This is a genomic window from Ensifer sp. NM-2 (genome assembly GCF_003024455.1).
GTDB lineage: Bacteria > Pseudomonadota > Alphaproteobacteria > Rhizobiales > Rhizobiaceae > Ensifer > Ensifer canadensis.
Window position 1 is genome coordinate 791,985 of record NZ_PVZR01000001.1, and the last position, 57,317, is coordinate 849,301.

General features: G+C 61.7%; 52 protein-coding genes and 1 riboswitch (2 of these 53 cut by a window edge). Of the genes, 32 read left to right on the forward strand and 20 right to left on the reverse strand.

Going from position 1 to position 57,317, the window contains the following annotated elements; all coding sequences use genetic code 11:
• Together C6558_RS03855 and C6558_RS03860 are read right to left on the reverse strand one after the other, a co-directional pair.
• On the reverse strand, positions 1-552 hold the 5' portion of the coding sequence (locus C6558_RS03855; RefSeq protein ID WP_025426088.1) for a 2-dehydro-3-deoxygalactonokinase. Its footprint begins 369 nt before the window's first position; 552 of the gene's 921 nt are visible here — the first part of the coding sequence; the start codon lies at positions 550-552; its stop codon lies off the left edge, out of view.
• Positions 549-1,319: an SDR family NAD(P)-dependent oxidoreductase gene (locus C6558_RS03860; RefSeq protein WP_057211578.1), complete on the reverse strand. Its 771-nt coding sequence runs from the start codon at positions 1,317-1,319 to the stop codon at positions 549-551. Before C6558_RS03860 ends, C6558_RS03855 begins: the two co-directional genes overlap by 4 nt.
• Before the next feature lie 167 nt (positions 1,320-1,486).
• On the opposite strand from C6558_RS03860, the gene C6558_RS03865 reads away from it, so the two are divergent.
• From C6558_RS03865 to C6558_RS03925, 12 genes are all read left to right on the forward strand, one after another.
• Positions 1,487-2,299, forward strand: coding sequence for an IclR family transcriptional regulator (locus C6558_RS03865; RefSeq protein ID WP_025426090.1), 813 nt, complete (start codon positions 1,487-1,489; stop codon positions 2,297-2,299).
• Positions 2,300-2,492: 193 nt separating this feature from the next.
• Positions 2,493-3,233 (forward strand): autoinducer binding domain-containing protein, encoded by a 741-nt coding sequence (locus tag C6558_RS03870; protein WP_025426091.1) that lies wholly within the window; start codon positions 2,493-2,495, stop codon positions 3,231-3,233.
• Between the two features lie 169 nt (positions 3,234-3,402).
• Positions 3,403-4,158, forward strand: coding sequence for a LuxR family transcriptional regulator (locus tag C6558_RS03875; RefSeq protein ID WP_025426092.1), 756 nt, complete (start codon positions 3,403-3,405; stop codon positions 4,156-4,158).
• Between the two features lie 449 nt (positions 4,159-4,607).
• Positions 4,608-5,768, forward strand: coding sequence for an iron-sulfur cluster carrier protein ApbC (gene apbC, locus C6558_RS03880; protein ID WP_025426093.1), 1,161 nt, complete (start codon positions 4,608-4,610; stop codon positions 5,766-5,768).
• A gap of 423 nt (positions 5,769-6,191) precedes the next feature.
• Complete coding sequence (locus tag C6558_RS03890; protein WP_025426095.1) at positions 6,192-7,169, forward strand: magnesium transporter CorA family protein; 978 nt, start codon at positions 6,192-6,194, stop codon at positions 7,167-7,169.
• Positions 7,170-7,186: 17 nt separating this feature from the next.
• Positions 7,187-9,088 carry a potassium transporter Kup gene (locus C6558_RS03895; protein ID WP_025426096.1) on the forward strand — a complete coding sequence of 634 codons (1,902 nt, stop codon included), beginning with the start codon at positions 7,187-7,189 and terminating at the stop codon, positions 9,086-9,088.
• Positions 9,089-9,325: 237 nt separating this feature from the next.
• Positions 9,326-10,501 (forward strand): cell wall hydrolase, encoded by a 1,176-nt coding sequence (locus tag C6558_RS03900; protein ID WP_025426097.1) that lies wholly within the window; start codon positions 9,326-9,328, stop codon positions 10,499-10,501.
• 297 nt (positions 10,502-10,798) lie between these two features.
• Positions 10,799-11,158, forward strand: coding sequence for an AtpZ/AtpI family protein (locus C6558_RS03905; protein ID WP_025426098.1), 360 nt, complete (start codon positions 10,799-10,801; stop codon positions 11,156-11,158).
• Positions 11,159-11,218: 60 nt separating this feature from the next.
• On the forward strand, positions 11,219-11,971 hold the full coding sequence (locus C6558_RS03910; protein ID WP_025426099.1) for a F0F1 ATP synthase subunit A: 753 nt from the start codon (positions 11,219-11,221) through the stop codon (positions 11,969-11,971).
• 81 nt (positions 11,972-12,052) lie between these two features.
• Positions 12,053-12,280 carry a F0F1 ATP synthase subunit C gene (locus tag C6558_RS03915; protein WP_025426100.1) on the forward strand — a complete coding sequence of 76 codons (228 nt, stop codon included), beginning with the start codon at positions 12,053-12,055 and terminating at the stop codon, positions 12,278-12,280.
• A 76-nt stretch (positions 12,281-12,356) separates the two neighbouring features.
• Positions 12,357-12,974 (forward strand): F0F1 ATP synthase subunit B, encoded by a 618-nt coding sequence (locus tag C6558_RS03920; RefSeq protein ID WP_025426101.1) that lies wholly within the window; start codon positions 12,357-12,359, stop codon positions 12,972-12,974.
• A gap of 13 nt (positions 12,975-12,987) precedes the next feature.
• The gene (locus C6558_RS03925; protein ID WP_025426102.1) at positions 12,988-13,473 is read left to right on the forward strand and encodes a F0F1 ATP synthase subunit B; all 486 of its coding nucleotides are present in this window, start codon (positions 12,988-12,990) and stop codon (positions 13,471-13,473) included.
• A gap of 375 nt (positions 13,474-13,848) precedes the next feature.
• Here C6558_RS03925 and C6558_RS03930 read toward each other — a convergent pair whose 3' ends face one another.
• Positions 13,849-14,499 (reverse strand): ribonuclease HII, encoded by a 651-nt coding sequence (locus C6558_RS03930; protein WP_025426103.1) that lies wholly within the window; start codon positions 14,497-14,499, stop codon positions 13,849-13,851.
• A gap of 450 nt (positions 14,500-14,949) precedes the next feature.
• Complete coding sequence (locus tag C6558_RS03935; RefSeq protein WP_025426104.1) at positions 14,950-16,107, reverse strand: PA0069 family radical SAM protein; 1,158 nt, start codon at positions 16,105-16,107, stop codon at positions 14,950-14,952.
• A 199-nt stretch (positions 16,108-16,306) separates the two neighbouring features.
• Between C6558_RS03935 and C6558_RS03940 the strand changes: the two genes are divergently transcribed.
• The gene (locus C6558_RS03940; RefSeq protein ID WP_025426105.1) at positions 16,307-16,834 is read left to right on the forward strand and encodes a glycosyl transferase; all 528 of its coding nucleotides are present in this window, start codon (positions 16,307-16,309) and stop codon (positions 16,832-16,834) included.
• A 308-nt stretch (positions 16,835-17,142) separates the two neighbouring features.
• Here the strand turns inward: C6558_RS03940 and moaB are convergent, their stop codons facing one another.
• The 4 genes from moaB to C6558_RS03960 all read right to left on the reverse strand — a co-directional run bounded on the left by moaB (position 17,143) and on the right by C6558_RS03960 (position 21,619).
• Positions 17,143-17,685, reverse strand: a complete 543-nt coding sequence (gene moaB, locus C6558_RS03945; RefSeq protein WP_025426106.1) for a molybdenum cofactor biosynthesis protein B — start codon at positions 17,683-17,685, stop codon at positions 17,143-17,145.
• Position 17,686: 1 nt separating this feature from the next.
• Positions 17,687-18,598 carry a 4-(cytidine 5'-diphospho)-2-C-methyl-D-erythritol kinase gene (locus C6558_RS03950; RefSeq protein ID WP_107026866.1) on the reverse strand — a complete coding sequence of 304 codons (912 nt, stop codon included), beginning with the start codon at positions 18,596-18,598 and terminating at the stop codon, positions 17,687-17,689.
• 7 nt (positions 18,599-18,605) lie between these two features.
• A complete protein-coding gene (locus C6558_RS03955; RefSeq protein ID WP_025426108.1) occupies positions 18,606-20,438 on the reverse strand; it encodes a tetratricopeptide repeat protein in 1,833 nt (610 codons plus the stop codon).
• Between the two features lie 164 nt (positions 20,439-20,602).
• Positions 20,603-21,619 carry a polyprenyl synthetase family protein gene (locus C6558_RS03960; protein ID WP_025426109.1) on the reverse strand — a complete coding sequence of 339 codons (1,017 nt, stop codon included), beginning with the start codon at positions 21,617-21,619 and terminating at the stop codon, positions 20,603-20,605.
• Positions 21,620-21,727: 108 nt separating this feature from the next.
• On the opposite strand from C6558_RS03960, the gene C6558_RS03965 reads away from it, so the two are divergent.
• From C6558_RS03965 to C6558_RS03990, 6 genes are all read left to right on the forward strand, one after another.
• Complete coding sequence (locus C6558_RS03965) at positions 21,728-21,949, forward strand: DUF2007 domain-containing protein (RefSeq protein WP_025426110.1); 222 nt, start codon at positions 21,728-21,730, stop codon at positions 21,947-21,949.
• A gap of 52 nt (positions 21,950-22,001) precedes the next feature.
• Positions 22,002-22,778 carry a tRNA1(Val) (adenine(37)-N6)-methyltransferase gene (locus tag C6558_RS03970; RefSeq protein WP_107026867.1) on the forward strand — a complete coding sequence of 259 codons (777 nt, stop codon included), beginning with the start codon at positions 22,002-22,004 and terminating at the stop codon, positions 22,776-22,778.
• Positions 22,779-22,854: 76 nt separating this feature from the next.
• A complete protein-coding gene (locus C6558_RS03975) occupies positions 22,855-23,721 on the forward strand; it encodes a S49 family peptidase (protein ID WP_025426112.1) in 867 nt (288 codons plus the stop codon).
• Between the two features lie 141 nt (positions 23,722-23,862).
• Complete coding sequence (locus C6558_RS03980) at positions 23,863-24,054, forward strand: membrane protein (protein ID WP_025426113.1); 192 nt, start codon at positions 23,863-23,865, stop codon at positions 24,052-24,054.
• 110 nt (positions 24,055-24,164) lie between these two features.
• Positions 24,165-25,127: a glycine--tRNA ligase subunit alpha gene (locus C6558_RS03985; protein ID WP_084814467.1), complete on the forward strand. Its 963-nt coding sequence runs from the start codon at positions 24,165-24,167 to the stop codon at positions 25,125-25,127.
• Positions 25,124-25,666 carry an AAA family ATPase gene (locus tag C6558_RS03990; RefSeq protein WP_107026868.1) on the forward strand — a complete coding sequence of 181 codons (543 nt, stop codon included), beginning with the start codon at positions 25,124-25,126 and terminating at the stop codon, positions 25,664-25,666. The genes C6558_RS03985 and C6558_RS03990 overlap by 4 nt, the downstream gene beginning before the upstream one ends.
• Before the next feature lie 3 nt (positions 25,667-25,669).
• On the opposite strand, the gene C6558_RS03995 is transcribed toward C6558_RS03990, so the two are convergent.
• Positions 25,670-25,867 (reverse strand): hypothetical protein, encoded by a 198-nt coding sequence (locus C6558_RS03995; protein WP_025426116.1) that lies wholly within the window; start codon positions 25,865-25,867, stop codon positions 25,670-25,672.
• Between the two features lie 248 nt (positions 25,868-26,115).
• Between C6558_RS03995 and C6558_RS04000 the strand changes: the two genes are divergently transcribed.
• From C6558_RS04000 to C6558_RS04020, 5 genes are all read left to right on the forward strand, one after another.
• Complete coding sequence (locus C6558_RS04000; protein WP_025426117.1) at positions 26,116-26,664, forward strand: LemA family protein; 549 nt, start codon at positions 26,116-26,118, stop codon at positions 26,662-26,664.
• 93 nt (positions 26,665-26,757) lie between these two features.
• On the forward strand, positions 26,758-28,026 hold the full coding sequence (aroA, locus tag C6558_RS04005) for a 3-phosphoshikimate 1-carboxyvinyltransferase (protein ID WP_025426118.1): 1,269 nt from the start codon (positions 26,758-26,760) through the stop codon (positions 28,024-28,026).
• A gap of 108 nt (positions 28,027-28,134) precedes the next feature.
• Complete coding sequence (locus tag C6558_RS04010; RefSeq protein ID WP_025426119.1) at positions 28,135-30,075, forward strand: DUF2207 domain-containing protein; 1,941 nt, start codon at positions 28,135-28,137, stop codon at positions 30,073-30,075.
• A gap of 113 nt (positions 30,076-30,188) precedes the next feature.
• Entirely contained in the window at positions 30,189-32,354 is a 2,166-nt protein-coding gene (gene glyS, locus C6558_RS04015; protein WP_025426120.1) for a glycine--tRNA ligase subunit beta, read from the forward strand.
• Between the two features lie 14 nt (positions 32,355-32,368).
• Complete coding sequence (locus C6558_RS04020; protein WP_025426121.1) at positions 32,369-32,872, forward strand: DUF523 domain-containing protein; 504 nt, start codon at positions 32,369-32,371, stop codon at positions 32,870-32,872.
• Between the two features lie 133 nt (positions 32,873-33,005).
• Here C6558_RS04020 and C6558_RS04025 read toward each other — a convergent pair whose 3' ends face one another.
• The 5 genes from C6558_RS04025 to C6558_RS04045 all read right to left on the reverse strand — a co-directional run bounded on the left by C6558_RS04025 (position 33,006) and on the right by C6558_RS04045 (position 39,933).
• On the reverse strand, positions 33,006-33,533 hold the full coding sequence (locus tag C6558_RS04025) for a plant virulence effector HPE1-like domain-containing protein (protein WP_025426122.1): 528 nt from the start codon (positions 33,531-33,533) through the stop codon (positions 33,006-33,008).
• Positions 33,534-33,742: 209 nt separating this feature from the next.
• The gene (gene purD, locus C6558_RS04030; protein ID WP_025426123.1) at positions 33,743-35,014 is read right to left on the reverse strand and encodes a phosphoribosylamine--glycine ligase; all 1,272 of its coding nucleotides are present in this window, start codon (positions 35,012-35,014) and stop codon (positions 33,743-33,745) included.
• A gap of 148 nt (positions 35,015-35,162) precedes the next feature.
• A complete protein-coding gene (locus tag C6558_RS04035; protein ID WP_025426124.1) occupies positions 35,163-37,526 on the reverse strand; it encodes a bifunctional diguanylate cyclase/phosphodiesterase in 2,364 nt (787 codons plus the stop codon).
• A complete protein-coding gene (locus tag C6558_RS04040) occupies positions 37,523-38,563 on the reverse strand; it encodes a spermidine/putrescine ABC transporter substrate-binding protein (RefSeq protein ID WP_057211582.1) in 1,041 nt (346 codons plus the stop codon). The genes C6558_RS04035 and C6558_RS04040 overlap by 4 nt, the downstream gene beginning before the upstream one ends.
• Positions 38,564-38,733: 170 nt before the next feature.
• Positions 38,734-39,933 carry an MFS transporter gene (locus C6558_RS04045; RefSeq protein WP_057211584.1) on the reverse strand — a complete coding sequence of 400 codons (1,200 nt, stop codon included), beginning with the start codon at positions 39,931-39,933 and terminating at the stop codon, positions 38,734-38,736.
• Between the two features lie 108 nt (positions 39,934-40,041).
• Between C6558_RS04045 and C6558_RS04050 the strand changes: the two genes are divergently transcribed.
• From C6558_RS04050 to ubiA, 3 genes are all read left to right on the forward strand, one after another.
• Positions 40,042-40,857, forward strand: a complete 816-nt coding sequence (locus C6558_RS04050; RefSeq protein WP_025426127.1) for a helix-turn-helix domain-containing protein — start codon at positions 40,042-40,044, stop codon at positions 40,855-40,857.
• Between the two features lie 166 nt (positions 40,858-41,023).
• Complete coding sequence (locus C6558_RS04055; RefSeq protein WP_025426128.1) at positions 41,024-41,830, forward strand: MipA/OmpV family protein; 807 nt, start codon at positions 41,024-41,026, stop codon at positions 41,828-41,830.
• 76 nt (positions 41,831-41,906) lie between these two features.
• Complete coding sequence (gene ubiA / locus C6558_RS04060) at positions 41,907-42,866, forward strand: 4-hydroxybenzoate octaprenyltransferase (RefSeq protein WP_025426129.1); 960 nt, start codon at positions 41,907-41,909, stop codon at positions 42,864-42,866.
• A 433-nt stretch (positions 42,867-43,299) separates the two neighbouring features.
• Here the strand turns inward: ubiA and C6558_RS04065 are convergent, their stop codons facing one another.
• Complete coding sequence (locus C6558_RS04065; protein ID WP_025426130.1) at positions 43,300-43,866, reverse strand: DUF6101 family protein; 567 nt, start codon at positions 43,864-43,866, stop codon at positions 43,300-43,302.
• Between the two features lie 327 nt (positions 43,867-44,193).
• Here C6558_RS04065 and C6558_RS04070 point away from each other — a divergent pair, with 327 nt between their 5' ends.
• Positions 44,194-46,644 carry a DUF1217 domain-containing protein gene (locus C6558_RS04070; protein ID WP_084814465.1) on the forward strand — a complete coding sequence of 817 codons (2,451 nt, stop codon included), beginning with the start codon at positions 44,194-44,196 and terminating at the stop codon, positions 46,642-46,644.
• A 9-nt stretch (positions 46,645-46,653) separates the two neighbouring features.
• Here the strand turns inward: C6558_RS04070 and C6558_RS04075 are convergent, their stop codons facing one another.
• The 3 genes from C6558_RS04075 to C6558_RS04085 all read right to left on the reverse strand — a co-directional run bounded on the left by C6558_RS04075 (position 46,654) and on the right by C6558_RS04085 (position 49,900).
• Positions 46,654-48,087 (reverse strand): FAD-binding oxidoreductase, encoded by a 1,434-nt coding sequence (locus tag C6558_RS04075; RefSeq protein WP_025426132.1) that lies wholly within the window; start codon positions 48,085-48,087, stop codon positions 46,654-46,656.
• Between the two features lie 152 nt (positions 48,088-48,239).
• On the reverse strand, positions 48,240-49,214 hold the full coding sequence (locus tag C6558_RS04080; protein WP_025426133.1) for an L-threonylcarbamoyladenylate synthase: 975 nt from the start codon (positions 49,212-49,214) through the stop codon (positions 48,240-48,242).
• A gap of 86 nt (positions 49,215-49,300) precedes the next feature.
• Positions 49,301-49,900: a DUF6656 family protein gene (locus tag C6558_RS04085; RefSeq protein WP_025426134.1), complete on the reverse strand. Its 600-nt coding sequence runs from the start codon at positions 49,898-49,900 to the stop codon at positions 49,301-49,303.
• A gap of 316 nt (positions 49,901-50,216) precedes the next feature.
• A riboswitch (cobalamin riboswitch) is annotated at positions 50,217-50,419 on the forward strand.
• A 105-nt stretch (positions 50,420-50,524) separates the two neighbouring features.
• Here C6558_RS04085 and C6558_RS04090 point away from each other — a divergent pair.
• Both C6558_RS04090 and C6558_RS04095 read left to right on the forward strand, forming a co-directional pair.
• The gene (locus C6558_RS04090) at positions 50,525-51,769 is read left to right on the forward strand and encodes an aromatic ring-hydroxylating dioxygenase subunit alpha (protein ID WP_025426135.1); all 1,245 of its coding nucleotides are present in this window, start codon (positions 50,525-50,527) and stop codon (positions 51,767-51,769) included.
• A 1-nt stretch (position 51,770) separates the two neighbouring features.
• Entirely contained in the window at positions 51,771-52,865 is a 1,095-nt protein-coding gene (locus C6558_RS04095; protein ID WP_107026869.1) for a hybrid-cluster NAD(P)-dependent oxidoreductase, read from the forward strand.
• Between the two features lie 47 nt (positions 52,866-52,912).
• On the opposite strand, the gene C6558_RS04100 is transcribed toward C6558_RS04095, so the two are convergent.
• Positions 52,913-53,980: a glycoside hydrolase family 25 protein gene (locus C6558_RS04100; protein WP_057211590.1), complete on the reverse strand. Its 1,068-nt coding sequence runs from the start codon at positions 53,978-53,980 to the stop codon at positions 52,913-52,915.
• Between the two features lie 410 nt (positions 53,981-54,390).
• Here C6558_RS04100 and C6558_RS04105 point away from each other — a divergent pair, with 410 nt between their 5' ends.
• Positions 54,391-54,822: a BA14K family protein gene (locus C6558_RS04105; protein ID WP_025426138.1), complete on the forward strand. Its 432-nt coding sequence runs from the start codon at positions 54,391-54,393 to the stop codon at positions 54,820-54,822.
• A 63-nt stretch (positions 54,823-54,885) separates the two neighbouring features.
• Here C6558_RS04105 and C6558_RS04110 read toward each other — a convergent pair whose 3' ends face one another.
• A complete protein-coding gene (locus C6558_RS04110; protein ID WP_025426139.1) occupies positions 54,886-55,875 on the reverse strand; it encodes a transporter in 990 nt (329 codons plus the stop codon).
• 197 nt (positions 55,876-56,072) lie between these two features.
• Between C6558_RS04110 and C6558_RS04115 the strand changes: the two genes are divergently transcribed.
• Positions 56,073-57,317, forward strand: the 5' portion of a protein-coding gene (locus C6558_RS04115; RefSeq protein ID WP_025426140.1) for an acyl-CoA dehydrogenase. It continues 537 nt past the right edge of the window; the window shows 1,245 of its 1,782 coding nt (coding positions 1-1,245); the start codon lies at positions 56,073-56,075; its stop codon lies off the right edge, out of view.

The window sequence follows — 57,317 nt, forward strand, 5'->3', positions numbered from 1 at the left end:
ATGGCTGAGAATGGAATGCCTGGCGATCACGTCGAACAATTCGCCGGTCATGAAGGTCGAGAAACCGGTGACCTTGCCGCCGTCGAGCCGCACCCATTTGCTGTGGGTTCCGGGCATGCAGACGAGGTGCCGGCCGTCGCCAAGCCTGGCTGCAGCGCCGAGCAGCTGGGTCTCTTCGCCACGCATGACGTCGGGATGCTGCTGATCGCGCTGGGCAAGACCCGGCAGAATGCGGATGTCGCGGCCGACATCGGGCACCGCGACGGCGCTTGCCGCAATTCTCGAGAGGACGGCGGGCGTATCGAGGTAGCCGGCCTCCAGCCAGCCCTGCTTGGCGCCCGCCATGCCGCAGATGATGACGGGCAGGTGCGTCGGTGCGGCCACCGCCGCCAGATGTGCTTCCAGCACGGTTGAAAAGCCGGTCTTGGCGGCCGTGGTCATGCCTTCGCCGCTGCGCCGCTCTGCAAGCACCGCGCCGTCTTCGGCAATGATCCAGAGCCGAAAGCTCGTGGTTCCCCAGTCGACTGCGGCATAATAGGCTGCGGTCATCAAAGTGCGCCTCCGTCAATGATCATCGTTTGGGCCGTCATGCCCATGGAACTGTTGGACGCCAGGTAAAGGCATGGGCCGACGAGGTCCTCGGCGGTCAGGCTTCGCTTCAGGCATTGTTTCTCCAGCATCGCTGCAATCGCCGTTTCGTCGAGCCAGAGTTTCTTTTGGCGCTCGGTAACGATCATGCCGGGTAGGATCGCATTGACGCGGATATTGTCGGGGCCAAGCTTGCCGGCAAGCGACTTCGTCAATCCGATGATGCCCGCCTTGGCCGTCGCATAGGCGGGGATTTCCGCCATGTTGAGCAGGAAGGCGATCGACGAGAAGTTGACGATCGATCCGCCGCCGGCCCGGCGCATATGCGGCGCTATCGCCTGGCTCATGAAGAACAGGTGCCTGAGATTGACGGCCTGGCTTTCGTCCCAGCTCTCTTCGGTGACGCTTTCGAGCGGCTGCCGGTCGTCGCGTGCGGCATTGTTGACGAGCACGTGGATCGCGCCAAGTGTCGCCGCGGCCGTTTCGGCGGCTGTCCTCAATGCCTCGATATCGCGCAGGTCGGCATGAATGAAGAGCGGCCTATATCCGGCCTCGACAGAAAGCCTGTCGGCGAGCTCCCGGCTTGCCGCCTCGTCGATGTCGACGAAGGCGACGTGCGCCCCTTGACGAACGAAACCTTCGACGAGTGCCGCACCGATGCCGGCGCCACCGCCGGTGACAAGGATACAGCGATCCCTCAGGTCGTGAAATTGGGCCGCAGGCAACGGCATCGGTCGGGCACTCCCCATTCGCGCCGTCCCGGCACGCTTGCAGGTTTCTTTGTTCCAATATGTGGAACGTGATTTTATTATATGGAATTATCGGGCGACGGCGGTTATCTTGTCAAGATAGGATGGCGGACCTTGGACCTTGATGGGACCGGAATGATGCGAGCGACATGAGCGAAGACCTGGCAGTGTTTGCGGATGGTGAGGTGGCGGGTACCGGCACGCTCGGCAAGGCCATGGCCGTTCTTGAGGCCGTTGTGATGGCGGATGGGCCGCAGCGTTTCACCGACATCCTTGCCCGATCCGGCCAGCCGCGCGGAACCTTGCATCGGCTGCTCAGCCATCTCGTCGAGGAAGGGCTGCTCGTGCAGCGGCGCGATCTCTGCTACGAGCCGGGCCTGCGCCTGCTCACACTTGCCTATCGCTCCTGGTCCAGCAATCGCTTCCGCGACGTTGCTGAACCGCATCTTCGCAGCCTGCACGAGTTGACGGGTGAGACTGTGCATCTCGGCATCCTCAGGGAAACCGAGATCGTCTATGTCGACAAGGTCGAAAGCCGGCAGACGGTGCGCATGAGTTCGCAGATCGGCAAGGCCTCTCCCGTCTATTGCACCGGCATCGGCAAGGCGGCGCTGTCGCTGTTGCCGCAACCGGAACTGGAGCGGCTTGTTGCAAAAATGGCGTTCCACGCGTTCACCCCGCATACGCATCGCTCGGCCGAAACGTTGCTGGCGGAGATTGCGGACATTCGCCGCGACGGACACGCTTTCGATCGGGAAGAACATGAGATAGAGATCCGTTGCGTGGCTGCGCCGATCCGTGTTTCGGGTAGCGATCTGACGGCTGGAATCTCGGTTACGGGACCGGCCTATCGGGTGAGCATGGAGCAACTGGCCGCCTGGTCGGGGGCGGTACGGACGGCGGCGGCGGCGATCGGGGAGGAGGCCGCGATTCGCCTCGGTCCGGGCCGCGGTGGACCTTGAGTTCACTTTACGGTAAATTAGAAACTTCGACTGGACGTAGTGTTCCAAGCTCGATAACGTTAATATATCAGACTCGCTTCGCGGTTCCCGCGGACAGAGTTGATTATGACATTGATAGAAATTTTGACGTGATCTTCATGCGGCGTCAGCGGCCGTGCTCCTCCCCGGAGCTGGATGTGGAGAAGGGCGGAAGATGATCGATTTCAGCGCGAATATGGCGTCATTGATGCTTCCTGACGGACGGTCCGTGAGGGGGCCGATTTGTTGCGAGGACGATATCAGACGGGTGATCGGCCAGGTTGCGGAGGCCTACGGCTTCCGTGGTTTCCTTGTGCTCGCCGTTCCGGATACCGGCTGTAACAGCCTTGAGGACAACGCCATCATGACGACCTATCCGGTCGAGTTCCTGAAAGGCTACGACAGCGCTGGCCTGATCAATGGCAGCCCTGTGATCCAGCGTCTGCGCCGCAGCACCATACCGTTTACCTATGATGCCCATCAACTGGCGCGCCGCCGCGCCGATGGCAAGGGCGACGCGGCCATCTGCGTCTTTGAGCAGGCGGGCATGCCGCGCGGCATCTATCTGCCGGTGCACGACGCTGGCGGCCACCGGGCTGCGATTGCCTTTGGCGGCGACCGCCCTGTGGTGTCGAACGACGAGATGCAGGAACTCAATCTGTGGGCCGGTATTCTGTTCAGCAAGCTGGCCGAGGTGCGTGAGCGCGGGCGACGCGGCTCGGGAAGCCTGTCGCGCCGCGAGGTCGAATGCCTGCGCTGGGCCGCCGCCGGCAAGACCACGAGCGAGATGGCGCGCATCCTGGCGCTATCGGAGTATACGGTGAACCACTATCTCAACCGGGCGACGCGAAAGCTGGATTCGGTCAATCGCGTGCAAACGGTCGTCAAGGCCATGCGTGCCGGTTTGATCAACTGAGAATTGGCACATCCTGCACATCAAAGCTGGATGCTGCGGCATGGCGCAGGTCGCTTGTAGGGAAATACACAGGCTTTTGGGCGCGTAGGGCAGGGAATCTCGATCATCTGTTGGCATTGGCCTGCAGGTCGGTCTATTTGATAGTTGATGAATGCCATGGAACGCGCGAATGCAGGATACGATGACCACCGGGACGACTGACGCAGATCTGCCCCGGGGCGGTGATTTCGCGTCCGAGATCGCAAAACTGGAGACCCAGTTCGACATCATCCGCTATATGCGGCGGATCACGCAGATGTTCGGCTTCAAAACCTTTCTCATCTGTTCGATCCCTTCCATTGATGTCGAGCGCCTGGCGGCAACCACGGTCATTTCCAATATGCCGGCAGAGCTGCTCAACAAATATGACAGCCTGTCGATGCTGCGCTTCAGCACCGGCGTCAAGCGGCTGCGGGAAACGACGACGCCGTTCCAGGTGACGCTCGATGCCTGGGAAGGCGAGGGCGGCAAGCCCGATTCAGCCCGGGAATACATTGCGATGCTGCGCGAGAACGCCATCTTCCAGGCCAGCTACTTCCCGGTGCATGACGCCGAAGGCGGCCGTGGCGCCGTCATCCTGATGGGGCCGGAAGCCGAACTGCCGATGACGGTGATCATGGAACTGCAGATGATCGCGATCCATGTCTACAACCGGTTGGCCGAGATCGGTTCCGTGTGGAAGAACAGCAGTGCGTCGCTGTCCGAGCGCGAGATCCAGTGCCTGAGCTGGACGGCGGCGGGAAAGACCAGCGCCGAGATTGCCGGCATTCTCGGCCTCTCCGAGCACACGGTGAACCACTACCTCAACCACGTCACCAAGAAGCTCGACGCGGTGAACCGGACGCAGGCCGTCGTCAAGGCGATGAAGAAGGGCTACATCAGCTAGCCGTCGTTCGGCGCGACGGGCCCGAAGCCTTTCGCCCCGTCTTCCGCGTGGGTCACAGCTGAAAGATGCACCGATCCTGTGCGGATTTGAGACCATTGCCCATAAACTGGGCAGATGCTCTCGGGGTCTCGGGCAACCAACGCCGCATCTAATCCACTGAAAATATTCGCTTTTTTGTTCTTCCTCGAATCTGGCACGCATCCTGCATTGCTAGATGCATGTCCAGAGGGGACTAAAAACAAGACAGCGCCCAAGAAGGTCGCGACAAAAAGGGCCGCCACCCAACCCCGTGTGATCCCTGGATCACGCTTGTGATTCCGGATGTACGGACACCAGGGTGAGTGGCGGCCCTGCTTTTTCCGTTATGTCGCATTGGCGAAGCGCCCTGCCTCGATTATCTAAGGGATAACAAACGTTATCCAAGAGATAGCAGAGAATGAGAGGGCGCGATGCCGGAAGTCACCAGAGACGTGGTTCTTGATAAGCTGCGAACGGTCCGCGGACCGGACATGGAAGGCAACATCGTCGAGCTTGGGCTCGTGTCGGATGTCTTCATTTCGGATGGCAAGGCCTATTTCTCGATCACCGTTCCGGCCGATCGGGCCAAGGAACTGGAGCCGATGCGCGCAGCCGCAGAGCGCGTGGTGCGGGAAATCCCGGGAATCAGCGCGGCGATGGTCGCTCTGACGGCCGACCGCAAGGCAGCACCAGCGGCAGCCCCGGTACAGCGTCCGCAACCGGCCGGCGCCCATGCCGGTCATGCCCATGGCCAGCGTCCGGCCGGCGGCGCGCCCGCCAAGGCAGGCATTCCCGGCGTTGGCGCAATCATCGCCGTCGCCTCCGGCAAGGGCGGCGTCGGCAAATCCACCACATCGGTCAATCTGGCGCTGGCGCTGAAGGCCAACGGCCTGAAAGTCGGCCTGCTCGACGCCGACATCTATGGCCCGTCGATGCCGCGCCTCCTGAAGATTTCCGGCCGGCCGCAGCAGATCGAGGGCCGGATGATCCGCCCGATGGAAAACTACGGCCTCAAGGTCATGTCCATGGGCTTCCTCGTTGACGAGGAAGTGGCGATGATCTGGCGCGGCCCGATGATCCAGTCGGCGCTGTTGCAGATGCTGCGCGAAGTCGCCTGGGGTGATCTCGATGTGCTGGTTGTCGATATGCCGCCAGGCACCGGCGACGCGCAATTGACCATGGCACAGCAAGTTCCACTCGCCGGCGCGGTGATCGTCTCGACGCCGCAGGACCTGGCGCTCATCGATGCCCGAAAAGGGCTGGCGATGTTCCGCAAGGTTGAAGTGCCGGTGCTCGGCATCATCGAGAACATGAGCTATTTCGTCGCGCCGGACACCGGCAAGCGCTACGACATTTTCGGCCATGGCGGCGCGCGCAAGGAGGCCGAGCGCATCGGCGTACCCTTCCTCGGCGAAGTGCCGTTGACCATGGGCATCCGCGAAACATCCGATGCGGGCACGCCTCTGGTCGTTTCCGATGCAGACGGCGAGATCGCCCGCATCTATCGCGACATCGCGACCAAGGTCTGGGCTGAGGTTTTGGCTGCCCGCGACGACAAGAGCCGTGCAATGCCGAGCATCGTCTTCGAATAGGCCTTCATCCAGCTTCGTCGGACGCCATCGTTGCGGTGGCAGCCCGACTTGGCGGTCGCCTGCTGCAGCCCCCTGGAATAGCGGCACAATTTTGTCCGCGCCCCGATTTCGATTCGGCGAAACATGCAGTAGGGTGACGCCGGAACAGTAGACGGCGCCTGTGTCATGTATCGAGGGGGCATTGATTTTGCGTCTGTATTGCGCCATATGCCGTGCCGCACTTGCGAAGGTGCCCAACTTAGCGCCCTCTCGCTGGAGATCTTGTCCTCCCGCGACGACCGAGTTGAGGATTTTGTCCTGACTGGCGGAACGCTTCATCCGATGGAATTCGATTGTGGGAATACTGTGGCGCCGATGCGGTTGCTCACTTTCGCTCGGGTTCGCACCTCTGCCCAGGGCCGCAGCTGCGGGAAGGGCGCCTGAATGATCACGGGCTATTGCTCCAACGGTGAGACTGTCACCCTGTCGGTGGCGGATGAGCTCGTTGCCCTGCGGCCAGATATCGTTTGGGTCGACCTCGTCGAGCCGAGCAAGGCCGAGGATCTGATGATGGAGAAGCTTCTGGGCATCTCGATCCCGACACGCGACGACCTGAAGGACATCGAGCCGTCGAGCCGGCTCTATACCGAGGCCGATGCCGTGTTCATGACGGCGTCGCTGGTCTATCGTTCGGAAACCGATATTCCCGATCTCACCGACGTTGCCTTCATCCTGCATGGCGGGCGTCTTGTGACCATTCGCTACGCCGAACCGCGTGCCTTCGCCCTCTTCAAGGCGGCAATGCATCGGATTCCGGGCGGCTGTCCGAACGGTGTGGTGATGCTGACCCGGTTGCTCGAAACGATTGCCGACCGCACTGCCGAAATTCTCGAGCAGGCCGTGGGCAAGATCGACGATCTGTCGCTGCAGGTCTTTGGCGACAAGGCAGTCGTCAAACGTCGTCCGCCGCATTTTCTGGAAGCGCGCCTGCGCGATGTCGCCGGCCATCACCGGCTGGTCGCCAAGACCCGCGATAGCCTCGCGTCGCTCTCGCGCCTGTTGACCTTCGTCTACACCGTTCCCGAGGTCCAGGCGGACAAGGACAGCCGCGAACTTTGCCGCTCGATCTCGCGCGACATCCAGACATTGTCGGAACATGCGTCGTTCATCTCCGGCAACATCACCTTCCTGCTCGACGCCTCTCTCGGCCTCATCAATGTCGAGCAGAATGCCATCATCAAGATTTTCTCGATCGCTTCGGTGGTATTGTTGCCGCCGACGCTGGTCGCTTCCGTCTACGGCATGAACTTTCGCGTCATGCCGGAACTCGAATGGCCGCTCGGCTATCCCTGGGCGCTGGCTGCCATGGTGATATCCGCCGTGATACCGTTTTTCTTCTTTCGCTGGAAAGGCTGGCTGTAACAGCCTGTAGGACACGCATGACCCAATCGCATGCCCCTTCCACACAAGGGTCGAAAGACCTGCGCCGGCTGCTCGTCCTCGGCCTCGGCTCCATCGGCGTCGTCTATGGCGATATCGGCACCAGCCCGCTCTACGCGTTTCGCGAAGCGCTGCGCCCGGTGTCCCACGACGGCGTCACCGATGTCGAAATCATCGGCCTGATCTCGCTGATGATCTGGACGCTGACGATCATCGTCACGATCAAATATGTGCTGTTTCTGCTGCGCGCCGACAACCAGGGGGAGGGCGGCACGCTCTCGCTGCTGGCGCTGCTGATGAAAACGGGGAATGGCCACACGGCCATCCTGTTCTTCATGGGCATTGCCGGTGCCGCGCTGTTCATCGGCGATGCGATGATCACGCCGGCTCTGTCAGTGCTTTCGGCCGTCGAGGGCTTGAAACTCGTGACCCCGGCGCTGTCGGACTATGTCGTTCCCATTGCCGTGGTCATCCTGCTCTTGATGTTTGCCGTGCAGTCCAAGGGCACGGCCGCGGTCTCCAACTTCTTCGGCCCGATCACGCTCGTCTGGTTCCTGGTCATGGGTGGCATCGGCCTTGTCCACATTTCCGACGACCTGTCGATCTTCAAGGCTTTCAATCCTTATTATGCCGTCAGCTTCATGTTCAATGAGGGCTATGTCGGCATCATCGTGCTCGGCGCCGTGTTCCTGACGGTGACCGGCGCAGAGGCGCTCTATGCGGACCTTGGCCATTTCGGCCGCCGGCCCATCCAGTGGGCATGGTTCCTGGTCGTCTTTCCGGCGCTGACGCTCAACTATCTCGGCCAGGGCGCGTTCATCCTGAAGAACCCCGAGGCGATGTCGGACCCGTTCTTCCTGATGTTCCCGAAATGGGCGCTGCTGCCGGTGGTCATCCTGGCGACGTTCGCGACGATCATTGCCAGCCAGGCGGTGATAACGGGCGCATTCTCATTGACGCGGCAGGCGATCCACCTCGGCTTCCTGCCGCGCATGGCGATCTTCCACACGTCGGAGACACACACGGGGCAGATCTATCTGCCCAACGTCAACACGCTGCTGATGTTCGGCGTCATGGCGCTGGTCTTCGTCTTCGGCTCGTCGGAATCGCTCGCCACCGCCTATGGCATCTCGGTCACCGGCGCGATGGTGGTCACGACAGTTCTCTCCTTCGAGTTCCTGCGTGCGCGCTGGAACTGGTCGGCGCTCTGGGCCGGCGCCGTGCTGCTGCCGCTGTTCGCGCTGGAATTCGTCTTCCTCGGCGCCAACATGCTGAAGATCCATGACGGCGGCTACGTGCCGGTGCTGATCGCCGCGACCTTCATCGTGATCATGTGGACCTGGAAACGCGGCACGGAAATTCTCCATGCCAAGACCCGCCATATCGACATTCCGCTGGCAAGCTTCGTCAAGTCGATCGAGCGCAAGAGCGAACATGCGCCGGTTTCGGTGCCCGGCACAGCGGTGTTCCTGACGAGCGACCCGGAATCGACGCCCGCGGCCCTGCTGCACAACATCAAGCACAATCACGTGCTGCATCAGCAGAATTTCATCCTGACGATCCGCACCGCCAATACGCCGAAAGTGCCAAAGGCCGAACGCGTCAGCGTGCAGCCGCTTTCCGAACGCTTCACCCTGCTCGAAATGCGCTTCGGTTTCATGGAGACGCAAAACGTCTCGCAGGCGCTGGGGCTCTTCCGCAAGTCGGGGCTGAAGTTCGACATCATGTCGACGTCGTTCTATCTCGGACGGCGCAAGCTGGTACCGGACGCCCAGTCCGGCATGCCGCATTGGCAGGACCGCCTGTTCATCGCGCTCGCCAATGCCGCGATCGACCCTTCCGACTACTTCCGCCTGCCGACCAACCGCGTCGTCGAACTCGGCTCGCACGTCATCATCTGACGATACCGGCTGCAAAGACGGCCGGCGGGCCGCAAGGCCCGCTCTTCCGGCCTTTCAGTGAAGACGCATTAACCAAACATCAAGGTTAATGCTTCATTTTCAAGGCTCGAACGAAGCATCGTCGGCACAGCGTCCGGCGGCTTCATTGTCCTAGCGTCCTGCGCGGAACCTGTCCGCTGGCTCATCGCCGGCGAGGGCAGAGCCGTGCCTTCGATCAGCGTTGCGTGGAGTCGGTTGGTGCGTAAGAGTAGCAAACTGCGTCGCGAATCTCGTGTTAACTTCTCCGCCTGGCTGGCTCCGGCACTCATTGGCCTTGCGGTGTATATCGGTTTCCCCACGGTCGCGGCCTATTCCGACCTTGCGACCTTCCTGTCCGGTATCAATCGTGGCGGTGAGCGCTGGCGGATGTACATGACGCCGTCGCCAGCGGGATCGATCCACGAAGTCGAGATGGTCTTTGCCGATCCGATCACGACGGGCGCGCTCGATGGCGGCGCCGGTATCGATCTTCCCGATGGCAGCCGCGTCGCTCTGACCGCAGAAAGCAAGCACGCCGGCACGCCGGATGAAGACCGCGTCAACCGCAAGGGCAAGAAGGGCCGTATCGTCGCCGTCACCCCTGTCACCCCACCCAAGGATTTTACCGCCGGTTCGATCCTGCAGCGCACGAGTTCGCTGATGGAGCCCGGCTTCGAGGGCGCCGAAAAAATGGTCTTCGCCAATCCGAAGATCAAAGGCAAGGAGATCGAGATCGCCACGGCCTTCTACAAGAAGAAGCCGCCGAAGACGGATCCCGGCGTCTCGCCGATGCTGGCCAAGCTTGTCACCAACGACAAGCCCGACATTCTTGCGACTGCCTATGTCCGGCCCGAGCCGGACTATGCGCGTGAATCGCCCTTCGATTCGATCCTGCGCGAGGACAAGAATGCCGGACGTTTCATTCCCGATATCTCTCCCGAGGACCACGCCTGGGCCGCGACCCCGCTACCGGCGGGCGTCTTCAGCAAGGAAGAGCAGACATGCCTCGCCGAAGGCATCTACTTCGAAGCGCGCAGCGAACCGCTGAAAGGCCAGGCGGCCGTCGCACAGGTGATTCTCAACCGGGTGCGCAATCCGACCTATCCGAAGACGATCTGCGGCGTCGTCTATCAGAACAAGGCATGGCGCAATCGCTGCCAGTTCTCATTCGCCTGCGACATGATCCGCGATTTGATCTATTCCCGCTCGCACTGGAAGGAAGCAAAGGAAGTTGCCATGGCGGTCACCGCCGGCAAGATCTGGCTGCCCGAAGTCGGCTCAGCAACACATTATCACGCAACCTATGTAAACCCGGCCTGGGCAAAGACGATGAAGCGTGTCGGCAAGATCGGCCTGCACGTCTTCTACCGGACCTACGGCGGCGGCTGGAGCTGACCAGTTCAGCTGCCGACCCCTTGCGCACAAGCACCGATCGCGGGCCGGAGATTCTGGCTCGCGATCTGCCGATTCCCGGCCTTGTCTGTCAGTATGATGGCGTCGAATGCTATCAAGTGGATGAAATCATTGAAAAATATTGTCCACGCCGAAGCGCTTTGCACGCCTTGACTATGCGGAAGCCTAAAACTATGTTGCGCGCGACTTCAAATGGGGCTGAAACGTGGCTTGAACAGCAGCCTTTTGTGTGGCCGAAATCATGGTCGTGACCGTGTGGGACAACAAGGGGAGAGCCACGTGACGGAGAAACCCGAAGAAAGTCTGGAAGCAAGGCTGAAGCAGCTCGGCGAAAAGATTGAGTCCAAGCGACCCAGTGAGCCGGATGGTGCTGAAGCCCGAGCCGCTGAAAGCCGCAAAGGCTATGCGGCGGCAATGAAGCTCTCCAGCGAGTTCATCGCTGGCATCGTGGTTGGGGCGTTTCTGGGCTATCTTTTGGACCACTTTGCGGGTACAGGGCCGTGGGGCATGATCATTTTCCTGCTCCTTGGCTTTTGCGCCGGTGTGTTGAATGTACTGCGTTCGGCGGGGATGGTGGCGACACTCGACTCGGTCAAGCGCAGTTCTGGGAATGACAAGACGGACGGAGATGACGCCTGAGGCGTCGCCCGGAAAACACGGTATCCGCTCTAAAGGCGGGCAGAACGAAAGAGAAGCGCGGTGTCAAACGATCCGACCCACCAGTTCCTGGTCAACAAGATTGTCCCGATCGAAATTGGCGGAATTGACTTTTCCTTCACCAATGCGTCGCTGTTCATGGTTGCGACCGTGGGTGCCGCTGCCGGTTTCCTTTATCTGACCACATCGCAGCGCGGGCTGATCCCGACGCGCATGCAGTCGGTTTCGGAAATGTCCTATGAATTCATCGCTTCGATGCTGCGCGAAGGCGCTGGCAGCGGCGGCATGAAGTTCTTCCCGATGGTTTTCTCGCTGTTCATGTTCATCCTGACGGCGAACCTGCTCGGCATGTTCCCTTACTTCTTCACCATCACCAGCCAGATCATCGTCACCTTCGCCTTGGCGCTGTTCGTCATCGGCACGGTGCTGTTTTATGGTTTCTACAAGCATGGCTTCGGCTTCCTGAAGCTCTTCGTGCCTCACGGCGTGCCGGGCATCCTGTTGCCGCTGGTCGTGTCGATCGAAATCATCTCGTTCCTTTCCCGTCCCATCAGCCTTTCGGTCCGTCTCTTCGCCAACATGTTGGCCGGCCACATCACGCTGAAGGTTTTCGCTGGCTTCGTCACCTCCCTGAGCGCCCTTGGCGCGCTCGGCATCGGTGGTGCGATCCTGCCGCTCATCATGACCGTCGCTATCACCGGTCTTGAATTCCTCGTCTGCTTCCTCCAGGCCTATGTCTTCGCGGTACTGACCTGCATGTACCTCAACGACGCTGTCCATCCCGGAAGCCACTAAGGAATACAGTCGCTTGCTTCCGGCCGGTCCTCCGTCGGAAGCGCAATCCTAAGCCGCAACACCATTCGAAGGAGTTCAATCATGGAAGCGGAAGCAGCAAAGTACATCGGCGCAGGTCTGGCTTGCCTCGGTATGGCCGGCACGGCTCTCGGCCTCGGCAACATCTTCGGCAGCTACCTCTCTGGCGCGCTGCGCAACCCGTCGGCTGCTGACGGCCAGTTCGGCCGCCTCGTATTCGGCTTCGCCGTTACGGAAGCTCTGGGCATCTTCTCGCTGCTCGTAGCCCTGCTCCTCCTCTTCGCCGTCTAATAACGGCTGGAGTTTCGGCCGCGACCTGTCAAAGGGTCGCGGCCGCGCATATTCTTGAGTGCACCTGGAGGTGAGCATGTTTGTGACCGCGGCCTATGCCCAGCAGTCAACCACCACTGAAGGCGCCGAAGCACACGATGCCGCTGCGGCCGGTGAGGTGCACACCGAAACGGGTGTGGCCCACGAAGGCGAGGCTGGCTCCGGCGTGTTCCCGCCCTTTGATTCGACCCATTTCGCATCGCAGCTGCTCTGGCTCGCGATCACGTTTGGCCTCTTCTATCTCTTGATGTCGAAGGTCATCATTCCGCGCATCGGCGGAATTCTTGAAACCCGTCACGACCGCATCGCTCAGGATCTCGACGAAGCGTCGCGCCTGAAGGGCGAAGCTGACGCTGCCATCGCATCCTATGAGCAGGATTTGGCAACTGCCAAGGCCAAGGGTCATCAGATTGCAGACGGCGCGCGCGAAGCTGCCAAGTCCAAGGCTGTCGCCGACCGCAACGCTGTCGAAGCCGATCTTTCCAAGAAGATCGCCGCTGCGGAAGACCGCATCGCCGACATCAAGGCCAAGGCACTCGCAGACGTCGGCGCTATCGCCGAGGAAACTGCAACGGCCGTCGTCAAGCAGCTCATTGGTGGCACCGTCACCAAGGCTGAGATCGTCGCTGCCGTCAAGGCATCGGCCGTTAACTGAGGAGCACTGAACCATGCATCTTGATGCGACCTTCTATGCCCTCGTCGGCTTGATCCTGTTCTTCGTCCTGATTGCCTACCTCAAGGTTCCGGGCATGATCGGCAAGGCGCTCGACGGACGCGCCGACAAGATCGGCAACGAACTGGCGGAAGCCAAGCGCCTGCGCGAAGAAGCCCAGGCCCTCGTTGCCGAATACCAGCGCAAGCGCAAGGATGCCGAAGCGGAAGCTGCCGGTATCGTTGCCGCTGCCCAGCGCGAAGCAGAAATGCTGACCGCCGAAGCCAAGCAGAAGACGGAAGAATTCGTCACCCGCCGGACCGCGCTGTCGGAACAGAAGATCAAGCAGGCCGAAAGCGACGCGATCAACGCCGTTCGTTCGGCTGCCGTCGATCTGGCCATCAGCGCTGCCGAAAAGATTGTTGCTGCCAAGGCTGACGCCGGCGCCCAGAGCGAGCTGTTCAAGAAGGCACTTGGCGAAGTCAAGTCGCGCCTGAACTAAGCCTCGGCTGCAAGATGCGATTTAAAGGCCCCGCCACGTGCGGGGCTTTTTGTTTTTGGGATAGCCTTGGGTGATGCGTGCGAGCGCCAGTTCGGGATGTCTTCCGTGACGTCCGGAACCTGTTTGGGCTCGATAAGGGGGGAAACCCCGCGGAACGCCGGCCGATGGTCAGGGGCGGGCGGCGGATTACCGCAGATGCGGTGACCGGAGCGGCTCGGCAGGGGGCGGAGACATGGCTACAGCAAAGCCTGCCGCGTCACCGCTCGTCTGTCTCCGTCTATGACGCGCTGCGCCGTCAAGCGCACCTTCCGGGGGGGCCGCCATCGGCATCGGTTTGTGTCGATCCAGACGGCGAGGTTTCAACGATGCCGAACGTCAATCCTTGCGCAGCGGACGGAAGCTCATGCGATGCAGCGGGCAGGGGCCCTTGGCATCGATTGCCTTGCGATGCACCACTGTCGCGTAGCCGGCATGAGCCGCAAAGCCGTAGCCGGGGTGAGCGACATCGGCCCGTTCCATCATCCGGTCGCGCGTCACCTTGGCGACGATCGATGCCGCGGCGATCGAGAGCGAGCGGGCGTCGCCCTTGACCACCGCCTTGGCGTGACAGCCAAGACCGGGCGGAACATCGCGGCCATCGACCAGCACGAAACGCGCGGTCAGGGACAGGCCGTCGACGGCCCGTCGCATCGCCTCGAGGCTTGCCTTGCGGATATCGATGGTATCGATCGTGGTGGCCGAGGAAGAGGCGATGGAAACGGTGGCGGTTGCCAGGATCTCATCGAACAGCCGTTCGCGCTCAGCGGCGCTCAATTTTTTGCTGTCGTTCAGGCCTTCGGGGATGGCATCCGGGTCGAGGATGACCGCGGCGGCAACGACGGGTCCGGCAAGCGGCCCTCGGCCGGCCTCGTCGGCGCCAGCGACCGGCCAGGCGCCGTCCCTTCTGGCAGCCAGTTCAAAGCTGAAATCGGGCGCAAGGATAATATCCGGGAAAAGGGGAGAATCGGTCGATCTGCGATGTGACATGCGGCGAAACTCGCATGATCGACCGATTCTCTTCAAGTCCCCCGATCTGAGTGCGGCGGCAGCCGGGGGGTATGCCAGCGTCATCCTGATGAGGCACGGAGGAGACGCCGGAATTCAATTCTGTCGCCGCGCGCCAGATATGACGCGCGAGGGACGCTGCTCGCATGAACTTGCGCCGTGACCTGCTTCCCAAATCGCAGCCGATCCAGGGAACCGGGCGTCTCAAGACCGATGCCTGCCCATTCCGGCCAACCATTGAGGTTATTTTGCCTTCAGGCCACACCTCGCATTCCTGACCTGAGCGGTCGAAAACTCCACTTCTCCAGCGACATACGCAATACCGATTGCCGCTAGGGCGTTCCGATTTAGACGGAATCGCGGAACGCTCTATCTCCTTGTTTTTACGCATTTCCTGACGGAAAACCGCTTCGCACTTTTCCTGGAAATGCTCTAGAGCAGCGATAGCTGGACGCCGGTTCCGAGTGGCGGCACGAAAATGTCGTCGCGCAACTGTCGACGATTGAGGTTGAGACCGAGGCGTTTGGCCGCAAGTTCAAACCGGCGGCCGATCTGCCAGGCATAGGGACCGGCGCCCTTCATGCGCTTGCCGAACTCGGCGTCATAATCCTTGCCGCCACGCATCGAGCGGATAAGCGACATGACGTGCCGATAGCGGTCCGGATAGTTCCGCAGCAGCCAGTCGCGAAAGAGCGGGCTGACCTCCAGCGGCAGGCGCAGCAGCACATAGGTCGCTTCCAGCGCTCCTGCCGATCGGGAGGCTTCCAAAACCCGTTCGATCTCATGATCGTTGAGGGCCGGGATGATCGGCGACACCAGCACGCCGGTCGGAATGCCGGCTTCGGTGAGGGCGCGCATCGCTTCCAGTCGTTTGGAAGGGGTCGAAGCACGTGGCTCCATCGTACGCGCCAGCTTTCGGTCGAGCGTCGTCACCGAAATGCCGACCCGTGCAAGTCCCTTTTCTGCCATCGGTGCAAGCAGATCGATGTCGCGCGTCACCATCGCCGACTTCGTCACGATCATGACAGGATGGTTGGCGGCCTGCAGCACTTCGAGGATCTGGCGCATGATCCGCCATTCCTTCTCAATCGGCTGGTAGGGATCGGTGTTGGTGCCGATCGCAATCGGCCTCACCTTGTAGTCCGTGCGGGCGAGCTCGCGCTCCAGCAGGCGTGGGGCGTCGGGCTTGGCAAAGAGCTTCGCCTCGAAATCGAGGCCGGCCGAAAGCCCCATATAGGCATGTGTCGGACGGGCAAAACAATAAATGCATCCATGCTCGCAGCCGCGATAAGGGTTGATCGAGCGATCGAAGGAAATGTCGGGAGAATCGTTGCGGCTGATCACCGAGCGCGGCTTTTCCACCTGCACCTCGGTCTTGAAGGGAGGCAGGTCCTCAAGGCTCTCCCAACCGTCGTCGAAGACCTCGCGCGCCTGCGGCTCAAAGCGGCCCGACATGTTCAGTCCGGCACCCCGCCCGCGGCGACGGTCATTCTCGATCCTGAGACCGGTCCCGCTCATCAATGCTTCGGCAACCTCTGCCGTGTTGGCGGGTGCAAGCGCACCCTGCCTGATCTGAGACAGCTCTTTCATCGGAATCTCCGAGGGATCACCCGTTTGATCCCGTTTTGTTCTGATTATTTTCCTATCGCGAAAACAAGAACAATTCAAGAACAAAAATCGCGCGTGCTGAAACGAGAGCGACCGGCATGACTTGGCGATCGGACAAATCGCGGGCGCGGTCATGCCACGCGGATGTAGCATTTTACGCTGCAATGCGGTAGGAACAGCTATGCTGACGATCATCATGGAAACACGTGACAACGAGGCGGAACTGGCACAGACGCTGTCCGTGCTCGTGGCAGGCGCCGTCGAAGGTTTGGTCAGCGATGTCATCATCCTCGATCATGGCTCGAAGGACGGGTCGGTGCGCGTGGCAGATGCCGCCGGCTGCCGTTTCTGCGTCGATTGGGATCTGGGCGAAATCGTGCGCTCCGCGCGCGGCGAGTGGCTGATGCTGCTTGAGCCCGGTGCTCGGCCGATAGGGCGCTGGGTGGATGAGCTCGTCGAGTATGTGTCGCTTCACAAGGGGCCGGCCCGTTTCTCGCCATCGCGAATGCACCGCAAGCCGTTGCTGCATCGTCTCGCGCGGCGCGTAAAGCCGCTGGAGGCGGGCTTCCTCGTGCACAAGCGCGACGCCTTGGCGATCGCGCGCGGGAAGATGCCGCTGGGCGAAATGACGAATATCCGCGCCGTTCGAAAGCTTGCGACGGAGCTTGTCCCCGCCTGGGTCGCCGTTGACAGCAGGCAGAGCGCCTAGAGTAAATTCGCTCCAACAAAAAAGGTGCCTGTCCTGCGGACGGCACCTCCAAGCGGCTACCAAATTTCCTTGCTAGCAAAGTCTTGTCCGAGCGACCGGGCGAGCCGCGCGTCGTATGTTTTTGTTCCCATCGCTTGGGGGGACATCGGCGATGGGCCGTCTTTGCTCCGGTCGAAGGATTTGCTCGGATCTCGTTGCGATCCCTCAATGCGAGCTGACGTTGGAAGCTGTAGCAGGCGGTTGCGGGTTTCGCAGTTCCCCAGGGAACAGGCTTGTCTCGCGGCACAATTGGGTCGCCGATTGAGGCGTCAGCCCCGTTTCAGATGCTCGTCGAGCCGCGGCATGATCTCGACGAAGTTGCACGGCATGTGCCGGTAGTCGAGTTGTTGCTTGAGAATGCCGTCCCAGGCATCCTTGCAGGCCCCGGGGGACCCCGGCAGGACGAAGATGAAGGTGGCGTTGGCGACACCGCCTGTCGCGCGCGACTGAATCGTCGAGGTGCCGATCTTCTCGTAGGAAATCCGGTGAAAAACTTCGGAGAAGCCATCCATGCGTTTCTCGAACAGCGGTTCGAGCGCCTCCGGCGTGACGTCGCGGCCGGTGAAGCCTGTTCCGCCGGTGGTGATCACCACGTCGATTGTCTCGTCGAGCGTCCAGGCCTCCACCTGATCGCGGATCCTTTGCCGATCGTCCGGCACGATTGCGCGTGCCTCCAGACGATGACCGGCGTCGCGCACCCGCGCCTCAAGCGTGTCGCCGGATTTGTCGTCGGCCAGCGTGCGCGTGTCGGACACTGTCAGTATGGCGATGCCGACGGGGACGAAAGGGCGATTGTCATTGATCCCGGCCATTCTATTTCCCTCTGCCCACGGTTCTGCCGGCGAGAACGTACCATTCAGGATGGGCGGCAGAAAGAGTGTAGGCGGCGCGCTGCGCGCTTTCGTCGCTGTCGAACAGGCCGAAGCAGGTGGCGCCTGAACCGGACATCCGCACCAGCGCGGCTCCGGTTGTTGCCAGCGCGCCGGAGACGTCGGCGATTACCGGCTGCAGCCGGCGCGCCGGCGGCTCCAGGTCGTTGCGCATCGCCGCCATGGCCGAAAGCCAGGCCGCAGGGGGGCCGAGGCCATCCGGGATCACAAGCGGTGGGTTGTTCTTCTTTTCCAGCGTCCGGAAGATCACCGGCGTCGAGACCGCGACCAGAGGATTGACCAGCACGATCGGGAAGGAGGGAAGCTCAATGGCAGGGGTGATCTCTTCGCCGATGCCACTGGCAATAAGCGACCTGCCGTCTAGGCACATTGGCACGTCGGCGCCGAGTTTCAGCGCCAAGGCGGCGAGCAACGCCGGTTCGATGCCGGTCTTCCAGAGGTCGAGAAGGCCGCGAAGCGTTGCGGCCGCATCGGCGGACCCGCCGCCGATGCCCGAGGCGATGGGCAGGTTCTTTTCGAGATGAATGTGGACCGGGCCGGTGTCGACGCCCTGCGATGCCAGAGCCTGGCGCAGCAGGTCCCGCGCCTTGAGCACGAGATTGCCATCCTGGTCGTCACCCGTCGTCGACAATTCGGCGGCGAATGGCCCGGACAGAGTGAAACGGTCCTGCTCCGACGGAGTCAGGCCGATCCGGTCGCCGCGATCGGCAAAGGTGACGAGACTTTCGAGAAGATGGTGGCCGTCGGCCCGTTGGCCGACGACATGCAGTGCCAGGTTGATCTTGGCGGGCGCCGCCCGTGTCAGCGCGAAGCCCGCAATCTCGCCTTGAAGCATGCTGTGATCAGGACTTCTTGTCCGGCGCAGGCGCCTCCGGGGTGACCTTCTTCGGCGCTGTTTCCTTGGCGTCGGCAGAGGCCGGAACCACTTCCTTAAGCGCCGGCAGGCCGTTTTCGATCTTGGCCTTGATCTTCGGGATCTCTTCCTCTTCGGGCTTCAGCTCAAGCGTCTGGGTCCATTGGAACACGGCTTCCAGCTTGCGGCCGACGCGCCAATAGGCATCGCCGAGATGGTCGTTGATGGTCGGGTCGCCGGCCATCAGCTCGGCTGCCTTTTCAAGCTCGACCACCGCATCGTCGAAGCGGTTCATGCGGAAATAGGCCCAGCCGAGCGAATCGACGATGTAGCCGTCGTCCGGCTTCAACTCGACCGCCTTGCGGATCATGTCGAGCCCTTGTTCCAGATTGATGTTCATGTCGACCCAGGAATAGCCGAGATAATTCAGCACCTGCGGCTGATCCGGGTTGAGTTCCAGGGCCTTGCGGAAGCTCGGCTCGGCCTTGTCCCAGAGTTTCTGGCGCTCATAGGCGATGCCGCGCTGGAAGAACACGGTCCAGTCGCTGCGCTTCGGCACAGGGCCGATCGCGTCGACGGCGCGGTCGTAAAGCTCGCCCATCTCCTTGTAGTCCTTGGCATCGGAAAGCACGCTGCCATAGGCGAGATAGTTGCGGATATTCTTCGGGTCGACGTCGATCAGCGCCTTCAAGTGCTTCTTGGCTTCATCCACCTTGCCGATGCTGGCAAGGCTGAGGCCAAGCTGCAGCTCGGACAGGCGGCGCATCGGCGAAGCCTCGGGCACGCTCTGGTAAAGCTCGATCGCTTCCTTCGGCTTTTTCAGGTTCTCGGCGATGCCGGCAAGCATCACGAGAATGTCGGCGCTGTCAGGGTCGAGACGACGCGCCGTCTGCAGATAGAGCGAGACGATGTCTTCGGCGCCTTCACGGTTGAGCGCGCCGCCGATGGAAAACAGCACGGCTGCCGCACCCTGCGATGCGTTCTTAACCTGCTGCTCCTGGGGTAGGCCGGTCTCGATGTTTTTCCGAAGTGCCTCGAGCGGGGTGTAGTTGTTGACCATGTTCTCGCCGACGGCGACCGTGTCGAGCGCCTTCTGTTTGTTGCCTTCGCGCGCCTCGAAGCGCGCCAATGCCTCGACCGCCCGCATGAACGTGTCAGGCGCAGCACTGCCGCCTTCGCGATCGAGGATCGCGTCGTTGAGCTTGGCGCGAGCGGTGGCCTTGTCACCGGAAGCGATGGCGATCGCGCCGGCATGATAATTCTTGAATACGCGGAACCAGTCCGGTCCTTCGAGACCGTTGACCTGCGCCAGCGCCTCTTTGGGCTTGCCCTGGCCGAATTTGGCCCAGGCCGAAAGCAGGCCGTTCATCAGCCGGTCGAGGTCGTTCGGGCCCTCATAGTTCAAGAGCTTCTGCGCGTTGCGGTATTCGCGCTTGCGGATCGCCTCGATCGCACGGATGACGGTGGTGATGCGCTCGACAGCGGGATCGGATTTCAACTGCTCGGCGATCTTGGCGCCATCGTCGAACTTGCCGGCCATCAGCAGGGTGATCATCAGCCGCTGCTTGACTTCGTTGTTGTTCGGCTCGAACTGCAGGGCGATGCGGTAAAGCTCGTTGGCTGCGGCAAAGTCACGGTCCGTGTCGGCCGTGCGGGCAGCCAGGAACGCACCTGCAAAGGTGTTGACGGACGTGATGTCGAAAGGCTCGGTCTCTTCGACGGCGGCCTTTTCCTCGGCGAAAGCCTGGTAGCTGCCGCTGACCGAGGCAAGAGCCATCAGTGCAGCGCCGCTGAGAAGGCGGAGGATCGTCTTTTGCCGCATGTCAAACCTTTCATTGCCGATCTCTCGGCCTTGCGCACGACTGAGGGTTGTTTTGGAATCAGCCACGTGTTGCCTGGCACAACTCTTGAGGAACAGAATGGCTTTTTTGGCGCAACGCGGCAAGAAATTCCTCTTGGATGTCCAGGTTCGGCCGGGCGCGCGCGTCAGCTGACCCGGTCGATGCAGAAGTCGATGACCTCGACCAGCGCCGATTTCCACGGCGAAACCGGGAGCGGTGCCAAGGCATCGCGCGCGATCGTGCCATAGTGCTGGGCACGGGCGATGGTATCGCTTAAGCCCCCATATCGCTTGATCAGGCCGAGCGCCTTTTCAAGGTTGGCATCGCTGCTGTCGCCGCCTTCGATCGCCTGACGCCAGAAGGCGCGGTCCTCCGGTGTGCCGCGACGATAGGACAGGATCACCGGAAGGGTGATCTTGCCTTCGCGGAAATCGTCGCCGACATTCTTGCCGAGATCGCTGGCAGAACCGCCATAGTCGAGCACGTCGTCGACGAGCTGGAAGGCGAGGCCGAGATTCATGCCGTAGGATTTGAGCGCATTGCGGTCGGATTTGCTGGTCTGGGCGACGATCGGCCCGACTTCTGCGGCCGCGGCGAACAGCGCTGCGGTCTTGGCGCGGATGACCTGGAGATAGTCGTCCTCGGTCGTCTCCATGTTCTTGGCGACGGAAAGCTGCAGCACCTCGCCCTCGGCGATCACCGACGCAGCGGTCGACAGCACGTCGAGCGCATCGAGCGAGCCGACATCGACCATCATGCGGAAGGCCTGGCCGAGCAGGAAGTCGCCGACGAGCACGCTTGCCTGGTTGCCCCAGATCGTCCGAGCGGTGGATTTGCCGCGGCGCAGGTCGCTTTCGTCCACGACATCGTCATGCAGCAGCGTTGCCGTATGCATGAACTCGACGCTGGTGGCGAGCTTGACGTGAGCGTCGCCCTCGTAACCGAACATCGCGGCGGAGGCGAGCGTCAGCATCGGTCGCAGGCGCTTTCCACCGGAGGAAATCAGGTGGTTGGCGACCTCAGGAATCATCTGGACGTCGGACCCGGCCCTCGACAGGATGAGCTGGTTGACGCGTTCCATGTCGGGAGACGTCAAGTCAACGAGCGGTTTCACGGACGCCAGTTTGTTTTTGCTGTCTTCCAGCGGTATCACTACGCCCAACACCGGGACTCCTGTTTTCATTGTCGCTTTCGACAATAGGAAGGGGGGGCACGTGCGGCAAGAGGCGAATTGTCCCGCTTGCTGAAATAGGACAGGAAAAACCGCTGGATGAAGGAATTGATCCGCACCAACGACGTCGTTCTGCTCTCTTTTGCCGAGAGCTTGATGAAGGACGCCGGTATCAACAGCCTGATCGCCGATCAGGGCATGAGCATTCTGGAGGGATCGCTGGGCCTGCTGCCGCGCCGTTTCCTCGTGCCGGACGACGATGCCGATGCCGCGCGCCGCATCCTCGTCGAAGCGGGGTTGGAAGCGGAGTTGCGGGCATGATCAGCGGTTCGTCGGCGCCTATGTGTGACGATCGGCCATGAGCGAAGGACCTATGACGCTTGTCGAGTCTGAGACGGTCGATGCATTCCACCGCGGCAGGTTCCATGTCGTGCAGCCGCTGGGGCAGGGACATCGCTCCGGCATGGATGCGATGTTGCTCGCTTCGCTGGTTGCTTCTGACCGCGCCTGCCGTGTGGCCGACCTTGGCGCCGGAGCGGGTGCGGCCGGCATGGCGGTCGCCTCGCGGCTCGATCTGGCCGAGGTCGTGCTGGTGGAGCGTTCGCCGACCATGGCGGCGTTTGCACGCCGAAGCCTCGCGCTTCCCGAAAACGGGCGTTTCGCCGAGCGGGTGTCGGTGATCGAGGCGGACGTTGCGCTTACCGGCAGGGCGCGCCGTGCCGCCGGCTTGCCCGACGATGCCTTCGATCACGTGATCATGAACCCCCCTTTCAACGATGCTTCCGACCACCGCACGCCGGACAGCCTCAAGGCAGAGGCGCATGCGATGAGCGACGGCCTGTTCGAGATCTGGATCAAGACGGCGGGTGCGATCATGAAGCCGGGCGGACAATTGTCGCTGATCGCCCGGCCGGAATCGATCGCGGATATCATTGCCGCCTGTGGCCGCCGCTTCGGCGGTATCGAGATTACGCCGCTGCATCCGCGCACCGGCGAGAATGCCGTGCGCATCCTCGTGACCGCGATCAAGCAGAGCCGCAAGCGGCTGGTGCTGCGAGCGCCGCTGATGGTGCACGAGGAGGGCGCCCATCGCTTTGCCGGCGATGTCGACGATCTCAACAACGGACGCGCTGCCTATCGGCGCCGTTGATTTACCGTATCCGGCATTGCGTTTGGACGACCAGTGCATACATGCAGGAACAAGTGTTCGTATTGCAGGAGTTGAAATGGCCGGGTTCTTCAAAAGGCTGATGCCGAGGCGTTTTCGGCGGGATGGCATTGCCATCCCCGTCGTGCGGCTTCACGGCGCAATCATGGCCGGTGGTGGCCAGTTTCGTCCGGCACTCAATCTGGCCTCAGTCGCGCCGCTGCTGGAGAAGGCCTTCGCGGTGAAGGAGGCTCCGGCCGTTGCGATTTCGATCAACTCTCCCGGCGGTTCGCCGGTGCAGTCGCGACTGATCTACCAGCGCATCCGCGATCTCGCCCAGGAAAAGAAGAAGCGCGTGCTCGTCTTCGTCGAGGACGTGGCCGCTTCCGGCGGTTACATGATCGCGCTTGCCGGCGACGAGATCATCGCCGATCCGACGTCGATCGTCGGTTCCATCGGTGTCGTCTCCGGCGGCTTCGGCTTTCCGGAACTGTTGAAGAAGATCGGTGTCGAGCGGCGCGTCTATACCGCCGGCGAGAACAAGGTCATGCTCGACCCGTTCCAGCCAGAGAAAGAACGCGACATCGAGTTCCTGAAGAGCCTGCAGCTCGATATCCACGACACCTTCATCCAGATGGTGAAGGCCCGCCGCGGACAGCTGCTGGCCGACCATCCCGACGTTTTTTCCGGGCTTTTCTGGACTGGGCGGCGCGGATTGGAACTGGGTCTGATCGACGGCCTCGGCGATCTGCGCGGCGAGGTGAAGAAGCGCTATGGCGAGAAGGCGCGGCTCGAACTGATCCAGCCGGCGCGCAGCCTTTTCGGGCGGCGCCAGACCGGCGCATCGATTGCCGGCGATATCGCTGCACCGATCGCGGCTTCTGCGATGGCGGGTCTTGCCGAAGCAGTAGAGGAAAGGGCATTGTGGGCGCGTTTCGGGCTTTGAGCCGCGACCGGTGCGACGAGCCTACAGCGCCGCGCGTCTTATTAGACGCGCAAATGTCGCTGTAGCACTTTGAATGGCTGCATATTTTTATCCTTAAATCGACTTCGATTTAAGGATAAAAATATGCAGTAGGGAGGAAAGATGCCGCAGCTTATCCTGCTCCTGATCGCAGGCTTCGTTCTATGGATCGGCTACCGCAAGTTCATTGCGGATGCCCAGAAGCTGACGCGTCAGCGCGACCAGACGCGCCGCGAGCAGCAGACCGGCGCGAGCGGAACCCTCGTCAAGGATCCCGAGACCGGCGAATACCGGCTCAAGCGCGAAGACGACTGAGATTTTTCGTGCACCTTTGCGTGCACGGAGAGCCGCCTCAGCGCTTGACCCCTGTCGCCCGGCGTGGCACCTGTCCGGCTCTCATTTCGTGAAGAATTCGGACGTTCCCCATGACCACCGCCTCGCTGCCCGACCACATGAACCCCAAGCGCTCGTTCCAGGCTCTGATCCTGACGCTGCACAACTATTGGGCCGACAAGGGTTGCGCGGTGCTGCAGCCCTACGACATGGAAGTCGGTGCCGGTACGTTTCATCCGGCAACGACGCTGCGTGCGCTCGGTCCCCGTCCGTGGCGCGCAGCCTATGTCCAGCCGTCCCGTCGCCCGACCGACGGCCGCTATGGCGAGAACCCGAACCGTCTTCAGCACTATTATCAATATCAGGTGATCCTGAAGCCGAACCCGTCCAACCTGCAGGAGCTTTATCTTGGCTCGCTGGAGGCGATCGGCCTCGACCCGTTGCTGCACGATATCCGCTTCGTCGAGGACGACTGGGAAAGCCCGACGCTGGGCGCCTGGGGCCTTGGCTGGGAATGCTGGTGCGACGGCATGGAAGTGTCGCAGTTCACCTATTTCCAGCAGGTCTGCGGCATCGAATGCTCTCCGGTTGCTGGTGAACTGACCTACGGTCTCGAGCGTCTGGCGATGTATGTCCAGGGCGTCGACAACGTCTATGATCTGAACTTCAACGGCCGCGAAGGCGACGAGAAGATCAGCTATGGCGACGTGTTCCTGCAGGCGGAGCAGGAATATTCGCGGTACAACTTCGAATACGCCAACACCGCCATGCTGCATCAGCACTTCATCGATGCCGAGGTAGAGTGCCAGACTCTGCTGGCGGCCGGCGCGCCGGGCAACGGCACAAACAACCACCTGCACAAGTGTGTCTTCCCCGCCTACGACCAGTGCATCAAGGCGAGCCACGTCTTCAACCTGCTCGATGCGCGCGGGGTGATTTCGGTCACCGAGCGGCAAAGCTACATTCTGCGCGTCCGCACATTGGCAAAGGCCTGTGGCGAGGCGTTCCTGCTGACCGATGCCGGCGGCGCGAACCTCAACCGGGACGCCGCTTGATCGCCGAGCCAGCCAGCCTCATCGTTCATATCAATGGCTGGCCGGGCACCGGAAAGCTGACCATCGCACGCCATCTCGCCGATCATCTCGGCGCGAGGCTTGCCGACAACCATACGCTGATCAATCCGGCCGAGGCACTGTTTACCAGGGGCACGCCGCTCTATTGGTCGCTGCGGGCGACGATCAGAACGGCGGTGCTCGACCATGTGCGCCAGGCCGATGCCGGTCAATCCTTCCTCTTCACCGATGCGCTGTCGGATGACGCATTCGACAGCCGGGCGTTCGAAGACTATGTGGCGCTGGCTAGCGAGCGCAGCGCCCGTTTCGTCGCGGTCGTTCTCGACTGTTCGATAGAGGAAAACCTGAAGCGGCTGACGCGCGCCGGCCGCTCCAAGGTCCACAAACTGACCGATCCGCAGGTGCTGATCGATCTCAGAGGCCGGCACGCTCTGTTGAAAGGAAAATGCGACCAGCTCATCGAGCTCGACGTCACCAATCTCGGCGCAGATGAAGCTGCCGACGCGATTGCGACGCTGTAGATCTCAGATCGTGTCGCTGGCGTCGACGCTGATCTTCCAGACGGGCTTCAGCGTGGGGTAGGTGCCGGTGTAAACCTGACCGGAGTAGGTCTGCAGCGCCCGGCGGACACCAGTCGGTCTTTCGGCCGAACCGACGCTCGCATAGGCAACGAAGAGCGCCGAAAAGGCGATCACGTTGATGAGGGTTGCGAGCGTTTTCATGGTCTTCACTTCGTATCCGGGGTTGTTCGATGGCGCGACTATCGCCCATCGTCCGGATCCCTGCGGTTCCCGATGGAACAGGAATCGAGGTGTTTTGGTCTGGGGATAGGCCGTAGCGGTGAACAGTGTGTTCAGCGCCTTCGGCTTGCATTTGGGGAGGAGTGCGTTTCTCCGCCCGAATGCTGCAGAAAGGTCTTTGAAGCTGGAAAGCCGGTGCTAATCTCTGCCGAGTTTTTTGGAGGTATCCCATGATTGGTCTGGCCATCGGCGTCGCCGTGATCCTGTATCTCGTTTTCGTCTACAACGGCCTCGTCAAGGCACGGCAGATCGCCGAGGAAGCCTGGTCGGGTATCGACGTGCAGCTCAAGCGACGCGCCGACCTCATCCCCAACCTGATCGAGACGGTTAAAGGATACGCAGCGCACGAGAAGTCGACGCTCGAAGAGGTGATCGCGATGCGCAATCGCGCTCAGGCCGTTCCAGCAGGTGATGTCGAGGGGCGGGCAGCCGCTGAAGGCGCCCTGTCGCAAGCGCTCGGCAAGCTCTTTGCCCTCGCCGAAGCCTATCCGGATCTCAAGGCCAACGAGAACTTCGCGGAACTGCAGCGCTCGCTGGAGACGATCGAGGGCGAGATCCAGATGTCGCGCCGCTACTACAACGGAGCGGCACGCGACTTGAACGTCAAGGTCGAGAGCTTCCCGTCGAACCTCATCGCCAACGCCTTCCGCTTCGTGAAGGCCGGCTATTTCGAGATCGCCAACGAGGCGGATCGCGCGGTGCCGCAAGTCAAATTCTGATCGGGGACGTTACCCGATTACGCCACCTGCTGATAAGAGACACGCCTGCCGAGGCCGACAGCCTCGGCGCTACTTGCATAAAGAGACCCGAGCATGAGTGATACCGTGAAGAAGCTGACCATCCTGCCGACCGACCACCCCCTGCGCGGCCACGTTCGCCCGCCGGGTTCGAAGTCGATCACCAATCGGGCGCTGCTTCTCGCGGGTCTGGCCAAGGGCACGAGCCGGCTGACGGGTGCGCTGAAGAGCGACGACACGCGCTATATGGCCGATGCCTTGCGGGCGATGGGCGTTGAGGTCAGCGAACCGGACGACACGACATTCGTCGTTACCGGAACCGGCCGGCTTGCGTCGCCGTCCGCGCCCCTGTTCCTCGGCAATGCGGGAACTGCGACGCGCTTCCTGACAGCCGCCGCCGCTCTGGTCGACGGCCCGGTTGTCGTCGATGGTGACCAGCACATGCGCAAGCGGCCGATCAAGCCGCTCGTCGACGCGCTTCGCACGCTCGGCGTCGAGGTGACGTCCGAAACCGGATGCCCGCCGGTCACCGTCAATGGCAAGGGCGGCTTTCCCGCCGGACGGATCGAAATCGACGCTGGCCTTTCCAGCCAATACGTATCGGCTCTGCTGATGGCTGCCCCTGGCGCCAAGGGCCCTGTCCGCATCGAGCTTGCCGGCGACGAAATCGGCGCGCGCGGCTACATCGATCTGACGGTTGCGGCGATGCGTGCGTTCGGCGCCGAGGTCGAGCAGTTGAGCCCATCCATCTGGCAGGTCGCGCCGACGGGCTATCGCGCCGCCGACTTCGTGATCGAGCCTGACGCGTCGGCCGCGACCTATCTCTGGGCCGCGGAAGTATTGACCGGAGGGGCCATCGATCTCGGCGTTCCTGCCTCGGTGTTCTCGCAGCCTGACGCACGCGCCCACGCCGTCATTTCCAGCTTCCCGCATCTTCCCGCCGTCATCGACGGATCGCAGATGCAGGACGCGATACCGACGATCGCCGTTCTTGCCGCCTTCAACGAGACGCCCGTGCGCTTCGTCGGGCTCACCAATCTGCGCGTGAAGGAATGCGACCGTGTCCGTGCCTTGTCGCTCGGCCTGACCGCGATCCGTCCGGGGCTTGCCCACGAAGAGGGCGACGATCTCATCGTCTCCTCCGATCCGGCGCTCGCCGGCCAGACATTGCCGGCGTCGATCGACACCTTTGCCGACCATCGCATCGCCATGAGCTTCGCCCTTGCCGGGCTCAAGATCCACGGCATTGCCATCGAGGACCCCGGCTGCGTCGCCAAGACCTATCCTGCCTATTGGGATGCGCTTGCATCGCTTGGCGTTACCTTCACCGGTGATCGTCCTTGATCTCGCGCCTCAAAGCTTTTCCAGGAAGAGTGCGAAGCGGTTTTCCGCCATGAGACGCGAAAAACCATGAAACCGCTCCTCAAGATCGATCGAAAGGTCTGAGACCGCATGACCCGTTTCGTCGCCCTGCTTGGCATCTTCTTCTTCCTGCTGGCGACAGCGGGTGTCGGCCGGGCGGACGAGGTGTTTTCGTCCTATCATTCGGTGATCGATGTCGCCGAGAACGGAACGCTGACGGTCACCGAGACGATCACCGCCAATGTCGAGGGAAACCAGATCCGGCGGGGCATCTTTCGTGACCTGCCGCTGACCTTCACCGATGCCAAGGGCCGCCGCAGCAAGGTGGATTTCAAGCTGCTTTCGGTCGAACGCGACGGCGAGGAGGAGCCCTACCGCACCGAATCGATCTCGGGCGGCATCCGCATCTACACCGGCTCTGCCGAGGTCTTTCTGCCACACGGCGAGCATACGTTCCAGTTCACCTATGAGACCAGCCGGCAGATCCGCTTCTTCGACGATCATGACGAACTCTACTGGAACGTGACCGGCACCGAATGGGCGTTCCCGATCGACGAGGCGAGCGCAACCGTCAATCTGCCGGAAGGGGTGCGGCCCGAGGCACTCGACGTTTTCACCGGCGGTTATGGCGCAACCGGCAAGGACGCGCTGGCGTCGGAGGAAGGCAGCGAAATCTTCTTTGCAACCACCCGGCGGCTCGAGCCGAAGGAGGGTCTGACGATCGCGGTCAAGATGCCGAAGGGCAGCATCGACCAGCCGACCACGAGCCAGGAAAACACCTGGTGGCTGCGCGATCATATGGCGCTTGTCATTGCTGGAGCAGGTCTCGTGGTGGTGGCGCTCTACTATGGCCGCGCCTGGCTGAAGGTGGGCCGGGACCCGGCGCGCGGCGTGATGGTGCCGCGCTGGGACGCGCCTGAGGGCATTTCGCCGGCGCTTGTCAACTATATCGACAACAGGGGCTTTTCCGGCGAGGGGTGGACGGCTCTGTCGGCATCGGCGCTCAGCCTCGCGGTGAAGGGCCATGTCGTCCTTGAAGATCTGAAGAGCGCCATCATCATTGCCGCGACCGGCAAGGGCAGCAGCGAAAAGCTGCCGACCGGCGAGGCGAGCCTGATGAAGGCCGTCAATGCCGCCGGCGGCAAGTTGAAGATCGACAGGGCCAATGGCACGAAGGTGCAGGCGACGGGTGCCGACTTCCGCAATGCCATGGAGCGCGAGCACCGCGGCAAATACTATCTGGCCAACACCGGTTACATCATTGCCGGGGTGCTGCTTTCGGTTCTTGCGATCGCCGCGGTGTTCCTGTTCGGCGATTTGAGCGAGGACAGCATCCCGCTGGTGATCGTCCCCGTCTTCATCGCCTTTTTCGTTTCCATCTTCGCCGTTTCCTTCGGCAAATCCCTGCGGCGCGAAAAGAGCCTGATGAGCCGGATCATGTCGATCGTGGTGATCGCCTTCATCGGCTTCGTCGCCTTCACCATCTTTTCAAGCATCCTTGCGGTCGTCTTCTACTCCGCCTCCGAGACCGACGAGCTGCCGCTGCTGTTTGCGATCGGCGGCATCGTACTTGTCAACGTGCTGTTCTTCTTCCTGATGGGCGCGCCGACGCCGCTCGGTACCCGGATGATGGATGGCATCGACGGCCTCAGGCAATACATGACGCTTGCCGAGAAGGATCGGATGAATATGCAAGGTGCGCCCGAAATGTCGCCCCGGCATTTCGAGACCCTGTTGCCCTATGCCGTTGCGCTTGGGGTGGAAAAGCCGTGGACGCAAACCTTCGATCACTGGCTGCTGGCTGCCGCTGCCGGGCCAGCTGCCACTGCCGCCTACCAGCCTGCCTGGTACCATGGCGATGGCTTCGGATCGAGTTCGTTCGGGGATCGGATCGGCGGCTTTGCCGGCTCGATGGCCGACACCATGACCTCCTCCTTGCCGCCCCCGCCGAAATCCTCGTCGTCGGGCTTTTCCACGGGCGGCGGTTTTTCCGGCGGCGGTGGCGGCGGTGGCGGCGGCGGCGGCTGGTGATCGTACCGCGACCCTCCTGCCTCTAAATCAAATTCATCGTCGGGCTTGGTGACATTTTCGCCAGAGCTTGCTAAGTCGGCGCCAACCGTCCGGAACAGAAAAAGTCATCTCCCATGCCCGATCTTCTTATCGAACTCCGCTCCGAGGAAATTCCTGCCCGCTTGCAGCGCAAGGCGGCCGGCGACCTCAAGAAGCTGCTGACCGATGCGCTGGTGGAAGCGGGTTTGACCTATGAGGGTGCGCGTGAATACTGGACGCCACGCCGGCTGACGCTCGATATCCGCGGCCTCAATGCCCGTTCCGCCGATGTGCGCGAAGACCGCAAGGGTCCGCGTACCGACGCCAACGAAAAGGCGATCGAGGGCTTTCTGCGCGGTGCCGGCCTTTCTTCGATCAGCGAGGCCCATGTCCATAGCGATCCGAAGAAGGGTGATTTTTACGTCGCCCATATCGTCAAGCCGGGCCGTCCGGCCGAAGAGATCGTCGCTGAGGCGATGCCCGAGATCATCCGCAACTTTCCCTGGCCGAAGCCGATGCGCTCCGGGGCTGCCTCGGCCAAGCCGGGCGCTCTGCGCTGGGTCCGTCCGCTGCAGTCGATCGTCTGCACCTTCGGCTCGGAAACCGACGAAACCCATGTGATCCCCTTCGAGGTCGACGGCATCGTCGCCTCCAACGTCACCTACGGCCACCGCTTTCACGCGCCCGAAGCGATCACCGTGCGCCGCTTTGCCGACTATGCCGAGAAGCTGGAGCGGGCGAAGGTCGTGCTCGACGGCGAACGCCGCAAGCAGATGATCTCGGCTGACGCACATAATATCGCCTTTGCCAACGGCCTCGAACTCGTCGAGGACGAAGGCCTGCTCGAGGAGGTTTCCGGCCTCGTCGAATGGCCGCAGGTGCTGATGGGAAGCTTTGAAGAGAGCTATCTCGAAATCCCCTCGGAAATCATCCGCCTGACGATCAAGACCAACCAGAAGTGTTTCGTGACCCGCGCGCCGGGTGCGGAAACGCTCTCCAACAAGTTCATCCTCGTTTCCAACATCGAGGCGAAGGACGGCGGCAAGGAGATCGTTCACGGCAACGGCAAGGTCGTGCGCGCCCGCCTGTCGGACGCCGCCCACTTCTGGCACCGCGACCAGGGCAACCTGCCGGACCTGGAAACATTGAAGCCGTCGGCTGAAAAATTCGACCTCGATCTCCACAAGCCGCTCGACCAGCGCATGGCGAAACTCGATGCGCTGAACGTCACCTTCCATGCCAAGCTCGGCACACAGGGCGAACGTGTTGCCCGCATCCGTGCGCTTGCCGCCGAGCTTGCCAAGGTAACCGGCGCCGACGCCAAGTTGGTCGATCGTGCCGTGGTGCTGGCAAAGGCTGACCTGCGCACCGAAGCCGTCGGCGAGTTCCCCGAACTTCAGGGCATCATGGGTCGCAAATATGCGCTGCTCCAGGGCGAAGACGCTTCCGTCGCAACGGCAATCGAAGATCATTGGAAGCCGAATGGCCCCTCGGACCGCGCGCCGACCGATGCCGTCGCCGTGACCGTGGCGCTGGCCGACAAGCTCGACACGCTCGTCGGTTTCTGGGCGATCGACGAAAAGCCGACCGGCTCCAAGGATCCATACGCCCTGCGCCGCGCCGCGCTCGGCGTTATCCGCCTCATCCTTGAAGGCAAGGCGCGCCTGCCGCTCACGCCGTTCCTCGAGATCGCGCTGACCGCCCTGCGGGCGCAGAAGCCGGCGCTGACGAGCGATGTGTCGGCGGACCTGCTCTCCTTCTTCCACGATCGCCTCAAGGTCTATCTGCGCGATCTCGGCGCCCGTCACGACCTGATCGATGCGGTGCTGACGTCGGATGCGGACGATCTGCTGATGATCGCCCGTCGCGTCGAGGCGCTGACCGCCTTCATCACCGACGAAGAGGGCAAGAACCTGCTCGCCGGCACCAAGCGCGCGACGCAGATCCTCGCAGCCGAAGAGAAAAAAGGTACGGCCGTGGCCGACGCCGTCGACGCTGATCTCTTCCGTCTCGACGCCGAAAAGGCGCTGCACGCTGCGGTTCAGCTGGGCTCGGGCGAGGCACGCGAGGCGATCGTCAAGGAGGACTTCCGCTCCGCCATGCAGGCCCTGTCGAAGCTGCGCGAACCGGTCGACCAGTTCTTCAACGACGTTCTCGTCAATGACGATGACGTGTCGATTCGGGCAAACCGCCTGGCACTGCTCGGTCTCATCCGCTCGGCGACCGGCACGGTTGCCGATTTCTCCAAGATCGCGGGATGACGGGGGAGGTGTGCATGACGGCGAAGATCCTCGTCAGCGCCTGCCTCATGGGCCATGCCGTGCGCTACGATGGCGCGTCGAAGCCGCTCGTCCATCCGGCCATCGACCGCTGGCGCCTAGAGGGCCGGCTCGTCACCATCTGTCCCGAAATGTCGGCCGGCATGCCGGTGCCGCGTCCGCCGGCCGAGATCGCGTCCGGCATGTCCGGCACCAACGTGCTCGACGGCGGGGCAACCGTCGTCGAGAATACCGGCCGCGATATCACCGGTGAGTTTCTGGACGCCGCCGAGAATGCGCTGGCGCTCGCGCGCGAAACGGACTGTCGTTTCGCGCTGTTGATCGACGGCAGCCCGTCCTGCGGATCGGGTTTCGTCTACGACGGCACGTTTTCCGGCGCACGCCACGCGGGGCAGGGGGTTACGGCCGCGCTGCTCGCAAGGAACGGTATCGAGGTTTATTCCGACAGGGAGATTGAAGCCTTGGTCGAGCGGATCGATGGCCCACGCCAACCCAGATAACACGAGCCCAGATAAAAAGATTGCGCCCCTGCTTCTCTCAGGGGCGCAATCTCTCGCTGTTTCAGCGAATTGCCCGTCAGCCCTTGAATGCAGGGGAGGCTGGCCGGGGCAGGGAACTTTCCCGTTTAGGCCCTCAGTTTAGCCGAAGTTCGAGGCCGGTCGGATCAAATTGCCGTGAGCTTTCGGCGGCCACAGATGCCGCGACTGCCGGCTCTGCCTGTGTAAGGGTCTGAACCGCGGCAGTTTTGGCGGTCTCGTCGATCACAGACGCAGCCAAGTCATGATTGCCCGGGTTCGCGATATCGATATCGGCCGCAGCGGTCGCCGTATCCGCCTGTTCGGCTCCGTTCGCGGCTGCTTTGACAGCCTCCTCAGAAGGCTTGCTGACGAAAACAACCGGCGAGCCGCCGAGCCAGGCTTCGGTGCGCACAAGCCGCATCTCACCGTTGATTTGCTTGAGCTCGACCTTCTCGCTGCCATTCTCGATCTCAGGCACCACATAGGTGACCTTCTTCTTGATCTGCAGCGGCGGGCATTGTGCGCAGGAGACAGAGGCCACGCTGGAATTGACGGCCTCCCCGGAAACGACAGCTTCGATCGACTGTGCCCAGGCGCTGCCGGCGGCGAGCGCAACGGCGGTGGTGATCAGCAACAGGCGCATCGGTCTTCTCTCCGAGTTTGTTCTACAGCGCCGCGCGTCTTATCAGACGCGCAAAGGTCGCTGTAGCACTTTGAATTGCTGCATGTTTTGTCCTGAAATCGGCTACGATTTAAGGAACCATGCAGTCGGCAAGAATATGCGTTCTCTCTTACTTTCCCGTCAGGAGAATTGGTAAAAATTGAATGATCCGGCGCATTTACCGGCGGCGGTCAGGCCTTCTCGCGGGCAACCGCGCGCCAGCCGATATCGTGGCGATAGAAGCCGTTGTCCCAGGAAACGCCGTCGACTGCCGAATAGGCGCGGTCCTTGGCAGCGCTTGCGCTTTCGCCGATCGCCGTGATGTTCAGCACCCGCCCGCCCGTTGCAACCAGGCTGCCGTCCTTCATCGCTGTGCCGGCGTGAAACACCTTGGTCTCAGGCGAGGCCTCGGGCAGCGCAGCAATGGGCGAGTTCTTGTCGTAGCTGCCCGGATATCCCTTCGACGCCATGACCACCGTCAGTGCCGTTTCGTCGCGCCATTCGGCTTCCATGCCCGCAAGCGTGCCCGTCGCCGCGGCATAAAGCAGTGGCAAGAGGTCGCTCTTCATGCGCATCATCAGCACCTGGCATTCCGGGTCGCCGAAACGCACATTGTACTCGATCAGCTCCGGCCCCTTGGCGGTGATCATCAGCCCGGCGAAGAACACGCCGGAAAAGGGATGTCCGCTCTCCGCCATGCCGCGCATGGTCGGCTCGATGATCTCCTTCATCGTGCGCTCGGTCATTTCTGATGTCATCACAGGCGCTGGCGAATAGGCGCCCATGCCGCCGGTATTCGGGCCGGTGTCGCCATCGCCGACGCGCTTGTGGTCTTGTGCCGAGGCAAGCGCGAGCGCGGTCTTGCCGTCGCTGAGGCAGAAGAAGCTTGCCTCCTCGCCGTCGAGATAGGCTTCGACCACCACTTCCGCGCCGGCCGCGCCGAAGGCGCCATCGAAGCAGTCATCGACAGCAGCGAGCGCTTCGTCGAGTTCCATGGCAACGGTCACACCCTTGCCGGCGGCGAGTCCATCGGCCTTGATGACGATCGGCGCGCCCTGCTCGCACACATAGGCCTTGGCGGATTCAGCGTCGGTGAAGCGACCGTAGGCGCCGGTCGGGATATCGTATCTGGCGCAGAGGTCTTTGGTGAAGCCCTTGGAACCTTCAAGCTGGGCCGCGGAAGCGGAAGGGCCGAAGACGGCGACACCGGCAGCGCGCAGCACGTCTGCAAGGCCGGCCACGAGCGGGCCTTCCGGCCCGACCACGACGAAATCGATCGCCTCTTTCAGGCAGAAGTCCGCAACGGCGGCATGATTGTCGGTGTCGAGCGCAACGAGCGTTGCTTCCTCGGCAATGCCAGGATTGCCGGGCGCGGCATAGAGCTTGGTCAATTTCGGCGACTGCGCGATCTTCCATGCCAGCGCATGTTCGCGTCCACCCGATCCGATCAGAAGAACCTTCATTGCCTGCCCCCGACATGCCGAAATTGTTGCGTTGCGGTTAAGGCGAGGCGGCTGTCAGGTCAAGGGGGCAGGGGGCTATGGCGCACGATTCCCGCCTCGGAGTGCACCTTGTCCGGAGCGTCACGGGAGAGAGTAGACCGACATGCGCTCAGGCGATTGCCTGCTGGTTCTTGCGATCATCCTGCTCCTGGCCGTAGCGGGCGGTGCGCGTCAGCGCCCAGATGCCGAGATCCTCAAGTGGTAGCGGCTTGCTGATAAGGTAGCCCTGGAAGAGATCGCACCCTGCAGCAGTCAGCATCGAGAGTTTCTCCGGCGTGTCGACGCCTTCCCCGACCACGGCAACGTCCTTGGCGTGGCACAGCGCGATCAACGCCCTCAGAACCGGCAGTGATTGCGATGCCGTGAGGTTAGAAACGAGCGCCCGGTCCAGTTTGATCGTATCGGCGGTGTATTCGATGATCTGCTGGACAGAGGTATAGCCGGCGCCGAAATCGTCGATCGACAGGCGGAAGCCCTTTTGGCGCAGTTCGTCGATGTTGCGGCGGAGCTGGTCGCTGAACTTGACCGCGAAAGTCTCGGTCAGCTCAATTTCGATCGATTGCGGCTGCAGTCCATGGCGGTTGATACAATCGGAGAAATAGTCGGCAATCGCCTTCGAATGCAGTTCGGCCGAGGAAATGTTGATCGCCAGGATCGTATCGGGACCGAAGAGTGCCTTTAGCTGCCGGCAGTCGGACATGGCCTGGTTGATCACCCACCAGTCGATCTTGGTGAAGAGGCCGGAGCTTTCGGCGATCGGCACGAATTCGTCCGGCGTCACGTTACCGAGTACCGGCGAATACCAGCGCAGCAGCGCTTCGCAGCCGGTCACGCGACCGTCGGTGTCGACGATCGGCATGTAGACCAGATGGAATTGCTCGTCCGGATCGAGCGAGCGCAACTCGTCCTGGATCTGGCGCAGACGGGTGCGCTTGTCGTGCAGGGCGCGCGAGAACCGGGAAGAGCGGTTCTTGCCGCTAGTCTTTGCCTGATACATCGCCGCGTCCGCATTTGAAATCAGCTCGGCAAGGTTGGTCGCGTCATCCGGGCAGATGGCAGCGCCGATGCTGGCCGTCACCGGATAGCTCTTGCCGGAGACTTCGAAGCCATCTTCGAACAGCGCCAGGATGGCCGCAGCGACTTCGCGGACCGTGCCGTCGCCCGGTCGGGAGCGGACCAGCACCGCGAATTCGTCGCCTGAGAGCCGCGCCAGGATCGCCGGCTTCTGGCCGCGTCGCTCGGTGATCGCTTCGACATTCTCGGCGATGCGCGTTGCCAGGGTCTTTAAGAGTTCGTCGCCGATCTCGTGGCCATGCTTGTCATTGACGAATTTGAAGTTGTCGATGTCGATGAACAGCAGGCTGCATTTTTCACCCGAGACAATGGCCTCGCGCACGATGCCGGCGGCAACCGCGTTGAAATGACCGCGATTGCTGATGCCGGTCAGCGTGTCGGTCCAGGAGCTGCGCTGCACCAGCTTGAGCGATTGTTCGGACTGGCGATGCAGCTCTCTGATGTTTTCCGTCAGTCGCCCGATCTCGCCCTTCTCCTCCATGTTGCGGATCTCGTCATGGGCGCCGACCATGACGGCCATAACGTTGGCGTCGAGCTTGGCGATCGGGTCGGTGATGAACCGACGGATGAGAACGATGATCAGCCAGATCGAAAACAGGCTCATCGCCACGGCACCAAATGCCAGCAGCAGTTTCTGCTGGGCCATCAGCCGGTCGAAATGATTGCTCGAAACCGTCAGCGTCGCATAGAGCGATGGCCCGAGATGCACGCTTGCCGAAAGGTCGTCGGTAATCGCGAGCGGCCACGGCTGAAGGACGACGTCGGCGCCGTATTCCTGCTTGAGTGTTTCCTGCATGTCGAGGAAACGATCCGGCTGGATCGCCACCTGGATAAGCAGCGCGCCCGATTTCTTGCTCGGCAGCGGTCGCGTGAAGGTAACGGGATCGAGGAAGTAGGAATAGACGATCCGCGCCTTGTGCCCGCCGTCGTAGAGGTAGGTCCAGTCGACAAGCTTTTCTTCGCGTATCAGTCGCCGTGCCAGATTGAGCTGCGCCTCGTCGATTTCGGCGAAGGGATCCCAGCTGTTTTCGAAATAGTATTCTGATTGCAGGTTCGATGTCAGGATCGACAGGGACACGTAGCCCGTCGGGTCGTCGGAGAGCGACTTGACACTTTCCTGCAGCCGGACGCCGAGCGCATTGGCCCGGTAGTTCTTGTCGGTTTCAGAGATGTACTGGCGCAGCGAATTGCTGTTCAGGAGCGCATTGAGAAAGCCCTTGCTGCGGCCGATCTCGTTCTGGAAGACGGCGGCGGCATGTTCCAGCCGCTGGGACAGCTTGGCATGTTCCAGCGCCCGGATCGATCGGCTCTGGGTGACATGGACCGAGATCGCCGCCAGCAGATAGCCGGCCAGCACCACGGGAAAGATCAGGATGAGTGCGCGCTTGCCGAGGGTCACTGGAAATTCGCCAATGTGCTGATGATGCGCCGGCGCAGCTGCACCGACGTCGTTGACAGTTCCTGCTGGTACTGACTCTTGGCCAGAATGTCTGGCGACGGGTAGATCGCCTGGTCCGCGCGCATCGCCTCCGGCAACAACGCAAAGGCGGCTTTGCTCGGCGTCGGCATATTGAGCGCCTGTGCGTTTGCGGCGGCACTTCCGGGCGAGCCGATATAGTCCAGGAAGGCGAGCGCCCGTGCCTTGTTCGGCGACTTGGCGACGACCGACATGCAATCGAGCCAGGAAAGCGTGCCTTCCTTGGGCACGACATAGCGCCAGATGCCCGGTGTACCGGCCTTTTCGTTTAGGACGTGCTGATCGCCGCTATAGCCAAGCGCCAGATGGATGTCCTTGCCGATGGCCTGGTTCTGGATCGAGCTTATGACGTATTCATAGGTCAGAACCGCCGGTGCCTGTTGCTTCATCAGGTTGAAGGCGGTCTTGAGCGTTGCCTGGTCGTTGGTGTTGATCGACTCGCCGAGCAGCATGAGGGGGGCGACAAAGGCCTCGTTGTGGTCGTCGTACATGGCGACGTGCTTGGTCAGCGCCGGAGCCGGCTGCATCAGGTCGCGCCAGGACGTGGGCGCTTCAGGCAGCATGTCCGATCGGTAGAGAAGGCCCATCGTGCCCCAGAGATAGGGCAGGCCATGGTTCGAGCAGCGCTTGCGCCAGCTTTCGTCATAATCCCTGAGCGAGGCGACATTGGTCTCGTCGACAGCCTCGAGCACGCCTCTGCGCCCAAAGAGCGCGGCGCCGTTCTCGCCGGTCACCACCAGATCGACGATGCTGTTCGGGTCGGCCAACACCTCGTCGCGGGTATCGCCGTTGTCGTAGTAGACCTGATGGATTCCTACGCCGGTTATTGCCGTCCAGCGGTCGAGGATCGCCTGATCGATATAGGATTCCCAGATCAGCAGGTTGAGCGTTTCGGCTTGCCCCGCCGTTGCCAGGAGCAACGTCGTCAAAAAGGCGGGAATCGCCGATCGCCCTCGCATTGTCTACCCCTGCCCAAGCCCCATCCAGCGACCGTAGCGCGCAAAAATTGATGAATGATTACGCAGGGCTGCGGGAAATAGCATGGTTGGAGCAAGGCGTTGCCGGGCGGAAAAACAGAACGGGCGCCGCATGGCGGCGCCCGTTGAAAAGTCTGCTGCTGGATGTCTGCCTAATGCCGCGCGGGCATCCTCGGCAGAAGGATCGTCAGAATGCCGAGCAGCGGTAGATACGAGCAGACCGTGTAGACGAACTCGATGCCCTGCCGGTCAGCAAAAATGCCGAGAAGAGCCGCACCCATGCCGCCGAAGCCGAAGGCGAAACCAAAGAAGACACCGGCAATCAGCCCCACGCGTCCCGGCACTAGTTCCTGCGCGAAAACGACGATCGCCGAAAACGCCGAGGAGAAGATGAAGCCGATGATGATCGACAGCACGCCCGTCCAGAAGAGGTTCGCATAGGGCAGCATCAGCGCGAAGGGGATGACGCCGAGGATCGAGAACCAGATGACGAAGCGCGCGCCGTAACGGTCGCCGATCGGACCGCCGAGGAAAGTGCCGGCGGCGGCAGCGCCCAGGAACAGGAACAGCATCAGCTGTGCTTGCTGAACGGTAACGCTGAACTTCTCGATGACGAAGAAGGTGAAATAGCTGGAGATGCTGGCCATGTAGACGTTCTTGGTGGCGGTCAGCAGCACCAGCACGGCGACGGCCCAGATCACGCGGTTCTTCGGCAGCGGCAAGGCGCGGCTCGGCGCCGGCTTGCTCATCGATGAGCGACGGTGGCGCACATACCAGGTGCTGACCCAGGTGAGCACGAAGAATCCGATGACCGCGACGATCGAGAACCAGCTGAGGCTGCCCTGGCCGAAGGGGATGACGATGAAGGCTGCGAGCAGCGGCCCCATGGCGCTACCGGCATTGCCGCCGACCTGGAACAGCGATTGCGCCAGGCCATGCCGCCCGCCCGAAGCGAGGCGAGCGATCCGCGAAGATTCCGGATGGAAGATCGCCGAGCCGACGCCGATCATGCTTGCAGCCAGAAGCAGCATCGGGAAATCATGCGCGTTGGCGAGCAGGATGAGGCCGGAGCAGGTGGAAAGCATCGCTACCGGCAGCGAATAGGGCAGTGCCCAGCGGTCGGTGATGATGCCGACGGCCGGCTGCAGCATCGAGGCTGTCAACTGGAAGGTGAAGGTCAGAAGCCCGATCTGCACGAAATCGAGCGAATAGTTCGCCTTGAGCAAGGGATAGAGCGCCGTCAGCAGCGACTGCATGATGTCGTTCAGCATGTGGCAGAAGCTGACTGCCAGGATGACGGAGAATGCCGTCTTTTCCGGGGTTATGCTCCCCGTTGAAGTAACCGTTGCCATGGATGTTTCCTTGCCGTCTCGATGGTTGTGTGCGGCGACGGATATCTCTACTGATCTTGCCCATGGCCTGCTTTTGTGATGTGGTCGAGTTCTTTCGCGAGTGGGCCAATGCCGATCCATCGAATAAATTTGCCCGAACTGCCCGACGCCGACCATTTCAGGAACCTGGACTGGATCGAGACCGGAAACTCCGCCGTGCTCGCTCTCGGCCGCGATTATGGCGCGGGCCTGACCGTTCCACTCCACAGCCATACCCGCACGCAATTGTGGTGGGCGCGGCAAGGCGTTGTCCTTGTGCGTACCGCCCACGGACGTTGGCTCGTCCCGCCGGGGCACGCCTTACTGATCCCCGCGGGGGTCGAGCATTCGACCGAGATGATCAGCGATGTGCGCATGCACTCGATCTATTTCACCCCATCGCTGCTGCGCGCCGAACGGCCGATGGTAATGGAAATCACCCCGCTTGCGGGCAGCCTGGTCGATGCGCTTGTCAGCGTCGAGAGCGAGACCATGTCGGAACGGCGGGAACAGCTGATCATGGATCTCCTGCTCGAAGAGATCGCTCTTCTGCATGAGCGGCCGCTCGGCCTGCCTTTCCCGCGTGAGCAGAAACTGGCGCTTCTCTGCCGGCAGTTCCTGGAGGCACCGTCGGCGACCGCCAATATCGACCAGTGGGCCGATCGCCTGGGTCTCAGCCGACGGACATTCACGCGGATGTTCCGCAACGAGACAGGGGTCAGTTTCGTCACCTGGCGCCAACAGGCCTGCATCTTCGCATCGTTGCCGCGCCTTGCGGACGGTGAATCCGTCACCAATGTCGCGCTTGATGCCGGCTACGAGAACGTTGCGGCCTTCACCACGATGTTTCGCCGCATGCTTGGAAGCGCCCCCAGTCACTACCTGAAAATGTACCAGGGCCGGTAGGCATCGTCGCCGGCATGGCAAACGGGAGTTGAATTGACCTGGTTAACGGAATCGTAGGAACAAGGGGCAATAAGTCGCCCCCGTGTCCTTTCAGATGGCGCCAATGGCCGGCGCGCAGGGCACGTTCAAACTTCGCCCCGGCGAATGATTCTTCCGGAGTTGTTCCTTGCGTATCCGTTCTTTTCTTCTCCTTTCTGGAACCCTTTTGTTGTCCGCAGGCACCGCCTCGGCTGCTGACGGCCAGTATTTCTGGTCGGGCGACTGGTACTTGAAGGTCGGCGCCACCGGCTTTCTCGGCCCGAAATACGAAGGCGCCTCCAAGCGCATGTTCCAGGCCGCGCCGCTGATATCGCTCGGCAAGGCCGGCAGCACCGTTCGCTTCTCGTCGCGCAACGACAACATGTCCTATGCGCTGCTGGACCAGGGCGGGTTCCGCGCCGGCGTCGCCGGCAAGCTGATCTTCGAGCGCGACGAGAATACCTCCAGCGACCTTAGGGGGCTCGCCCCCGTCAAGTTCGGTGGAGAACTCGGCGGCTTCGCCGAGGTCTATCCGACCGATTGGCTGCGCGTGCGCGCGGAAGTCCGACAGGGCATTCGCAGCCACCACGGTATCGTCGCCGATGTCACCGCCGATGCCTTTACCGACATCAGCAGCAATGTGCGCATTTCTGCCGGTCCGCGTATGACGGCCGCCACCAGCGACTATTTCAGCGCCTATTACGGCGTGAACGATGCCGAATCGGCAGCATCAGGCCTCAGCACCTATAATCCGCATGGCGGCATTGATTCCGTCGGTGTTGGTGCGGCGATCAATTGGCAGGCAACGGAAAAGCTTGAGACCGGTGCCTATGCCGAATATCGCCGCCTGATGGGCCCGGCGGCCGACTCGAGCCTCGTGCGCGAGCGCGGCAGCCGCAACCAGTTCCTCGTTGGCCTGTCGGCCACCTATCGCTTCGACTTCACGCTTCCCTGAACGGTGGCGCCAAGCGGCGGGACGGTGCGGCATCGAACCGCTTGACCGCCCCGGCGCGTAGCGTCAAACAGGAGGCATGAACACGTCCTCCGCCGATTCCGGGCGCGTCCACGACGCGCCGTCGAACAACTGGGTCTACCGCGTGCTGCCGCGTGCGCTGTGGCCCTATGCGCAACTTGCTCGCTGGGACCGCCCGATCGGCTGGCAATTGCTGATGTGGCCCTGTCTGTGGTCGGTCGCTCTGGCCTCGGGCACGGCGGCGGCAGCGGGGCAATTTTCGCTCGGCCGGTTCGTTTTTCATAGCTTCCTCTTCATCGCCGGCGCCATCGCCATGCGCGGCGCGGGCTGCACCTTCAACGACATCGTCGATCATGACATCGACATGGAAGTGGCGCGAACGCGCTCGCGCCCCTTGCCATCGGGCCGGGTCTCCCGCTTTCAGGCAAAGGCCTTCATGGTGCTGCAGGCACTTGTCGGGCTGGTGGTGCTGCTACAATTCAATGCCGTCACCATTTGGCTCGGTATCCTGTCGCTGGGGCTTGTCGCAATCTATCCCTTCGCCAAGCGGTTTACCGACTGGCCGCAGTTCTTCCTCGGCCTTGCGTTTTCCTGGGGGGCGATCATGGGCTGGTCGGCCGAGTTCGGGACGCTTTCGTTTGCGCCCGTGCTGCTCTACGGCGCGGCGATCGCCTGGACGATCGGCTACGACACGATCTACGCCTACCAGGATAGGGAAGATGACGAACTTATCGGGGTGCGGTCGACGGCTCGCCGCTTCGGCGACAATCCACGCCCTTGGTTGATCGGGCTCTATGGACTTGCCATCGCGCTGATGCTTCTGGCGTTTCTCGCCGCAGGGGCCGGGCTGTTTGCCTATCTCGGTTTGCTGATCGCGGCCGTGTTGCTGATCTATCAGATCCTGGTGCTGAACATCCACGACCCTTCGCAATGCCTCGCATTGTTCAAGTTCAATGGTGTCGTGGGATTGATCATTTTCGCCGGGCTGGTCGCGGCCCTTTTCGTTCGGCTGATATGAAAAACCCTCCGTTTTGGCGGAGGATCCTGCAGTCTATCCGAAATGTTTGATACACGTCCGCCGGCACTTTCCCGAGAGATCTGCGAGAGCCTGATCGCTCAGCCCCAGCTGATTGCGCTGGCAGCCTTGCGCTTCTTCGCCTCGGTGCGCGCACGGAAAATCGCAACGATTGCGTCAATGGTGGCGGCAAGAGACTTGCGCATCGGGTATCTCCTTCTTTCGTGACCTTGGCTATGGGTCGGATATGGCACGAAGAAGGCGAGGCGGCTGTTTCCGAAGGAACACCCGCGATTTGGCTGTGAACGTTTTGGCGTTACAGCGCCGCGCGTCAAGTATGACGCGCTAAGGACGCTGTAGCACTTCAGACTTGCTGCATACAAAAACCGGCCGCAGGGAACGGCCGGCTTTTGCACTGGAGGTATTCGGTTAAGCCCTAGCTGCGGGCGATGATTTCGCGCCCGTCGATCTTCATGTTGACGCCAAGCCGGCCGGTGGAGCGGCGCACGAGGAAGCGCGGCCTGCGGTCGGCAAAGAAGGAGTGGCGGCGCCGCGGCTTGAGCGGTGCGGTGCGAACCTCGCCGAGATGCTCTTCGAGGGCGCGAGCGACGCCATCGGCTTCGACCATCAGCATCGGAATGCGATAGGCTTCGGCCCAGGCGCGCCAATCGGCAGCAATGTCGGAAAGATCATGTGCAACGAGCAGCGGAACACAAAGGTCCGGATCGTCATGATGAAGTTCAAGCGTCACTGTAACGTCTCCGTCGCCGTGGTCGATCGCGCGTGCCGCGACCCCTTTGAATGCCCGCGCCGGCAGTGCGATCGAAAGCGGCAGGCCGCTTGATGGTAGCACCTTGCGCAGAACCGCGCCACGCTCGTCCAGGCTGATCGTGACATTGCCTGTGTGGCCACGCAGGACGTAGCTTGCCTGCTGAGGAAAGCGCTTCGGATCGAGCCGGAGCGTGTTTTCGACCCATGCGGGTTGAGAGAGTGTATTGCGCATTTCAATCGCCCTTGTTTTTCCTTGAGAGCCGATTTCCGGTCTTCTCTTCGGGACTTTTCGTCCTCTATGGGCTGGAGAATAGGCGGCTCCCCTTCCGGCCGACTTAAAAATCGCGGTTAAGAAAACTTTGCGTTTTTCGATGGTTAGCAAAAGCCGAGCAGCCAAGGTTTCCGTTTCGTCAACGCGGTGGCTCGCATTCTTGGCAATGGCCTGGTCGCGGCCGGCGAAAAGCCACACACAAGCCTGTCGTGCAATCATGCCGTGTCAGAATTCTGTTTCGGGGGATTGGTGTGACCCGCCCCTGGGTTAAGCGACGGGGCAGCAGGCATGGTTTCGACCTATCTCAATTACAGCCGGATCACGAGCGACTTGAGGACCAGCCTCGATCGTGTTGCCGACCGGCCGCTGGTCGCGCGCGAAGCGCAGTACTACAAGGAAAATATCGGCAACGTGAAAACGGTCGACGATTTCCTCGACGATTACCGGCTCTATTCCTACGCCATGAAGGCACACGGTCTCGAAGACATGACCTATGCCAAGGCCTTCATGCGCAAGGTGCTTGAAAGCGATCTGAAGGATACGGACAGTTTTGCCAACCGCCTCACGGACGAACGCTATCGCAACTTTGCCGAAGCGTTCAGCTTCAGCACATCGTCAGCCGCGGCACAGACGACGGCGCAACAGGATGCACTGATCGGTCTCTATAATGAACGGGTCGCCAATCTCGACACTGTTCTCAAAGGAGACAACGCCTATTTCAACGCAGCTATGGATCTCGTCACCAACGTCGATCAGTTCCTCGGAAATGAACGTTTGCGTTCCTATGCCTTCGGCATCTTTGGCATCGATGCGCGCAACTACTCCTATGATCAGGTCAGATACGCGTTGACCGCCGAGCCGGCGGATCTTGCCAATTCCCAGACCACGGCGCAGACCCGGCTTACCGAAGCCACGAAGACGCTGACTGACTTTGACACGCGGGCAACTGCGATGAAGGACATCGCGGCGCTGACGGCACAGCTTGCAGAGGCGCCAGCGGCGGACAAGCCTGGGATCCAGGCGCAGATCGACGCCAAGAACGCCATCGTCGCCGATCTCAACACCAAGCTGCCGCCGGTCGGTAACGAGTCGACCGCATTGATGAATCAACTTTCGACCGAAGTGAACATGCTGAATAGGCAGATCAGCATGCTCGATGCCTACAGGCAATTGAACGGCGCCTTCAACTTCGAAGCCGATGGTAGCGTGGCCGCGGGCAGCAAGGCGATCACCGACGAAAAGAAGAAGATGCTGAATGAGGCCTATATCTTCAGCAGCCCTCGGCTGACGCCATCGGGAGCCATCCTTAACCGGGATTATTTCGAGCAGAAGATCGGTTCGATCACGACCGTTGCGGAGCTTGTGGCCGACCCGCGCATCGCGGACTACGTCAGAACGGCTTTCGGCTTGCCCACCACCACCGTGAGCGCGACGATCGAGAACATTCTCACCAGCGACATCAACGACCCGAACAGCTACGTCAACAAGTTTGGCGGTGAATACAACAAGGCCTACAAGGCCCTGCATGCCGCGTTCAATTTCCAGCCCGACGGGACGCTGCCGGCAGGCGCCAAGGCACAGACCGCCGAACAGACCAATACCACCACCAGCGGCTATATGGTCCACTACAACGACGCGGACGATGCAGAGGACGAGGGCAAGATCAGCCGCTACAAGCTGCTGATCAAGACCATGAGCAACGTCGATAGTCTCGTTGGCAACAGCGAATTGCGGTCCTTCGTACTCAGCGCCTTTGGCCTCGAAAACGAAGACCTGACACCGCGCAAGCTGAAGCAGATTCTGACCAGTGATCTCAACAATCCGACGAGCTACGCCAACTCCTTGCGTGATGAACGCTATATCAAGCTGGTGAAAGCGTTTAATTTCAACGCGGACGGTACGCTTGGCTCACCCAAGCTGGCGCAGAACGAGGCCGACATCGTCAATACTGCCAAGGCCTACATCGTCGAGAAATCGCGCTTCGGCACGGAGGACGAAAAGAAGACCGCCAAGGCGAAGGCGGAAGGGGAAAGCAAGTACTACACGACGCAGATTCAGAAGATCGAGACGCTTGACGATTTCCTCAAGGACAAGCGCCTCGTCGATATCGTGCTGATCGGCGCCGGCATTGACCCGGAGGGTGTCAAAACCGACTACCTCAAGCAGATGTTCACCTCCGACCTCAACGATCGCAAGAGCTTCATCAACACCGATCCGAACGGCTTGAAGTATCGCGAGATCGTTTCCGCCTTCAATTTCGACAAGGACGGAAAGATAGTTACAGGCGAAGCCGGGCAGATACAGACGCGGCGTGGGCTCACTATGACGTTCGACCTCTACCTCAACCAGACGCTTGAGGAGAGCGAGGGCGAGGACAATGCCGGTGTTCGGCTGGCGCTTTATTTCAAGCGCAAGGCGCCGGAAATCACCACACCCTACGACCTGCTCGCCGACAACGCACTGATGCAGGTTGTTCGGACCGCCTACAGCATGCCCGAGGGCCTCGCGAGCGCCAAGATCGAGATGCAGGCCGCTTACATCGAGCGCCTCATGGATATCAAGGACCTTCAGGATCCCGAGGAACTCGAAAAGCTGCTGAAGCGTTTTACCGCGCTTTATGACGTCGAGAACAACACCGACGTCAATCCGGGGCTTGCCATCCTGACGGGCGGCAGCGGCGGCGGCATCAGTGCCGACGCATTGTTCTCGCTTGCACAGCTGAGAGCCGGCGGCCGGTAAAAAGCGTCGTCAGTCTGCCCGCAACACCTTGTCAGGGTTCATGATGCCCGCCGGGTCGAACGCGTGCTTGATGCGGCGCATCAACTCGATTTCGATCTCGGGGCGGACCTCGGCGAGCTCGTCGCGCTTCAACTGCCCGATGCCGTGTTCGGCCGAGATCGAGCCGTTGTACTTCAGCACGATGCCATGAACGATGGCGTTCATTTCCCGCCAACGGTCGAGGAATGCCTGTTTGTCGGCGCCGAGGGGCTGCGAGATGTTGTAGTGAATGTTGCCATCGCCCATATGGCCGAATGAGCAGATGCGTGCGCCCGGCATCGCCTGCATGACGGCCGTATCGGCCTCCTTCATGAAGGCGGGGATGCTCGATACGGGGACGGAAACGTCGTGCTTGATCGAGCCGCCTTCCGGCTTCTGCGCTGGCGACATGCTTTCGCGCATGTGCCACAGCGCCTTGCGCTGTTCTTCGCTGGTCGCAATCACTGCGTTCTCGACCAGGTCGGCGACGATGCCCTGCTCCAGCAGTTCGTGCACCATGCGTTCGGCACTCTCGGCGGAATCGGAGGTGGAAATGTCGATGAGTACATACCACGGGTGAACGGTTTCCATCGGGTCGCGCACGCCTGGAATATGCTTTGTCGTGAACTCGACGCCGAGGCGCGGCATCAGTTCGAAGCCGGTGAGCGCAGTGCCGCAGAGGCTCGAGGCCTTGTCGAAGAGGGCCAGCGCATGTTCGACGCTGCCGACGCCGGCAAAGGCCACCTGATGGCCAAGGGGCTTCGGAAACATCCTGAGCACCGCGCCGGTGATCACGCCGAGCGTACCTTCGGCGCCGATGAACAGGTCGCGCAGGTCGTAGCCGGTATTGTCTTTCTTCAGCCGGCGCAGCCCGTCCCAGATCTCGCCGGTCGGCAGAACCACTTCGAGGCCGAGGCAAAGCTGGCGCATGTTGCCATAGGCTAACACTGCGGTGCCGCCGGCATTGGTCGAGAGGTTGCCGCCGATGCGGGCCGAGCCTTCCGACCCGAGCGACAGCGGAAACAGTCGATCGTTATCATCGGCCGCCTTCTGGATATCGGCAAGGATGCAGCCGGCGTCGGCAACGATGACATTGCCGACGGGGTCGATGTCGCGAATCCGGTTCAGCCTCTGCAGCGACAGGACGATATCGGCCTTGCCCTCGCGCGGGATCTGACCCGCCACATGGCCGGTGTTACCGCCTTGCGGAACGATTGCCGTTCGGGTCGCGCTTGCAAGCTTCATGATGCGCGACACCTCCTCGACCGAACCGGGGCGAAGCACCATCGGGGTGGTGCCCTTGTAGAGCCCGCGGGATTCGATGAGGTAGGGCGCGAGGTCCGCCGGGTTCGTCAAGGCATTGGCGCTGCCGACGATGTCGATGAAGGAGGCGATCAGTTCGGGAGAGGGGAGCGTCGTCGTCATGGCCCTGCCTTCGCAAATGCGCCCGACGGCGCTACTGCATAATTCCTTAAATCGGAATCGAATTAAGGACAAAATTATGCAGCGGGTTTAGAGCGTTACAGCGTCCTTTGCGCGTCATATTTGACGCACGGCGCTGTAAAAGTGCCTGTCGGTCAGTCTCTGGGGGCGGCAGCACGCTGCAGCCGGTCGAGGATCGCCTCTCCCAACCCTTCCGAAGGGATGGGGCCGAAGGCGATGGTTGCGGAGCCGCTGGCATCCGCCCTCTTCATATAGTCGAAAAGATTGGCAGCTGCCTCGCGCAGGCTGCCTGCCGGGCTGAGGTCGAGTACGATCGCGGCGTGCTCTTCGCCGGGGAGCGACGCATTGCCGAACCGGATCAGCGCTTCTCCCGGACGCACGTCGGCGGCGTCGAGCCGGACAGCTGCGCCCGGCGCGTAGTGCGAGGCGAGCATGCCCGGGGCCTCGATAGTCGCTCCGGCGCTCTGCGGCCTCGAGACGGTAAGGCCGGTCAGCCTTTCGATTTCGAAGACGTCGAGACCGCCCGGACGCAGCAGGCGCAGCGCGCCGTCCTCGACCTTGATGATCGTCGATTCAAGCCCGATCTCCGCAGAGCCGGCGTCGAGAATGAGCTTGAGGCGCGGCCCGAGATCGGCTTCCACATGGGCAGCGCTTGTGGGACTGATCTTGCCCGACGTATTGGCGCTCGGTGCGGCGAGCGGGCGGCCGAAGCGGGCAATCACCCGACGTGAAAAGCCATCAGGCATGCGGATGCCGAGCGTGTCGAGGCCGGCCGAGGCAAGCGCGTGCACGGTGCTTGTTGTGCGCTGGGGCAGGATCAACGTCAGCGGGCCGGGCCAGAACGCTTCGGCCAGGCGCCGCGACAACGAATCGAATGTCACATGGGCTTCAGCCATCGCCATGTCTGACACATGCGATATCAGTGGGTTGAAGCGTGGACGCCCCTTCATCTCATAAATACGGCTGATCGCATCGGGATTGGTGGCGTCCGCTGCCAGGCCGTAGACCGTCTCGGTCGGAATCGCGACGGGCTCGCCTTCGGCAAGCACCGCACAGGCACGCTCGATCGCCCGTTCCGGCTCGGTCCGTGTATCGATGATTTCGGCCATGTCGCTTCCGTTTCCCTTTCCGAGGCTTCCTTAAAGGAGCCACGGTGAAAACAGAACGATTTTCTTCAGGCAACCGGGTCTGCGCTTCAGAGGCTGCGAATGATGCGCTTCAATGCCTCGTCGCGCGCGCCGAGCATCAGCACGTTCTTGAGCGCGACTTTCGGGTCGTCGGTACGAAAGAGCAGCCCGTTGTCGCGAACGCTGCGATTGATGGTCATCTGCCCCTCTGGCGCATCGGGCTCGATGGCAACGGCGAAGTACATTCGGGAATAGCCGGTCTGGATGCGTTCGAAGAAGTGTTTCTCGTCGCCGAGGTCACAGAAGAAGTTGGCGAAATAGAACGACCAGGTGACGTCCTTGGACGGGGCGAGATGTGTTCTCGCCGCCGTGACATGGCAATAGCCGAGATGCGGCCGACCGGTGAGCGTGCGGTGGAAGATCATCTTGGGAAACTGGATCGAGGTATGGAAGCCGTTCATCCGCTTGTGCGTCGTTTCGCCGGCGGTCGTCAGCTTGTGGGCGGTGCGCTCGGCAACCTCGTCATAGCTCAGATAACGCCGCTCGCGCTGCGACCATTGACGCCTTTCTATGCGGCCGGTGCGCAGGAACTCGGTGTGGACCGCTGTCTTCGGAGCGATCGTTGGCAGCTTCTCGGCTGCGGCGTCGTAGTATTTGAGCTTTGCCATGAACTTCAATGCGCTGTTTGCCGGTTCGGCCGGTTTCTCCGTCAGGCGACGCTAATGCATTATGGTTAATGGAAGATTTCACTCGCGTCGGTGGGCCTTGCCCCGCGTCACGGGAAGACATGTCGCAAAATGGCGAAGGATCCGCGCTTTCTCGCAAGCCTTGCCGGAAAAAGCGACAATTGCTCAATCCTTGAGCTATCCTATTGTTTACAATGAAAAATGATCAATCACAGGGCGTTTGGTGCGCTTGATGTGCTGTGTCGTCTTTCTGGAATCGGATGTCGTTAATCGGCAGCTACGACGATGGCTTCCGCGATTAGATATGCCTACTCAAGGTGCTGTCTTTTAGGGAAGGCGGAGAATTGGGAAGCCGGTCAAAACCCGGCGCTGCCCCCGCAACGGTGGTGGAGCGAAAGCCACGGCACAAAGCCACTGGACGGTTCCGTCCGGGAAGGCGCCGGGCTGGTCCTTGCGGACGGCTCCTGAGCCCGGAAACCAGCCTTGACGCGAACAGACCGTAACGGGTTGCGGCGGGCAGCCGGATCGGAGCCGTCATCGCACAGGCAATGCGCCCGTGCGGGTTCCAGTCCTGCCTCTCCGAAACAAGGCGAACGAGGACAGGACATGGACATCAAGGGCGATATGCTCCGCAAGCTGAAGGGTCGACGCGACGGCTACAGCCTCGACCGGGCCTTCTACATCGACCCCGACTACTACAGGCAGGATCTCGAAAGCATCTGGTACAAGGACTGGTTGTTCATCGGCCACGACTGCGAGATCCCGCGTGCCGGTAACTATTTCACCGTCCAGGTCGGCGATTATCCTGTCATTATCGTTCGCGACCGACAGGGCACGATCCGCGCCCTGCACAATTCCTGCCGTCATCGCGGTTCTCGCGTCTGCGCGCAGCACAAGGGCTCTTCGGCCAAGCTCGTCTGTCCCTATCACCAATGGACCTATGAGCTCGACGGCGCGCTGCTCTTTGCCCGCCAGATGGGCGAGGATTTCGACAAGGCGGCCCACGGCCTGAAGCCGATCCACTGCGAGACCGTCGGCGGTTACATCTTCATCAACCTGTCCGAGCAGCCGATGGATTTCGGCCCGTTCCGCGACATGGTCGCGCCCTATCTTGCGCCGCACCGCCTGGGTGAAACCAAGGTCGCCTTCGAAAGCACGATCATCGAAAAGGGCAACTGGAAACTCGTCTGGGAAAACAACCGGGAGTGCTACCATTGTGCCGCCAACCACCCCGAACTTTGCCGCACCTATCCCGAAGCGCCGACGGCGACCGGTGTGCAGGGCGCCAAGGATGATCCCGTCATTGCCGCGCATTGGGCGAAATGCGAAGCAGCCGGACTGCCGAGCGAGTTCCGGATGTCCGAGACCGGCCAGTTCCGCTCGGCGCGCATGCCGTTGATCGACGACGCCGAGAGCTACACCATGTCCGGCGCCCGCGCCGTGCGGCGGCAACTGTCGGCAGACGTTAGCCAGAAGCATATCGGCACGCTCCTGCTCTTCCATTATCCCTCGACCTGGAACCATGTGCTGGCCGACCACGCCATCACCTTCCGCGTCCTGCCGCTCGGCCCGGAGCTGACGCAGGTGACGACCAAGTGGCTGGTCAACAAGGACGCGGTTGAAGGCGTCGACTACAATCTCGAGCAACTGACGCATGTCTGGACCGAGACCAACGATCAGGACCGCCAGATCGTCGAGGAGAACGCCTTTGGTATTCGCTCGCCGGCCTACCAGTCAGGCCCCTATTCGCCCGAACACGAAGGCGGCGTGATGCAGTTCGTCGAGTGGTATTGCAAGTTCATGGAACAGCGCCTGCAGGGCGAGGCTGCTCCGCTTTCCCGGGTCGCCTGACATGCAGATGGCATCCTCGTTCCATCATTTCGACGAGCTTCATGTCTGGATCGACAGGCAGAACATGCTCGAATGCACATCGGCCGTGATCGAGACCGCCGATGTGATGACCTTTACCTTCCGGGCGGAAAAGCCGGCCTGGTTCCGCTATCTGCCTGGGCAGTTCGTCACGCTCGAGCTGCCGGTCGCCGACGAGCCGGTCATGCGCACCTACACGCTGTCGTCGACGCCCTCCCGGCCGTTGTCGATCGCCGTCACCGTCAAGGCGCAAGCCGATAGCATCGGCACGCGCTGGATGTTCGATCACCTGAAGCCCGGCATGCGGCTGAAGGCGTTCGGTCCGCTCGGCGATTTCAGCTTCGTGCGCCATCCCGGCGAAAAATATCTCTTCATATCGGCAGGCTCCGGCGTCACGCCGATGATGTCGATGACGCGCTGGATGGCGGACTACGTTCCCGAGACCGACGTCACCTTCATTTCCTGCGCCCGCCGGCCAGACGACCTTCTGTTCCGCTCGGAACTGGAAGTGCTGGCGCGCCAGATGTCCGGGCTAAACCTCGGCTTCGTGGTCGAGGGGCATGAGTCAAGGCACGGATGGCACGGGCTGCGCGGCCGCATCGACGGCGCCAAGCTGCCGCTGCTTGCACCCGACTTCATGGAGCGCACAGTGTTTTGCTGCGGTCCGGAGCCGTTCATGCGCGGCGTGCGCGAGTTGCTGAAGGCGGCCGGTTTCGACATGAGCCGCTATCACGAGGAAAGCTTCCAGCCGGCGGCAGCACCGGCAGCCGAGGAGATAGCAGTCAGGGCAGGGGCGGCAGCCGACGCCGAAGCGCAAGGCGCCAAGGTGGTCTTCACCATGAGCGGCAAGGAGATCGAGGCCAAGCCCGGCCAGACGATCCTGCAGGCGGCGCGGGCCAACGGCGTCAGGATCGGTGCGGCCTGTGAAGGCGGCATCTGCGGTACGTGCCGGGTGATGAAAGTCGCCGGCGAGGTCGAGATGAACCACAACGGAGGTATTCTCGACGACGAAATCGATGAGGGCTACATCCTCGCCTGCTGCTCGCGGCCGCTTGGAGATGTACAGATCGAAGCCTGACAATGCTTGATGGTCGCGGGGAGCGTGTTCTTTCCGCGACCGACCCGTCAGCGGCTGGCCGCGGCCGCCAGCCGCACGGCGCGGTCGTGCCGACCGAAATCGATCGACCCGGTCGCCATCATGTCGACGCCTTCGCCGGCGGCGCTGGCAGCTTCGGCGCGGCTGATAAGCAACGGCTGGCTTTCGATTTTCGCCGTCGCCTGGGCAGCGCTGGCGGCGCCGACCCCGTCGTCGGCTCTGGCAATGAGAACGAGCGGCAGTGCCTTTTCCGGCAACAGGGCGCCGCCGGCCCAGATCGGTCGCAAGGTGGCGCTGCTCATAGCCGCGACATTGACGTCGATGTCGTCAAGTGTACCGGGCACACGATAGGGACAGCGGCGTTTGCCGCAATTGATCCCTGACGAGAATTGCCACAGCGCATAGCTGTCCCAGTTGCCGATCGGAAACACATTGCGGATATCCGGCTTGTAGCGGGCATACCACAGGGGTAGTCGCGACAGCAGTCGGTGCTTCGCGCGGTTGGCCGCGATGTATTTGGCCGTGACATGATTGGTGTAGAGCATCGGGTAGCGGCCGGTGCGGGTCTTGATATGTCCGGCAAAGATCGCCGCGTCTTCGAGCGACATGAATTTGTCCGGGTCGATGCCTTCGAGATCGAGCACCATCAACTCGTCGTCGCGCGGGCTCGCATAATCGAGAAAATGGTTGGCCTGATCGACCGGGTTGCCGGGGCGGGCAAGATGATAGGCGCCCCACAGCAGCCCATGGGAGCGGGCGATCATCCGCCGTGTCTGGTAGAGCTCGCGGCTGACGGCGTATTTGCGCCACATCGTCTTGCAGTGGGCGACAGTGTCGCCGCCATGATCGCCGGTGCAGGAGAAGCTTTCCGGCAGGCCGTCGGAGGCCTTGGCGATGAAGCCGGAGATACGCTTGTCGGAAAGCATTGTCTCCCAGTCGATGCTGTTCATTTCATAAGCGTCGACGATGATGGCGTTGGACTTCGACTTCCAGGGCTCCAGTTCGCCGGCGCGTGCGTTCACCGCCGCGAAAGCCAGACCCAGGAGGGTCGCGAGGCGCAGAATCATCCGTAAGGTGGAGATATACCGCTTTGCCATTCAGTGAGATTGCCGACTCTACAGTTAATTGATCGTAAATCCCAGTCCCCGAGCCGACTGTGCTTGAGACGGTGGCGAATGTATAGAGACTTATGGCTGTATATCAGAGGGTGCTTCTATTGCTGTCGCTGTCCCTTGTCGGTCCGATATCTGCAGCTCCATGTGTACTGTCACAGGCGTGAAGCCAGTCTCTTTCGCCGTCCGTCGAGGCGGCAGGCGAGTCAACTTTGTATGCCGGAACATGGAACAAAACCCGTCACTTAGACGTTAGCCGGCGACCGTTTTCGATCGGACCGTAATCAGGATACGTATCGACACGCGGCTGAAATCGCGCAAACTGGCGGTTGTGAAGGTGGCTCGCTGGCGTCGGAAGCGGCGCAAGTGCTCGTATGGAGAGTTATATGAGAACAATGACAGGCAAGTGGTTCGCCGCAGCGATTGCTGCCGCGGTCTTGATGACTTCGGCTGTGCCGTCCCAGGCTTTCATGCCGGCTCCGCTGCGTGTTGAACGGCAGAGTGATGCCACCGAGGTCCAGTATCACCGCCCCGGCTACGAACGGCGCGGCGGATATTATTATTACAATGGCTATCGCGGCTATAACTATCGCCGTCCGGGCTATCGTTATTATAATGGCTGGTGGTACCCGATGGCGGCCTTCGGCGCCGGCGTGATCATCGGCGGAGCCGTTGCCCAGCCGCCGCGCTACACGCGGCCTGCGCCTGCCTATGGCAGCCGCCATGTGCAATGGTGCTACGACCGCTACCGCTCCTACCGGGCCTACGACAACACCTACCAGCCCTACGGCGCGGCGCGCCGGCAGTGCTACTCGCCCAATAGCTAAGAGGGCAAGGAAGAGACAGCAAAAAGGCCGGGCATTGTCCGGCCTTTTCTGATGCCGGCAAGGTCAGAGAATGCCGATCCGCCTGAGGATCCACCACGCAAGGCCCATGGAAAGCGCGATGAACAGCGCGGCATACAGCGTGCCGCTGCCATCGGCGAAGGGAAGGGCGCCGGTGTTCATGCCGAAGAAACCGGTGACCAGCGTCGGCGGCAATAGGAAGGCTGTCATCAGCGACAGAATATAGAGGTGCCGGTTGGTTTCGGAGGAAATCTTGCTGTCGATCTCTTCGTGCAGCAATCGGGCGCGCTCCTGGAGTGCGAAGACGTCGCGATCCACGGCCTCGAGCCGATCGTAGAGGCGCTCGGTGACGTCGATGAAACCGGGCGGCACCTCGTCTTCGTCCGACGCGCCGGCGCGGCGAAGGAGAGCAAGGATCGTGCGCAGGTGCCGGTGAAGGCGAACCACGGTGCGGCGCAATGGCGCCAGGCCCGGCTGCTGCCGGTGACCGGCTTCGCCATAGACGTGATCTTCGATGACATTCAGCTCTTCGGTCAGTTCGAGCACCAGCGAGATCAGCGTGCGCTGGAATTCGACCACCAGCATCTCGAAGAGGTCGATCGGCCGCGCGCATTTGGTGCTCTTTTCGACTGCGGCCTTTACCCGGTCGATGCTGCGCAGCGGGTGCAGCCGCGTCGTGATGATCACCCTGTCGCTGACGGCAAAATGCAGCCAGCCGATCGTCTTCGTCACCGCATCGAAAGTGCGCTCGAAATCGACCAGCGTTCCGTGCACGATATCGTCGGAGACAGTGATGGCCGCCTGGGTGTCGTGGCTGGTCAGCGTCGTTACGGCTGCCGGCGGCAGGTTGCCGATCCGCTCGATGAGCGCCGGCGTTCGCGCGTCCGAAAGCGCCAGATGCAGCCAGACCCAGCCGTCGCCCTTGATGAGACCGTCGATCGAGGCATCGTTGGCGATGCGCTGGCATCGGCTTTCGCCAGGCAGGAAGCGGTAGGCCCAGACCAGGCCGGGTATCTCGGGGGAAATCAGGTTCATTTGAACGCCTTGGCGAGGGCCATCGTTACTGGCTTCTATGCGCCGTTGATGACAGTTTTGTTACGATGCCGTCCGCACCGGCAACCATCACAACGCGGGCTGAATTGACGTTGACGTTTACGTAAAAATCAATAGTGTTCGGCCAAACGAAGATGCGCCGGCAGCTGCGAAAGCGCCCGGTATCTGGGAGGATCATCATGTACAAGGCACCCGTTGACGAGATTGCATTCACGCTGAAGCACGTGGCCGGAATGGCCGGGGCGCTGGAAAGCGGCGCTCTCGGCGACCTCGGCGAGGATCTCGTGGATGCGATCCTGTCGGAGGCAGGACGTTTCGCGACCGAGGAAGTGGCGCCGCTCGGCGACGTCGGCGACAAGCAGGGTTCCCGTCTCGTCGATGGCAAGGTTCAGACGCCTGACGGTTGGCGCGATCTCTATCACAGCTGGATCGGCGGCGGCTGGAACGGGTTGACGGCTCCGGAAGAATTCGGCGGCCAGAACCTGCCGCATATGCTGCATGTCGCGGCCATGGAAATGTGGAACGCCGGTTCGATGGCATTTGCGCTCGGGCCCACGCTTACCATGGGCGCCGTCGACGCGCTGGAGAAGCATGGCTCCGAGGCTCTGAAGGCAACCTACCTGCCGAAGATGGTATCCGGCGAATGGACCGGCACCATGAACCTGACGGAGCCGCATGCCGGCTCCGATCTTGGCGTTCTCAAGACCCGGGCCGAACGTCGCGACGACGGCACCTATCGCATTTTCGGCCAGAAGATCTTCATCACCTGGGGCGAACACGATTTCACCGACAACATCGTCCACCTCGTCCTGGCGCGGCTGCCGGATGCGCCTGCAGGCACCAAGGGCATTTCGCTGTTCCTCGTGCCGAAGTTCCTGGTGAACGCCGACGGTTCGCTCGGCGAGCGCAACGATCTGTTCTGCCATTCGCTCGAGCACAAGCTCGGTATCCACGGTTCGCCGACCTGCACGATGATCTATGGCGACGGCAAGTTCGGCGCAGAGAAAGGCGCGATCGGCTACCTCATCGGCGAAGAAAACCGCGGCCTTGCCTGCATGTTCACGATGATGAACAACGCCCGTCTTGCCGTCGGCATGCAGGGCGTCGCGATTGCCGACGCCGCCACCCAGAAGGCAATCGCCTTTGCCAAGGAACGCACGCAGGGCAAGGCGCCCGGCTGGTCCGGCCAGGGCATGAGCCCGATCATCGAGCACCCGGATGTTGCCCGCATGCTGCTGACGATGAAGGCCCTGACACAAGGGTCGCGCGCCATCGCCTATGCCTGTGCGCATGCGGTGGACATGGGCCATGCGGCAGACGGCGACAAGGCGAAGTTCTGGCAGGAGCGCTCCAGCCTGCTGACGCCGATCGCCAAGTCGTTTGCGACCGATGCCGGCGTCGACGTTGCCTCGCTTGGCATCCAG

Bases quoted from the DNA above. Each gene is read 5' to 3' on its own strand.
- C6558_RS04020 (WP_025426121.1), top strand. From the start codon at position 32,369: ATGACGGCGAAGATCCTCGTCAGCGCCTGCCTCATGGGCCATGCCGTG.
- C6558_RS04095 (WP_107026869.1), top strand. From the start codon at position 51,771: ATGCAGATGGCATCCTCGTTCCATCATTTCGACGAGCTTCATGTCTGG.
- C6558_RS04070 (WP_084814465.1), top strand. From the start codon at position 44,194: ATGGTTTCGACCTATCTCAATTACAGCCGGATCACGAGCGACTTGAGG.
- C6558_RS03895 (WP_025426096.1), top strand. From the start codon at position 7,187: ATGACCCAATCGCATGCCCCTTCCACACAAGGGTCGAAAGACCTGCGC.
- C6558_RS03870 (WP_025426091.1), top strand. From the start codon at position 2,493: ATGATCGATTTCAGCGCGAATATGGCGTCATTGATGCTTCCTGACGGA.
- C6558_RS03985 (WP_084814467.1), top strand. From the start codon at position 24,165: ATGACCACCGCCTCGCTGCCCGACCACATGAACCCCAAGCGCTCGTTC.
- C6558_RS04105 (WP_025426138.1), top strand. From the start codon at position 54,391: ATGACAGGCAAGTGGTTCGCCGCAGCGATTGCTGCCGCGGTCTTGATG.
- C6558_RS04100 (WP_057211590.1), bottom strand. From the start codon at position 53,980: ATGGCAAAGCGGTATATCTCCACCTTACGGATGATTCTGCGCCTCGCG.
- C6558_RS03995 (WP_025426116.1), bottom strand. From the start codon at position 25,867: ATGAAAACGCTCGCAACCCTCATCAACGTGATCGCCTTTTCGGCGCTC.
- C6558_RS04025 (WP_025426122.1), bottom strand. From the start codon at position 33,533: ATGCGCCTGTTGCTGATCACCACCGCCGTTGCGCTCGCCGCCGGCAGC.
- C6558_RS03955 (WP_025426108.1), bottom strand. From the start codon at position 20,438: ATGCGGCAAAAGACGATCCTCCGCCTTCTCAGCGGCGCTGCACTGATG.
- C6558_RS03940 (WP_025426105.1), top strand. From the start codon at position 16,307: ATGCTGACGATCATCATGGAAACACGTGACAACGAGGCGGAACTGGCA.
- C6558_RS03950 (WP_107026866.1), bottom strand. From the start codon at position 18,598: ATGCTTCAAGGCGAGATTGCGGGCTTCGCGCTGACACGGGCGGCGCCC.
- C6558_RS03930 (WP_025426103.1), bottom strand. From the start codon at position 14,499: ATGTCACATCGCAGATCGACCGATTCTCCCCTTTTCCCGGATATTATC.
- C6558_RS03860 (WP_057211578.1), bottom strand. From the start codon at position 1,319: ATGCCGTTGCCTGCGGCCCAATTTCACGACCTGAGGGATCGCTGTATC.
- aroA (WP_025426118.1), top strand. From the start codon at position 26,758: ATGAGTGATACCGTGAAGAAGCTGACCATCCTGCCGACCGACCACCCC.
- C6558_RS04085 (WP_025426134.1), bottom strand. From the start codon at position 49,900: ATGGCAAAGCTCAAATACTACGACGCCGCAGCCGAGAAGCTGCCAACG.
- C6558_RS03875 (WP_025426092.1), top strand. From the start codon at position 3,403: ATGCAGGATACGATGACCACCGGGACGACTGACGCAGATCTGCCCCGG.
- C6558_RS04040 (WP_057211582.1), bottom strand. From the start codon at position 38,563: ATGCGAGGGCGATCGGCGATTCCCGCCTTTTTGACGACGTTGCTCCTG.
- C6558_RS03925 (WP_025426102.1), top strand. From the start codon at position 12,988: ATGCATCTTGATGCGACCTTCTATGCCCTCGTCGGCTTGATCCTGTTC.
- purD (WP_025426123.1), bottom strand. From the start codon at position 35,014: ATGAAGGTTCTTCTGATCGGATCGGGTGGACGCGAACATGCGCTGGCA.
- C6558_RS04090 (WP_025426135.1), top strand. From the start codon at position 50,525: ATGGACATCAAGGGCGATATGCTCCGCAAGCTGAAGGGTCGACGCGAC.
- C6558_RS04065 (WP_025426130.1), bottom strand. From the start codon at position 43,866: ATGCGCAATACACTCTCTCAACCCGCATGGGTCGAAAACACGCTCCGG.
- C6558_RS04045 (WP_057211584.1), bottom strand. From the start codon at position 39,933: ATGGCAACGGTTACTTCAACGGGGAGCATAACCCCGGAAAAGACGGCA.
- apbC (WP_025426093.1), top strand. From the start codon at position 4,608: ATGCCGGAAGTCACCAGAGACGTGGTTCTTGATAAGCTGCGAACGGTC.
- C6558_RS03890 (WP_025426095.1), top strand. From the start codon at position 6,192: ATGATCACGGGCTATTGCTCCAACGGTGAGACTGTCACCCTGTCGGTG.
- C6558_RS04075 (WP_025426132.1), bottom strand. From the start codon at position 48,087: ATGACGACGACGCTCCCCTCTCCCGAACTGATCGCCTCCTTCATCGAC.
- glyS (WP_025426120.1), top strand. From the start codon at position 30,189: ATGCCCGATCTTCTTATCGAACTCCGCTCCGAGGAAATTCCTGCCCGC.
- C6558_RS03865 (WP_025426090.1), top strand. From the start codon at position 1,487: ATGAGCGAAGACCTGGCAGTGTTTGCGGATGGTGAGGTGGCGGGTACC.
- C6558_RS04110 (WP_025426139.1), bottom strand. From the start codon at position 55,875: ATGAACCTGATTTCCCCCGAGATACCCGGCCTGGTCTGGGCCTACCGC.
- C6558_RS03975 (WP_025426112.1), top strand. From the start codon at position 22,855: ATGGCCGGGTTCTTCAAAAGGCTGATGCCGAGGCGTTTTCGGCGGGAT.
- ubiA (WP_025426129.1), top strand. From the start codon at position 41,907: ATGAACACGTCCTCCGCCGATTCCGGGCGCGTCCACGACGCGCCGTCG.
- C6558_RS03965 (WP_025426110.1), top strand. From the start codon at position 21,728: ATGAAGGAATTGATCCGCACCAACGACGTCGTTCTGCTCTCTTTTGCC.
- C6558_RS04080 (WP_025426133.1), bottom strand. From the start codon at position 49,214: ATGGCCGAAATCATCGATACACGGACCGAGCCGGAACGGGCGATCGAG.
- C6558_RS03935 (WP_025426104.1), bottom strand. From the start codon at position 16,107: ATGAAAGAGCTGTCTCAGATCAGGCAGGGTGCGCTTGCACCCGCCAAC.
- C6558_RS04010 (WP_025426119.1), top strand. From the start codon at position 28,135: ATGACCCGTTTCGTCGCCCTGCTTGGCATCTTCTTCTTCCTGCTGGCG.
- C6558_RS04000 (WP_025426117.1), top strand. From the start codon at position 26,116: ATGATTGGTCTGGCCATCGGCGTCGCCGTGATCCTGTATCTCGTTTTC.
- C6558_RS03970 (WP_107026867.1), top strand. From the start codon at position 22,002: ATGACGCTTGTCGAGTCTGAGACGGTCGATGCATTCCACCGCGGCAGG.
- C6558_RS03920 (WP_025426101.1), top strand. From the start codon at position 12,357: ATGTTTGTGACCGCGGCCTATGCCCAGCAGTCAACCACCACTGAAGGC.
- C6558_RS04050 (WP_025426127.1), top strand. From the start codon at position 40,042: ATGCCGATCCATCGAATAAATTTGCCCGAACTGCCCGACGCCGACCAT.
- C6558_RS03915 (WP_025426100.1), top strand. From the start codon at position 12,053: ATGGAAGCGGAAGCAGCAAAGTACATCGGCGCAGGTCTGGCTTGCCTC.
- C6558_RS03980 (WP_025426113.1), top strand. From the start codon at position 23,863: ATGCCGCAGCTTATCCTGCTCCTGATCGCAGGCTTCGTTCTATGGATC.
- moaB (WP_025426106.1), bottom strand. From the start codon at position 17,685: ATGGCCGGGATCAATGACAATCGCCCTTTCGTCCCCGTCGGCATCGCC.